Annotated in this window: 60 protein-coding genes, 2 tRNA genes and 1 other RNA gene (1 of these 63 cut by a window edge); 28 read left to right on the plus strand and 35 right to left on the minus strand. The window is 69.7% G+C overall.

Translation table 11 applies throughout. The annotated features are described in order from the left end of the window. Window positions 1–98: 98 nt before the first annotated feature. The 4 genes from ABZS69_RS50105 to ABZS69_RS50120 all read right to left on the minus strand — a co-directional run bounded on the left by ABZS69_RS50105 (window position 99) and on the right by ABZS69_RS50120 (window position 3,693). Window positions 99–374 (minus strand): YkvA family protein, encoded by a 276-nt coding sequence (locus tag ABZS69_RS50105; protein WP_355386920.1) that lies wholly within the window; start codon window positions 372–374, stop codon window positions 99–101. Window positions 375–527: 153 nt separating this feature from the next. Continuing rightward, window positions 528–1,946 carry an amidase gene (locus ABZS69_RS50110; protein WP_355386923.1) on the minus strand — a complete coding sequence of 473 codons (1,419 nt, stop codon included), beginning with the start codon at window positions 1,944–1,946 and terminating at the stop codon, window positions 528–530. A 52-nt stretch (window positions 1,947–1,998) separates the two neighbouring features. Further along, entirely contained in the window at window positions 1,999–2,955 is a 957-nt protein-coding gene (locus tag ABZS69_RS50115; RefSeq protein ID WP_355386926.1) for an LLM class F420-dependent oxidoreductase, read from the minus strand. A 69-nt stretch (window positions 2,956–3,024) separates the two neighbouring features. Next, window positions 3,025–3,693, minus strand: coding sequence for a TetR family transcriptional regulator (locus ABZS69_RS50120; RefSeq protein WP_355386929.1), 669 nt, complete (start codon window positions 3,691–3,693; stop codon window positions 3,025–3,027). Window positions 3,694–4,072: 379 nt separating this feature from the next. Here ABZS69_RS50120 and ABZS69_RS50125 point away from each other — a divergent pair, with 379 nt between their 5' ends. Further along, a complete protein-coding gene (locus ABZS69_RS50125; RefSeq protein WP_355386932.1) occupies window positions 4,073–4,831 on the plus strand; it encodes a hypothetical protein in 759 nt (252 codons plus the stop codon). Window positions 4,832–4,956: 125 nt separating this feature from the next. Here ABZS69_RS50125 and ABZS69_RS50130 read toward each other — a convergent pair whose 3' ends face one another. From ABZS69_RS50130 to ABZS69_RS50150, 5 genes are all read right to left on the minus strand, one after another. Further along, a complete protein-coding gene (locus ABZS69_RS50130) occupies window positions 4,957–6,042 on the minus strand; it encodes an aspartate-semialdehyde dehydrogenase (RefSeq protein ID WP_355386935.1) in 1,086 nt (361 codons plus the stop codon). Then, window positions 6,039–7,313, minus strand: coding sequence for an aspartate kinase (locus tag ABZS69_RS50135; RefSeq protein ID WP_355386938.1), 1,275 nt, complete (start codon window positions 7,311–7,313; stop codon window positions 6,039–6,041). The genes ABZS69_RS50130 and ABZS69_RS50135 overlap by 4 nt, the downstream gene beginning before the upstream one ends. 84 nt (window positions 7,314–7,397) lie before the next feature. Next, window positions 7,398–7,925, minus strand: a complete 528-nt coding sequence (locus tag ABZS69_RS50140; RefSeq protein ID WP_355386941.1) for a DUF5063 domain-containing protein — start codon at window positions 7,923–7,925, stop codon at window positions 7,398–7,400. Beyond that, window positions 7,918–8,517, minus strand: coding sequence for a recombination mediator RecR (gene recR, locus ABZS69_RS50145; protein ID WP_319708229.1), 600 nt, complete (start codon window positions 8,515–8,517; stop codon window positions 7,918–7,920). The genes ABZS69_RS50140 and recR overlap by 8 nt, the downstream gene beginning before the upstream one ends. 2 nt (window positions 8,518–8,519) lie before the next feature. Next, on the minus strand, window positions 8,520–8,870 hold the full coding sequence (locus ABZS69_RS50150) for a YbaB/EbfC family nucleoid-associated protein (protein ID WP_139629532.1): 351 nt from the start codon (window positions 8,868–8,870) through the stop codon (window positions 8,520–8,522). Window positions 8,871–9,179: 309 nt separating this feature from the next. Here ABZS69_RS50150 and ABZS69_RS50155 point away from each other — a divergent pair, with 309 nt between their 5' ends. Next, on the plus strand, window positions 9,180–10,589 hold the full coding sequence (locus ABZS69_RS50155) for a GAF domain-containing protein (RefSeq protein WP_355386946.1): 1,410 nt from the start codon (window positions 9,180–9,182) through the stop codon (window positions 10,587–10,589). A 232-nt stretch (window positions 10,590–10,821) separates the two neighbouring features. Here the strand turns inward: ABZS69_RS50155 and ABZS69_RS50160 are convergent, their stop codons facing one another. After that, window positions 10,822–13,329 carry a DNA polymerase III subunit gamma and tau gene (locus tag ABZS69_RS50160; protein ID WP_355386948.1) on the minus strand — a complete coding sequence of 836 codons (2,508 nt, stop codon included), beginning with the start codon at window positions 13,327–13,329 and terminating at the stop codon, window positions 10,822–10,824. Between the two features lie 31 nt (window positions 13,330–13,360). Next, window positions 13,361–13,456, minus strand: an RNA gene (gene ffs, locus ABZS69_RS50165) — signal recognition particle sRNA small type. Window positions 13,457–13,542: 86 nt separating this feature from the next. On the opposite strand from ffs, the gene ABZS69_RS50170 reads away from it, so the two are divergent. Then, window positions 13,543–13,627, plus strand: a tRNA-Ser gene (locus tag ABZS69_RS50170). 327 nt (window positions 13,628–13,954) lie between these two features. Here ABZS69_RS50170 and ABZS69_RS50175 read toward each other — a convergent pair. The 4 genes from ABZS69_RS50175 to ABZS69_RS50190 form a co-directional block, all read right to left on the minus strand. Further along, window positions 13,955–14,416: an N-acetyltransferase family protein gene (locus ABZS69_RS50175; protein WP_355386951.1), complete on the minus strand. Its 462-nt coding sequence runs from the start codon at window positions 14,414–14,416 to the stop codon at window positions 13,955–13,957. A gap of 74 nt (window positions 14,417–14,490) precedes the next feature. Continuing rightward, window positions 14,491–14,916 (minus strand): arsenate reductase ArsC, encoded by a 426-nt coding sequence (locus tag ABZS69_RS50180; protein ID WP_355387229.1) that lies wholly within the window; start codon window positions 14,914–14,916, stop codon window positions 14,491–14,493. Window positions 14,917–14,937: 21 nt separating this feature from the next. After that, entirely contained in the window at window positions 14,938–15,675 is a 738-nt protein-coding gene (locus ABZS69_RS50185) for an aquaporin (RefSeq protein ID WP_355386954.1), read from the minus strand. Next, on the minus strand, window positions 15,672–16,055 hold the full coding sequence (locus tag ABZS69_RS50190) for a metalloregulator ArsR/SmtB family transcription factor (RefSeq protein ID WP_355386957.1): 384 nt from the start codon (window positions 16,053–16,055) through the stop codon (window positions 15,672–15,674). The genes ABZS69_RS50185 and ABZS69_RS50190 overlap by 4 nt, the downstream gene beginning before the upstream one ends. Window positions 16,056–16,138: 83 nt before the next feature. On the opposite strand from ABZS69_RS50190, the gene ABZS69_RS50195 reads away from it, so the two are divergent. Then, window positions 16,139–16,609, plus strand: coding sequence for an ArsI/CadI family heavy metal resistance metalloenzyme (locus ABZS69_RS50195; RefSeq protein ID WP_355386960.1), 471 nt, complete (start codon window positions 16,139–16,141; stop codon window positions 16,607–16,609). 488 nt (window positions 16,610–17,097) lie between these two features. Beyond that, on the plus strand, window positions 17,098–17,880 hold the full coding sequence (locus ABZS69_RS50200; RefSeq protein WP_355386963.1) for a class I SAM-dependent methyltransferase: 783 nt from the start codon (window positions 17,098–17,100) through the stop codon (window positions 17,878–17,880). Window positions 17,881–17,931: 51 nt separating this feature from the next. Here the strand turns inward: ABZS69_RS50200 and ABZS69_RS50205 are convergent, their stop codons facing one another. Both ABZS69_RS50205 and ABZS69_RS50210 read right to left on the minus strand, forming a co-directional pair. Beyond that, window positions 17,932–18,777 (minus strand): class I SAM-dependent methyltransferase, encoded by an 846-nt coding sequence (locus tag ABZS69_RS50205; RefSeq protein WP_355386966.1) that lies wholly within the window; start codon window positions 18,775–18,777, stop codon window positions 17,932–17,934. Between the two features lie 19 nt (window positions 18,778–18,796). Further along, window positions 18,797–19,438 carry a LysE family translocator gene (locus ABZS69_RS50210; protein WP_355386969.1) on the minus strand — a complete coding sequence of 214 codons (642 nt, stop codon included), beginning with the start codon at window positions 19,436–19,438 and terminating at the stop codon, window positions 18,797–18,799. 87 nt (window positions 19,439–19,525) lie between these two features. Between ABZS69_RS50210 and ABZS69_RS50215 the strand changes: the two genes are divergently transcribed. From ABZS69_RS50215 to ABZS69_RS50240, 6 genes are all read left to right on the plus strand, one after another. Next, the gene (locus ABZS69_RS50215; protein ID WP_355386972.1) at window positions 19,526–20,485 is read left to right on the plus strand and encodes a neutral zinc metallopeptidase; all 960 of its coding nucleotides are present in this window, start codon (window positions 19,526–19,528) and stop codon (window positions 20,483–20,485) included. A gap of 55 nt (window positions 20,486–20,540) precedes the next feature. Next, window positions 20,541–21,383, plus strand: coding sequence for a neutral zinc metallopeptidase (locus ABZS69_RS50220; RefSeq protein WP_355386975.1), 843 nt, complete (start codon window positions 20,541–20,543; stop codon window positions 21,381–21,383). A 48-nt stretch (window positions 21,384–21,431) separates the two neighbouring features. Beyond that, window positions 21,432–21,728, plus strand: a complete 297-nt coding sequence (locus ABZS69_RS50225; protein WP_185069514.1) for a type II toxin-antitoxin system VapB family antitoxin — start codon at window positions 21,432–21,434, stop codon at window positions 21,726–21,728. A 185-nt stretch (window positions 21,729–21,913) separates the two neighbouring features. Next, complete coding sequence (locus ABZS69_RS50230) at window positions 21,914–22,540, plus strand: urea carboxylase-associated family protein (RefSeq protein ID WP_355386978.1); 627 nt, start codon at window positions 21,914–21,916, stop codon at window positions 22,538–22,540. 32 nt (window positions 22,541–22,572) lie between these two features. Continuing rightward, window positions 22,573–23,706, plus strand: coding sequence for an NADH:flavin oxidoreductase (locus ABZS69_RS50235; protein ID WP_355386981.1), 1,134 nt, complete (start codon window positions 22,573–22,575; stop codon window positions 23,704–23,706). Between the two features lie 21 nt (window positions 23,707–23,727). Next, the gene (locus tag ABZS69_RS50240; RefSeq protein ID WP_355386983.1) at window positions 23,728–24,594 is read left to right on the plus strand and encodes a polysaccharide deacetylase; all 867 of its coding nucleotides are present in this window, start codon (window positions 23,728–23,730) and stop codon (window positions 24,592–24,594) included. A gap of 4 nt (window positions 24,595–24,598) precedes the next feature. On the opposite strand, the gene ABZS69_RS50245 is transcribed toward ABZS69_RS50240, so the two are convergent. After that, window positions 24,599–26,149: a PucR family transcriptional regulator ligand-binding domain-containing protein gene (locus tag ABZS69_RS50245; RefSeq protein WP_355386986.1), complete on the minus strand. Its 1,551-nt coding sequence runs from the start codon at window positions 26,147–26,149 to the stop codon at window positions 24,599–24,601. Window positions 26,150–26,255: 106 nt separating this feature from the next. Here ABZS69_RS50245 and ABZS69_RS50250 point away from each other — a divergent pair, with 106 nt between their 5' ends. After that, a complete protein-coding gene (locus tag ABZS69_RS50250; RefSeq protein ID WP_355386989.1) occupies window positions 26,256–27,707 on the plus strand; it encodes a cytosine permease in 1,452 nt (483 codons plus the stop codon). Next, window positions 27,704–28,681, plus strand: a complete 978-nt coding sequence (locus ABZS69_RS50255) for an asparaginase (RefSeq protein ID WP_355386991.1) — start codon at window positions 27,704–27,706, stop codon at window positions 28,679–28,681. Before ABZS69_RS50250 ends, ABZS69_RS50255 begins: the two co-directional genes overlap by 4 nt. A gap of 67 nt (window positions 28,682–28,748) precedes the next feature. Here ABZS69_RS50255 and ABZS69_RS50260 read toward each other — a convergent pair. The 4 genes from ABZS69_RS50260 to ABZS69_RS50275 form a co-directional block, all read right to left on the minus strand. Further along, window positions 28,749–28,835: transfer RNA gene (locus ABZS69_RS50260), tRNA-Ser, on the minus strand. 10 nt (window positions 28,836–28,845) lie between these two features. Beyond that, window positions 28,846–29,283 (minus strand): tRNA adenosine(34) deaminase TadA, encoded by a 438-nt coding sequence (tadA, locus tag ABZS69_RS50265; protein WP_355387232.1) that lies wholly within the window; start codon window positions 29,281–29,283, stop codon window positions 28,846–28,848. 31 nt (window positions 29,284–29,314) lie between these two features. After that, window positions 29,315–29,791, minus strand: coding sequence for a tRNA adenosine deaminase-associated protein (locus ABZS69_RS50270; protein ID WP_355386994.1), 477 nt, complete (start codon window positions 29,789–29,791; stop codon window positions 29,315–29,317). An 18-nt stretch (window positions 29,792–29,809) separates the two neighbouring features. After that, window positions 29,810–30,328 (minus strand): tRNA adenosine deaminase-associated protein, encoded by a 519-nt coding sequence (locus tag ABZS69_RS50275; protein ID WP_192788984.1) that lies wholly within the window; start codon window positions 30,326–30,328, stop codon window positions 29,810–29,812. Window positions 30,329–30,523: 195 nt separating this feature from the next. On the opposite strand from ABZS69_RS50275, the gene upp reads away from it, so the two are divergent. The 7 genes from upp to ABZS69_RS50310 all read left to right on the plus strand — a co-directional run bounded on the left by upp (window position 30,524) and on the right by ABZS69_RS50310 (window position 35,045). Continuing rightward, window positions 30,524–31,162, plus strand: coding sequence for a uracil phosphoribosyltransferase (gene upp / locus ABZS69_RS50280; RefSeq protein WP_350724129.1), 639 nt, complete (start codon window positions 30,524–30,526; stop codon window positions 31,160–31,162). A 120-nt stretch (window positions 31,163–31,282) separates the two neighbouring features. After that, window positions 31,283–31,507, plus strand: coding sequence for a hypothetical protein (locus tag ABZS69_RS50285; RefSeq protein WP_355386998.1), 225 nt, complete (start codon window positions 31,283–31,285; stop codon window positions 31,505–31,507). A gap of 66 nt (window positions 31,508–31,573) precedes the next feature. Beyond that, window positions 31,574–31,759, plus strand: coding sequence for a hypothetical protein (locus ABZS69_RS50290; protein WP_355387001.1), 186 nt, complete (start codon window positions 31,574–31,576; stop codon window positions 31,757–31,759). After that, window positions 31,756–32,289, plus strand: coding sequence for a PH domain-containing protein (locus ABZS69_RS50295; protein WP_355387004.1), 534 nt, complete (start codon window positions 31,756–31,758; stop codon window positions 32,287–32,289). The genes ABZS69_RS50290 and ABZS69_RS50295 overlap by 4 nt, the downstream gene beginning before the upstream one ends. 96 nt (window positions 32,290–32,385) lie before the next feature. After that, window positions 32,386–33,729 carry a helix-turn-helix transcriptional regulator gene (locus ABZS69_RS50300; protein WP_355387007.1) on the plus strand — a complete coding sequence of 448 codons (1,344 nt, stop codon included), beginning with the start codon at window positions 32,386–32,388 and terminating at the stop codon, window positions 33,727–33,729. A 100-nt stretch (window positions 33,730–33,829) separates the two neighbouring features. After that, on the plus strand, window positions 33,830–34,504 hold the full coding sequence (locus ABZS69_RS50305) for a FadR/GntR family transcriptional regulator (protein WP_355387010.1): 675 nt from the start codon (window positions 33,830–33,832) through the stop codon (window positions 34,502–34,504). Between the two features lie 88 nt (window positions 34,505–34,592). After that, the gene (locus ABZS69_RS50310; protein WP_355387013.1) at window positions 34,593–35,045 is read left to right on the plus strand and encodes a universal stress protein; all 453 of its coding nucleotides are present in this window, start codon (window positions 34,593–34,595) and stop codon (window positions 35,043–35,045) included. A gap of 59 nt (window positions 35,046–35,104) precedes the next feature. Here ABZS69_RS50310 and soxR read toward each other — a convergent pair whose 3' ends face one another. Together soxR and ABZS69_RS50320 are read right to left on the minus strand one after the other, a co-directional pair. Then, on the minus strand, window positions 35,105–35,638 hold the full coding sequence (gene soxR, locus ABZS69_RS50315) for a redox-sensitive transcriptional activator SoxR (protein WP_355387016.1): 534 nt from the start codon (window positions 35,636–35,638) through the stop codon (window positions 35,105–35,107). Window positions 35,639–35,647: 9 nt separating this feature from the next. Then, window positions 35,648–36,079 (minus strand): Lrp/AsnC family transcriptional regulator, encoded by a 432-nt coding sequence (locus ABZS69_RS50320; protein WP_355387018.1) that lies wholly within the window; start codon window positions 36,077–36,079, stop codon window positions 35,648–35,650. Between the two features lie 55 nt (window positions 36,080–36,134). Here ABZS69_RS50320 and ABZS69_RS50325 point away from each other — a divergent pair, with 55 nt between their 5' ends. Further along, entirely contained in the window at window positions 36,135–37,049 is a 915-nt protein-coding gene (locus ABZS69_RS50325; protein ID WP_355387021.1) for an SMP-30/gluconolactonase/LRE family protein, read from the plus strand. 2 nt (window positions 37,050–37,051) lie between these two features. Here ABZS69_RS50325 and ABZS69_RS50330 read toward each other — a convergent pair whose 3' ends face one another. Further along, window positions 37,052–37,780, minus strand: a complete 729-nt coding sequence (locus tag ABZS69_RS50330; protein WP_355387023.1) for an ABC transporter permease — start codon at window positions 37,778–37,780, stop codon at window positions 37,052–37,054. Continuing rightward, window positions 37,777–38,682, minus strand: coding sequence for an ABC transporter ATP-binding protein (locus tag ABZS69_RS50335; RefSeq protein WP_355387026.1), 906 nt, complete (start codon window positions 38,680–38,682; stop codon window positions 37,777–37,779). Before ABZS69_RS50335 ends, ABZS69_RS50330 begins: the two co-directional genes overlap by 4 nt. Window positions 38,683–38,791: 109 nt before the next feature. On the opposite strand from ABZS69_RS50335, the gene ABZS69_RS50340 reads away from it, so the two are divergent. The 3 genes from ABZS69_RS50340 to dnaN all read left to right on the plus strand — a co-directional run bounded on the left by ABZS69_RS50340 (window position 38,792) and on the right by dnaN (window position 42,073). Continuing rightward, window positions 38,792–40,222 carry a histidine kinase gene (locus tag ABZS69_RS50340; protein ID WP_355387029.1) on the plus strand — a complete coding sequence of 477 codons (1,431 nt, stop codon included), beginning with the start codon at window positions 38,792–38,794 and terminating at the stop codon, window positions 40,220–40,222. After that, complete coding sequence (locus tag ABZS69_RS50345; protein WP_355387032.1) at window positions 40,222–40,875, plus strand: response regulator transcription factor; 654 nt, start codon at window positions 40,222–40,224, stop codon at window positions 40,873–40,875. Before ABZS69_RS50340 ends, ABZS69_RS50345 begins: the two co-directional genes overlap by 1 nt. Window positions 40,876–40,975: 100 nt before the next feature. Further along, window positions 40,976–42,073, plus strand: a complete 1,098-nt coding sequence (dnaN, locus tag ABZS69_RS50350; RefSeq protein WP_355387035.1) for a DNA polymerase III subunit beta — start codon at window positions 40,976–40,978, stop codon at window positions 42,071–42,073. Here the strand turns inward: dnaN and ABZS69_RS50355 are convergent. Further along, window positions 42,056–42,520 (minus strand): MarR family winged helix-turn-helix transcriptional regulator, encoded by a 465-nt coding sequence (locus ABZS69_RS50355; protein WP_355387038.1) that lies wholly within the window; start codon window positions 42,518–42,520, stop codon window positions 42,056–42,058. The two genes, dnaN and ABZS69_RS50355, sit on opposite strands and share 18 nt — an antisense overlap. A gap of 327 nt (window positions 42,521–42,847) precedes the next feature. Between ABZS69_RS50355 and ABZS69_RS50360 the strand changes: the two genes are divergently transcribed. Then, window positions 42,848–43,333 carry a GtrA family protein gene (locus ABZS69_RS50360; RefSeq protein ID WP_355387041.1) on the plus strand — a complete coding sequence of 162 codons (486 nt, stop codon included), beginning with the start codon at window positions 42,848–42,850 and terminating at the stop codon, window positions 43,331–43,333. 21 nt (window positions 43,334–43,354) lie between these two features. On the opposite strand, the gene ABZS69_RS50365 is transcribed toward ABZS69_RS50360, so the two are convergent. Continuing rightward, complete coding sequence (locus ABZS69_RS50365; RefSeq protein WP_355387044.1) at window positions 43,355–46,114, minus strand: replicative DNA helicase; 2,760 nt, start codon at window positions 46,112–46,114, stop codon at window positions 43,355–43,357. Between the two features lie 155 nt (window positions 46,115–46,269). On the opposite strand from ABZS69_RS50365, the gene ABZS69_RS50370 reads away from it, so the two are divergent. Both ABZS69_RS50370 and ABZS69_RS50375 read left to right on the plus strand, forming a co-directional pair. Beyond that, window positions 46,270–47,571, plus strand: a complete 1,302-nt coding sequence (locus ABZS69_RS50370; RefSeq protein ID WP_355387047.1) for an MATE family efflux transporter — start codon at window positions 46,270–46,272, stop codon at window positions 47,569–47,571. A gap of 147 nt (window positions 47,572–47,718) precedes the next feature. Further along, the gene (locus tag ABZS69_RS50375) at window positions 47,719–49,191 is read left to right on the plus strand and encodes an amino acid permease (protein WP_355387050.1); all 1,473 of its coding nucleotides are present in this window, start codon (window positions 47,719–47,721) and stop codon (window positions 49,189–49,191) included. Here the strand turns inward: ABZS69_RS50375 and ABZS69_RS50380 are convergent. From ABZS69_RS50380 to rpsF, 7 genes are all read right to left on the minus strand, one after another. After that, window positions 49,188–49,931, minus strand: coding sequence for an amino acid ABC transporter ATP-binding protein (locus tag ABZS69_RS50380; RefSeq protein WP_355387053.1), 744 nt, complete (start codon window positions 49,929–49,931; stop codon window positions 49,188–49,190). The two genes, ABZS69_RS50375 and ABZS69_RS50380, sit on opposite strands and share 4 nt — an antisense overlap. Beyond that, complete coding sequence (locus tag ABZS69_RS50385) at window positions 49,928–50,824, minus strand: amino acid ABC transporter permease (RefSeq protein WP_355387056.1); 897 nt, start codon at window positions 50,822–50,824, stop codon at window positions 49,928–49,930. The genes ABZS69_RS50380 and ABZS69_RS50385 overlap by 4 nt, the downstream gene beginning before the upstream one ends. Beyond that, a complete protein-coding gene (locus ABZS69_RS50390) occupies window positions 50,821–51,678 on the minus strand; it encodes an ABC transporter substrate-binding protein (protein ID WP_355387059.1) in 858 nt (285 codons plus the stop codon). Before ABZS69_RS50390 ends, ABZS69_RS50385 begins: the two co-directional genes overlap by 4 nt. 165 nt (window positions 51,679–51,843) lie before the next feature. Then, window positions 51,844–52,290: a 50S ribosomal protein L9 gene (gene rplI / locus ABZS69_RS50395; RefSeq protein WP_355387062.1), complete on the minus strand. Its 447-nt coding sequence runs from the start codon at window positions 52,288–52,290 to the stop codon at window positions 51,844–51,846. Between the two features lie 14 nt (window positions 52,291–52,304). Then, window positions 52,305–52,541 carry a 30S ribosomal protein S18 gene (rpsR, locus tag ABZS69_RS50400; protein WP_020543048.1) on the minus strand — a complete coding sequence of 79 codons (237 nt, stop codon included), beginning with the start codon at window positions 52,539–52,541 and terminating at the stop codon, window positions 52,305–52,307. 63 nt (window positions 52,542–52,604) lie between these two features. After that, complete coding sequence (locus tag ABZS69_RS50405) at window positions 52,605–53,165, minus strand: single-stranded DNA-binding protein (protein ID WP_355387065.1); 561 nt, start codon at window positions 53,163–53,165, stop codon at window positions 52,605–52,607. A gap of 78 nt (window positions 53,166–53,243) precedes the next feature. Continuing rightward, the gene (rpsF, locus tag ABZS69_RS50410; protein ID WP_090771086.1) at window positions 53,244–53,534 is read right to left on the minus strand and encodes a 30S ribosomal protein S6; all 291 of its coding nucleotides are present in this window, start codon (window positions 53,532–53,534) and stop codon (window positions 53,244–53,246) included. Between the two features lie 189 nt (window positions 53,535–53,723). On the opposite strand from rpsF, the gene ABZS69_RS50415 reads away from it, so the two are divergent. After that, window positions 53,724–53,884, plus strand: the 5' portion of a protein-coding gene (locus tag ABZS69_RS50415; protein WP_355387068.1) for a hypothetical protein. Its footprint extends 154 nt past the window's final position; the window shows 161 of its 315 coding nt (coding positions 1–161); its start codon is at window positions 53,724–53,726; the stop codon falls past the right edge of the window.

Genomic DNA, 53,884 nt, shown 5'->3' on the forward strand with positions numbered 1-53,884 from the left:
GCCATCGACCGGACCACCTACAAAGCCACCATCAGCATCAACATGATCCCGGCCAGCCCTTGACGCGCTACCCCAGCCCTAACTGAACGGCGTTGGATCTAGCCCTCTTCCTCGACCAGCCTGGCCTGGATGACGTTCCGCTCGTGCTCGACGAAGCGCCCGCTCTCGCCGAGCAGCGTGGCGACGAGCCACAGGAACACGCCGAAGTCGTCGACCACGCCGATCATCATCAGGAAGTCGGGCACCACGTCGACGGGTGACACGATGTAGACCACGCCGAGTCCGAGCAGGGCGAGCCTGCTCTTGCCCATGCCCGCGTACTGTCCGCGCATGACCGCGCCGACCATCCGCGGGATCGCCCGGACCCTGGTCATCAGACCGGGCGACCCAGGCTTGGTCACCTCGCGGTAAGTCCGCCAAGCCGCCGCCGTCCGTGCTGCCTTCGCCATCATGAGGAACCCCCTACCCCCGGCTTCTCACGACATAACGCGTCGGGACCGCCACGAGTTCCTGACCGCCCGGCAGGATCAGCGCAGCGCCGCGTGCTCGAACGGCCTGGCCTGCTCGATCTGCGCGGCCACCCGGACGAGCAGGTCCTCCCGTCCGGCCGCCGCCACGAGCTGCACGCCCACCGGCAGGCCGGCCCCGGTGCTGTGCAGGGGCAACGAGATGGCCGGCTGCCCGGTCGCGTTGATCGGCGAGGTGAAGGCCACGGCGTGCGCCGTCCGCCCGAACGCGACGCTGAGGTCCTCCGGCGGGATCCAGCCCAGCGGGAACGGCTCGACGCCCAGCGAGGGCATCAGCAGCAGGTCGTGGCCCGCGCTCCACCACGCGGCCATGCGGCGGCGGTAGCCGTCCACCCACTGGGTGGCCAGGATGTGGTCGGCCGCGCTGCGCGTGCGGGCGGCGCCGAGCATGGCGACGTTCCGTGGCTCCAGCTCCTCCGGCCGGACGGGCTCGCCGCGCAGCTCGCCCAGGCTGTTCACGTGCGCGGCGAGGTTGTCGGCCACGATGGCGCCGAAGTACTGGCCGAACTCGGGCTCGGCGAGCGCCCCGGGGCCGCCGGGCGCGACGTCGTGGCCGAGCGCCTCCAGCAGCGCGGCGGCCCTGGTCACCGCCTCGGCCAGCGCGGGCACCTCGGGCACGGCCCCGTTGGGATGCCTCGTGACGAACCCGACCCGCAGCCGCCCCGGCTCCCTGCCCACCTCGTCGGCCAGCGGACCGGGCAGCGCGGGGGCGTCGTACGGGTCGCCGGACCGCAGCCCGGACACGACGTCGAGCGCCGCCGCCGTGTCGCGCACGGTCCTGGTGACGAATCCCGGGCACGAGAACCCGCTCCACCCCTCTCCCATGACCGGCCCCAGGCTCACGCGCCCACGCGTCGGTTTGAGCCCCACCAGGCCGCACAGGGACGCGGGGATGCGGATCGAGCCGCCGCCGTCGCTGGCGGTGGCCACCGCGACCATCCCGGCCGCCACCGCCGCCGCCGAGCCCCCGCTCGAGCCGCCCGCCGAGTACGCCGGGTCGTACGGGTTGTGAGTGGGCCCGAACGCCACCGGCTCCGTGGTGATCGTGCTGCCGAACTCCGGGGTGTTCGTCCGCCCGAGCAGCACGAACCCGGCCTCGCGCAGGCTCACGACGCCGTAGCCGTCCACGCCGGGCTCGACGCCGTCACGTACGTTCGAGCCCGCGCTGTAGGGCTCGCCCGACTCGCGCCACCCGAGGTCCTTCAGCAGGATGGGCACGCCGCGGAAGGGCGCCTCCTTGGGGATGGAGTCGATCTCCGCCAGCGCCCGCTCGAACCGGCGGTGGATGACCGCGTTCAGCTCGCCGTCGCGGGCCTCGATGCGGGCGATGGCGGCCTCGGCCAGCTCCCTGGCCGTCAACTGCCCGTCCCTGACCGCCTGCGCCTGGCCGACCGCGTCCAGCCTGAGCACGTCGTCCATGCACCCTCCTACGCTTGGGGAGCCACGCCTTGGGGAGCCACGCCTTCGGGGGCTACGCCTTGGGGGCCAGCTCGCGTACGGCCTGCTCGATGGAGATCTCACCGCCCGGGATGGGCGCGAGGACGGGGGTGTCCAGCCCGTTGTCCACGTATTCCTGGATCCTGGCCCGGCAGGTGGCCGCGTCGCCGTGCACGATCAGGGCGTCGACCACCTCGTCGGGGATCGCCTTGAGCGCCGCCTGCCGGTCACCGGCCTGCCAGGCCTCGTGCATGGGCCGCAGCGCCTCGCCCCGGCCCAGCCAGTCGTGGAAGGCGGCGTACACCGGGACGGTCAGGTAGGTGGCCAGCATCCACCTGGCCATCTCGCGCACGCGGCCGGTGTCCTCGCTGACGCAGACGAACAGGCGGGCGATCAGCTCGGTGCCCTCCCCGATCTCGGCACGCACCTTGCGCACGTCGTCGGGCGAGAGCCAGTTCGTGATCGCGCCGTCGGCCTCCTCCGCTGCCAGGTGGAGCATCCTGGGCCGCAGCGCGGCCAGCACGATCTTCGGCGGGAGCTCGGGGGCCCGCTCCAGCTTGAACCCCTTGACGGCGAACGTCTCGTACGTCTCCGAGACCTTCTCCCCGGCCAGTGCCTTCTTCAGGAAGCGCAGCGTGTCGCGCGTGCGCGCGAAGGGCTTGTCGAAGCGTCCCGCGTTCCACCGCTCGACGATCGCCGGCGAGGAGGCGCCGATGCCCAGCACGAACCGCTCGGGCGCCAGGTCGGCCAGCGTGGCCGCGGACATGGCCAGCAGCCCCGGGCCGCGCGTCGAGACGGGCACGATGGCGCTGCCCAGCCTGATCCCCGGCGCCCACTGCGCGGCCATCGCCAGCGGCACGAACCCGTCGGCCCCGTTGACCTCGGCGGACCACGCGTCGGTGTAGCCCAGCCCGGGCAGCTCCGCGATCAGCTCCTGCGACTTCGACAGCGGGCGGTCGTAGAAGGGGATGGTCATGCCCCAGTTGCTCATGCGCGGCCTCCAAGCGCCTCCGAGCCAGCCTCGGCCACGCTCACCCTACCAACCGACCGGTATGGCGTCCTAGGCCCGCAACTCGTGGACCGCCGCGATGAAGTCCTTCGTGATCCCCCTCAGCCCCGGCAGGTGCGACAGCCCGACCAGCCGGTCCACCAGCGGCACCGTCACCTCGATCAGCCGGTAGGTGCGCGCGCAGCCCGGCGAGGTGTCGTGCACCCAGAACAGCACCATGCCCATGGACAGCAGCCAGAGCAGCTCGGGCAGTTCCTCGCGCAGCTCGGCGTTCATGCGGTCGCGCGACCCCTCGACGACCTGCCGGTAGATCCCGATGGAGGCCTCACGGGCCGGGGAGGACTGCGCGCTGAACGGGCTCAGCGGGTTGGTCGGCTCGGCCGCGTGCTTGTAGAACTTCACGGCGAACTCGTGGTAGGGCTCGGAAACGCGTACCCACTCGCGTAGCACGCCGCTCAACCTGGCCGCGAACGACGTCTCGGTGGCCAGGAACTCCCTGCAGGCCTCCTCGTGCTCGGCCTGGGCGCGGCCGTAGTACGCCTGGATCAACGCCTCTTTGCTCTCGAAGTAGTAGTAGGCGTTGCCCACGGACACCCCGGCCTCGGCGGCGATGGCACGCATCGTGGTCGCGTCGAAACCGCGCTCCCTGAACAACCGCAATGCCGTCTCGACGATGACGTCTCGGGTGCTCTCCGATCCTCGGTTTCGGGCTTCGGACACGTTCGTCACTTTACGTCGTGAAGGGGCGTCGAGCAGAAAACCCGCTCATCAGGCTGCTGTCCGGCTGTCGTGTTGAGTCAGGCCCATAGCAGCAGTCCAAGTTAGCAGGTTTTCCAGTCCAAGGTCATGTAGCCGCACGGTGATCACCGCCACAAGGCAAAGTTGCACCTGCGGCATGAGTTATCTCCTGTGAAAGGTGGGATTGTCGTTTCAGGCGGAAGGGCTATTTCCGCGAAAAGGCATCGACATGTGGATACGTGGAACAGTGCGCCTCGCTGTAGTCGCACTGCTCGGCATTGAGATAACCATAATCGCGCTGGCCTCGGCCGCTTCAGCCGCCACCCACCCCGATGGGGCGCCTGGGCCGGACAGCCAGAACATGGCCGGACCCGACGACTCGGAGTACGAGGTCGGGCCGCGACCGGACGGGCCCTGGGGGTTCGAACGGCTCATGGCGGCCGGTGACGCGGTCGCCGACACGCCGGACTGGCCCTTTGGCGGATCGTCCGCCACACGGGACCGGTGGGCGGAGGCGCCGGCCGACGACTGGAGGACGGCCCGCGTGCGCCGGCCCGCACAGTTCGCGATCATCGACCCGTCGTCGACGGCGATGCGATCTACGGCCACCAAAGCCGCGAGGAGCCGCGCACGTGCCGGGGTGGCACGGATCGCCCGGATACGGCCGCGCGCGGCGCACAGGCGCGCTGAAGTCGATCTGACGCGTGTCCTGCCGCGCTACGGGGCCATGCACATGTCCCACGCCCTGGCCACCGACTGGCTGAGGAGCGGGGGCGTGCGGACGAAGTCGACCGGCAACTGTTCCAGCAAGCACGTGCACCACTGCACGTCGCTCGACTCGGTGCGGACCGGCACGATCGCCCGGATGATCGAGCTGAAGCGCGAGAGCGGCTGCCCGATCATGGTGACCGGCGGCACGGAGGCGGGCCACGCGTCCGGCCAGTACAGCCACGGCAACGGCTACAAGCTCGACATTTCCCACAACGGCTGCATCGACCGGCACATCACGCGCAACCACGCGAAGGCCGGCGTGCGCAGCGACGGCTCCCGGCTCTACCGCTCCGGCTCAGGCACGATCTTCGCCGACGAGAGCGACCACTGGGACATCCTCTTCCGGTGACAGGGCCTGCTGACAAGGCCCGGTGAAGGGACGCCGCGCGGGGAGCGCACGGCGTCACACCACCCCGGACAGCCCGGACGGCGGACGCCGCGCGGAACGCACGGCGTCACACCATCCGGACGGGACTACAGCTCGCCGGCGACCAGCTCGGCGATCTCCGCCGCGTTGAGCGCCGCACCCTTGCGCAGGTTGTCCCCGCACACGAACAGGTCGAGCGTGTTGGGGAAGTCGACCGCCTGACGGATGCGGCCCACGTAGGTCGGGTCGTTGCCCACCACGTCGAGGGGCGTCGGGAAGACCCCGTTGGCCGGGTCGTCCATGAGGACCACCGTCGGCGCCGCCTCAAGGACGCGGTGCGCGTCGGCGACCGTGATCTCGCGCTCGAACCGCGCGTGCACGGCCAGCGAGTGGGTCGTGATCACCGGCACGCGCACGCAGGTCGCGGAGACCTTGAGGTCGGGGATGCCGAGGATCTTGCGGGACTCGTTGCGGAGCTTGAGCTCCTCGGAGGCCCAGCCGCCGTCCTTGTAGGAGCCGGCCCACGGCACCACGTTGAACGCGATGGGCGCGGGGAACGGCGAGTCGTCGGGCAGCTTGTTGGCCAGCACCTTGCGTACGTCACCGGCCGCCTGGCCGACCGTACGGTCGCCCGCCAGCGCCTCGATCTCGTCGTAGAGCCGCGCCGAACCCGCCACGCCGGCGCCCGACACCGCCTGGTAGGAGGCGACGACCAGCTCCGTGAGCGTGAACTCGGCGTGCAGCGCCCCCATCGCCGCCATCATCGACAGCGTCGTGCAGTTGGGGGTCGAGATGATGTTGCGCGGCCGGGTGCGGGCGTCGAGCGGGTTGACCTCGGGCACGACCAGCGGCACGTCCGGCTCCATCCGGAACGTCCCCGACTTGTCGATCGCGATCGCGCCGCGCTCGGCCGCGATCGGCACCCACACCGCCGACACCTCGTCGGGCACGTCGAAGATCGCGATGTCGATGCCGTCGAACACCTCGGGCGCGAGGGCCTGCACGACGATGTCCTCGCCGCGCACCTGGAGCACCTTGCCCGCCGAACGCGGCGAGGCGACGAGACGGATCTCGCCCCAGATGTCCTCACGCGACGACACGATGTCGCGCATTACGGAGCCTACGGCTCCTGTGGCGCCGATCAGGGCGAGATTGACGTTTCTACTTGGGCGTGTCTGCGACACGACGCTCATCGTCCACTACCTCCGTACACCACGGCTTCGACCTGGTCGGCGTCGAGCTTGAACGCGCGGTGGGCGGCCTGCACGGCCGTGTCGACCCCGTCCTGCTCGACGACCACTGAGATGCGGATCTCCGAGGTGGAGATCATCTCGATGTTGACCCCCGCGTCGGCGAGGGCCGCGAAGAACGTCGCCGTGACGCCGGGGTGCGAGCGCATGCCCGCGCCGATCAGCGACACCTTCCCGATCTGGTCGTCGAAGAGCAGCGACTCGTAACCGATCTGGCCCTGGATCTTCTTCAGCGACGACAGCGCCGTCTGGGCGTCGGCCGTCGGCAGCGTGAAGGAGATGTCCGTGCGGCCCGTGGCCGCGGCCGAGACGTTCTGCACGATCATGTCGATGTTGATCTCGGCGTCGGCCAGCGTTTTGAAGATCGAGGCAGCCTCTCCGACCTTGTCGGGGACCCCGACAACAGTGATCTTGGCCTCGCTCCGGTCGTGCGCGACGCCGGAGATGATCGGCTGCTCCATCTCGGTTCCTTCGGTGTAAGGGTCGGAGATGACCCAGGTGCCTTCCTTGGTGCTGAACGAGCTGCGCACGTGAATCGGCAGGTCGAACCGCCGGGCGTATTCGACGCAACGCAGGTGCAGGATCTTCGAGCCGCAGGCGGCCATCTCCATCATCTCGTCGTACGAGATCCTGGGGATCTGCTGCGCCGCGGGCACGATGCGCGGGTCGGCGGTGAACACGCCGTCGACGTCGGTGTAGATCTCGCAGACGTCGGCCTGCAGGGCCGCCGCCAGCGCCACCGCCGTGGTGTCGGACCCGCCGCGGCCCAGGGTGGTGATGTCCTTGGTGTCCTGCGACACGCCCTGGAACCCGGCCACGATCGCGATGTTGCCCTGATCGATCGCCTCACGGATGCGGCTGGGCGTCACGTCGATGATGCGCGCCTTGCCGTGGATGGAGTTGGTGATCACGCCTGCCTGCGAGCCGGTGAACGAACGGGCCTCGTGGCCGAGGTTGGCGATCGCCATCGCCAGCAGGGCCATCGAGATGCGCTCGCCCGAGGTCAGCAGCATGTCGAGCTCGCGGCCCGGGGGCAGCGGCGACACCTGCTCGGCCAGGTCGAGCAGCTCGTCCGTCGTGTCGCCCATCGCGGAGACGATCACGACCACGTCGTTGCCGGCTTTTTTCGTCGCGACGATCCGCTGCGCGACCCGCTTGATGCAGGACGCGTCGGCGACGGACGAACCACCGTACTTTTGCACAACGAGCGCCACGAGAGTCTCCCGGTCTGGACTGTGAGGTGCCAGTCTACTGGGGGCTTCTCATGAACCCGATGGGCCGTACCACTATCTGGACGATCAGACGGTGGTCTCCTCGGCGACGTCCAGGCGCGAGTGCGCGGCCAGAGCCTGGAGCGCGCGCATCGCGGCGCCCGCGTGGTTGCCCCAGGTGTTGAAGTAGGAGTACTGCCACCACCAGAGCGCCTCGTGGGGCCGCCCCGCGTGGTAGTGGCGCAGGCCGTGGATGAGGTCGGCCGCGACCGCGGTCAGGTCGTCGGAGAGCCGGTAGGGCGTGACGCCGGTGTCCTTGTACGGGTCGAACACCTCGGCGTAGTCGTCGACCGGCCCCAGCCGCTCGGCCAGCGCGGTGCGCACGCCGTCGATGTCGGGATCCTCGCTCATGGCCGGCTCGTAGTTGCCCGCGAGGATCACGTCACGATTGGCCCCGAGTTTGGCGCCGGCCAGGCTGACCTGAGCGACCTCCACCAGCAGCAGCGACCAGATGGCGTCTCCGCCCTCGCCGCCCGCGACCCTGGTCAGGCCGTCAACGTAGTCCTGCGCATGACCGGAGATCTCCTCCGCCAGCGCACTCCACTGGTCAGACATCCAGCAGCCTCCGTCCTTCGAACGCGCGGCCCAAGGTCACCTCGTCGGCGTACTCGAGGTCACCGCCAACAGGCAGACCGCTGGCCAGTCGTGTCACTTTGATGCCCATCGGCTTGACCAGACGGGCGAGGTAGGTAGCCGTCGCCTCGCCCTCGAGGTTGGGATCGGTGGCGAGGATGAGCTCGGTGACCCGGCCGTCCGCCAGACGTGTCATGAGCTCGCGGATGCGCAGGTCGTCGGGGCCGATGCCGTCGATCGGGCTGATCGCGCCGCCGAGCACGTGGTACGTGCCGCGGAACTCACGCGTCTTCTCGATCGCGACGACGTCCTTCGACTCCTCCACCACACATATCACGTGGGTGTCGCGGCGCGGGTCACGACAGATCCGACACTCCTCTTCCGAGGCCACGTTTCCGCAGACCCGGCAGAAGCGGACCTTCTCCTTGACCTCCAGCAGGGCGTGCGCCAGCCGCTTGACGTCGGCTGGATCGGCCGCCAGCAGGTGGAACGCGATCCGCTGCGCGCTCTTGGGACCGACGCCGGGCAGCATGCCCAGCTCGTCGATCAGGTTCTGGACGACACCCTCGTACATGCCTAGAACCCTGGCAGCTGTCCGAGGCCGCCGCCACCCAGTCCCTGGGCCAGCGGGCCGAGCTTCTCCTGCTGCAGGTCGGCGGCCGCGCGGACGGCGTCGCGGACGGCCGCGATCACCAGGTCGGCGATCGTGTCCGCGGTGTCCTGCGCATCCCCGGCGTCGATCACGCTCGGGTCGATCTTGAGCTCCAGCAGCTCGCCCGAGCCGTTGACCACGGCCGTGACCAGGCCACCGCCCGATGAGCCCTCGATCTGCGCGTCGTTGAGCTCCTGCTGGGCGCTCACAAGCTGCTGCTGCATGAGCTGGGCCTGCTCCAGCAGCTGCTGCAGGTTGACATCCCCTGGGTTCACCGTCGTGCGCTCCTCGTGGCTCCGCGTTCTTGACTGCCACGAGCCTACGGGGTTTGGGCGTCGTCCTGTACTGGTGCCGCCCTACCTGGGATGTTTTTTGGCCGGATCTCGGCCCCCCTCCAGCGTCCGAGACCCGGCCACCACGTCGGCGGAGCGGCCGCACCACGCCGACGCGTTGCCACAGGACGTTAACGACTTGAACGTTGCACACACGTTGCGTTCATTCAATCACCCTCTGCAATCCCCCCGAATGACTTGCGCGGACCGCCTTCAAGACGGATGCTCTTTGGTGACTACTTGGAGTGACCGATGAGTTACGCCCACCTTGATGCGTACTCGCGCCTGCTACGCGGAGCGCACGAAGCGGCGGCGGCCGGCGGCCCGCGGCCGGAGCTGCCCCGCCGCCTGATCACCGCCTCCTGGCAACGGTCGATGGAGGCCGGGATCGATCCGGAGAGCAAGAGCGCTCCCCTGGTCGTCGACCTCTCCCGCATCAAGGACATCCGCCAGGAGCATCTCCTGCAGCCGTTGCTGCCCCTCATCGCCCAGACGCTCTCCAGCCTGGCCGGCGAGGTCCTGATCGTCACCGACGGGGACGGGCGGGTGCTGTGGCGCGAGGGCGACCACGCGATCCTGCGCCAGGCGGACCAGATCGGTCTGGCCGACGGGCACCAATGGGCCGAGGGCACGGTCGGCACCAACGGCATCGGCACCGCGCTCGAAGCGGGCCTGCCCGTGCACGTGTACTCGGAAGAGCACCTCATGCGGGTGCTGCACATCTGGTCGTGCAGCGCCGCCCCGATCACCGACCCGGACTCGGGCCTGATCGTCGGCTGCGTCGACGTCAGCGGCACCTCGCGCAGCCTCCACCCCGCCACCGTCGCGCTGGTCGCCGCCACGGCCAAGCTCACCGAGACCCAGCTCGCGCTGCGCATGCACGAACGCGACGAGCGCCTGCGCCGCCGCTTCGAGTCCCTGCGCGGGCGGCCAGGGGTCCTGCTGTCGTCCACCGGCCGCGTGCTCTCCGGCGACCCGGCCGGCACCCTGGGCGAGCGCATCCGCCTGTCCGGCCATCGGGTGATACTCCAGGACGGGTCCGCCGCCGTGCTCGAACCGTTCTCCGACGGCTTCCTGCTGCGGCTCACGCCGTCCGCGGCGCCGCCCACGCTCGCCCTGTCCTTCCTGGGCGAGGGGCAGCCCGTGGCCACGTTCGGCGAGCTCGACCGGCCGCTCTCGCTCCGGCACGCCGAGATCCTGGCGCTGCTCGCACTGCATCCGCACGGCCTGACGGCCGAGCAGCTCTCGTTCCACCTCTACGGCGACTACGGCAACCCCGTGACCATCAGGGCCGAGATCCACCGGCTGCGGGCCCAGCTCGGGGAGGCCATCGCGGCCAAGCCGTACCGGCTGACCTGCCCGGTGGAGGCCGACTTCCTGGAGGTCCGCCGCCACCTGTCGGCGAACGACACGCGCGCGCTGGCCCGCGCCTACCGGGGCCCGCTGCTGCTCCGCTCGGAGTCTCCGGAGCTCCGCCGCGAACGGGACGAGCTGGAGGCGCAGGTACGCGCCTGCCTGCTGCGGCATGGGTCGCCGGAGGAGCTGTGGGCGTACGCGCAGACCTGCAACGGCCGTGACGACTACGAGGTCCTGGAGCGCCTGGCCGCCCTCCCCCCTACCGACCCCCGCTCCGCGGCCGCCCGCTCCCGCCTCTGCCCCTGACGCCCAGGCACGGCCTCGGACGTGATCTCGGGTGTGATCCCGGGCGCGGCCTTGGGTGCGGTCGCACGCACGACACCGGGCGCAACCTCTCACACGACCACGGGTGCAACCTCTCGCGCGACTTCTCGCACGACCACGGATGCGACCCCACTCGTGACCACGGATGCAACCTCATCCGCAACCTCTGGCACGACCACAGGCGCGACCTCACCCGCGGCCATGGGATGCGGCCTCAGGTGTGGTCGATCTCGCCGATCACCTGTGCGCCGAGCTCACGTTCCAGCAGGGCCATGCCGGACACCGCGTCCACGTCGGCGTCGGCGTCGTTCAGGGGGTCGACGTCGTCCGATTCCGGGCCCTTGCTACGGCTCGGGACGGTCTCCGGCCAGGCCGCGGCGCCGCCACGGGCGGCCGGGACGCGGGGACCCGCCTGGGCCGCGGCCCTGGCCGCCGACCTCGCGGCGGCCAGCCCCTTCCCGACTGCCGCGCCGGAGGGCTGGTGGGCGGCGGCGGAGACGGTGTTCGTGGGGTCGGGGGCCGGCGGGGAGCCGGGGCTGAGGTCGTCGGGGGCGTCGGGCCAGGACTCGTCCGTGGTCTGATGCCCGTTGGCCTCAGCCGGGGGGTGGCCCGGGCCAGGCTCCTGAGCGTCCCCGTCGTCCTGGGACCCGCCGTGCGAGGCCGTACGCCCTTGAGAGCCGTGAGCACCCGACCCGCCTTGAGCACCCTGGGCACCCGGCCCGACCTGGGCGCCGGGAACGCCGTGGGCACCGGGAACGCCGTGGGCGCCGGCGGGTCCGGGCGGGCCGGAGGGCGCGGCTGCGTGCGGGCCGGTCGAACCGGGCGCCGCGCCGTGGCCTCCCGCCGGGCCGCCGTGCGACGGCGGGCGGGGAGCGCTTCGGGACGGGGCCGGGGAGCCGCCGACGACCGCTTCGACGCGCCACGTGCCGCCGAGCACGTCGACGAGCGCGCTGGCCACGACGGCGTCCTTGCCGCCGCCCGTGAAGTTCTTCATCGCGCCGACCTGGGTGAAGCCCAGGGTGACGACGTTGCCTTCCACGCCCACGACCTGGGCGTTGGTGCTCACGTTCGCCCAGACGACGATGCTGCGCTGCTTGAGCGCGGCCAGCACGGCGGCCCACTGCGCCTGAATGGCACCCGCGCCACCGCCGGTTGGAGCGCCACCGCCGACGGGAGCGCCAGCGCTGGGCTGTCCGCCGCTTGCCGCCTGGGGCGCGCTCACGGCCGGGGCCGCCTGCGTCACGGAAGGCGAGCCCGGACGAGCGGTCTCGGGCCAGTCGCCAGCCCCCGCGGCACCGGAACCGGCAGCGGCCGGGGCCGCCACTTCACCCGCACCCCCAGCGCCCGCCGGAGCCGAGGCGCCGCCCTGACCGGACGAAGCACCCGGCCGAGGAACAGGCACCGCACCGGGACCGGGCACGGAGGCCGTACCAGCCGAACCGGAAACGGCCGAACCGGAAACGGGCGGGCCGGAAACCGGCGGGGCGGAAACGGATGCGACCGGAACGGATGCAACCGGTGCGGAGGCGACCGGGGCGGCGGCTCTCGCGGCCATCTGGGCGACGGCCCCACCACGCTCAAGGCGTTCGACGCGGGCGAGCAGCGCCTCCTCGCCCTGCGCCGCGCCCGGAAGCAGAACACGGGCGCACATCAGCTCAAGCAGCAGCCGAGGCGAGGTGGCGCCGCGCATCTCGGTGAGACCGGCGTTGAAGACCTCGGCCGCCCGGGTGAGCTCCGCCGGGCCCATCGAGGCGGCCTGCTGCACCAGGCGCTCCAGCTCGTCGGCGGGCCGGTCGAGCAGGCCGCTCGACGCCGCCTCGGGGACGTTCGCCAGGATGACCAGGTCACGGAAGCGTTCGAGCAGGTCGGAGGCGAAGCGGCGGGGGTCGTGGCCGCCCTCGATCACCCGGTTGACCGCGTGGAACACCTGCCCGCCGGCACGCGCCGCGAACGCGTTGACGACCTCGTCGAGCAGGTCTCCGTCCGTGTAGCCGAGCAGGGAGACGGCCTTGGCGTACGTGATGCCGTCCTCCTCGGCCCCGGCGAGGAGCTGGTCGAGGATCGACAGCGAGTCACGCGCCGAGCCCGCGCCCGCCCGCACGACGAGGGGCAGCGCATTGGGCTCGAAGGGCACACTCTCGGAGGTGAGGATCTCCTCCAGCAGCGCCTTGAGCGTCGCGGGCGGCATCAGCCTGAACGGGTAGTGGTGCGTACGCGACTTGATCGTGCCGATGACCTTTTCCGGCTCGGTCGTCGCGAAGATGAACTTCAGGTGCGGCGGGGGCTCCTCGACGAGCTTGAGCAGCGCGTTGAAACCCTCGCGGGTCACCATGTGCGCCTCGTCGATGATGTAGATCTTGTAGCGCGCGGAGACCGGGGCGAAGAACGCCCGCTCCCTCAGGTCACGCGCGTCGTCCACGCCACCGTGCGAGGCGGCGTCGATCTCGATGACGTCCAGGTGGCCGGGACCGGTCGGGGCGAGCGCGACACACGACTCGCAGACACCGCACGGGTCGGGCGTCGGCCCCTGCTCGCAGTTGAGAGAACGCGCCAGGATGCGGGCGCTGGAGGTCTTGCCGCACCCGCGAGGACCGCTGAACAGGTAGGCGTGGTTGATCCGCCTCGTACGCAACGCCTGCCGCAGCGGGTCTGTGACGTGCTCCTGACCCTTGACCTCGGCGAACGTCCCGGGCCGGTACTTGCGGTAAAGCGCAAGGCTCATGCGACCATCCCGCCTGCGAGGGGGCTCTCAACGAAGAGACCCCTCGCACACCCGCCAGAGCCCGCTTATCCTTGCTGCCTTCCGGCCCTGGGGAGGTTCACAGGATGACGCCGCGCGAGGGGTCCCTGCACAGTCTAGCCGGATCACGCAGTGCTTGCTCCACCCCGGAAAAGGTGGTCCGCGCACGCCCAGAAGTCCGGTAAGCTCGTCGACGGAGGATTCGCCTAGTGGCCGAGGGCGCACGCTTGGAAAGCGTGTATAGGGCAACCTATCAGGGGTTCAAATCCCCTATCCTCCGCGCCTGGTTGAGGCAGTAAACGCGAAGGGGCCGACCCCATCCAAGTCGGCCCCTTTCGCTATTCGGGTCTCAGTTTGGGTCTCAGTTAGCCTTTCCAGAGCCCCTGTCTGCCTCCCAGATGAGACCCCCGACTTGCTTGGCCACGGTCTGCCGGATGCCGTCTGACACGTGCTGATACCGCGCCGCCATGCCCGAGCCGGACCACATGATCGCCATGACCGCCTGGTGTCACAGCGTGTCCGGCCTTCGGGAGCTTCGCGCGAAAGGTGAAGCCTCAGGCCAAGCCATCTCATGCCGGGATGAGGGCAGCCGGGTTCGGCGGTGAGTTCAGGTAACTATGGGGCTGCGACGCTCGATCAGTACGACGTCCCGCCAGATGCCGTGATGTCGGCCGATGCGTTCGCGGGTGCCGATCACCCGGAATCCGGCGCGGGCGTGCAGGGCCAGGCTGGCGGTGTTCTCGGGGAAGATGCCGGACTGAACGGTCCAGATGCCTGCGGCTTCAGTAGAGGCGATCAATGCCCGCAGCAGCGCCAGGCCGACGCCACGGCGGCGGGCACCGGGGTGCACGTAGACCGAATGCTCGACCACTCCGGCGTAGGCGCATCGGTCCGAGACGGTCGATGCGGCGATCCAGCCGAGTACCCGACCAGGCATGCCAGCGAGGGTGCCGAGAGCGACGTGGCGGTGGTCGGGCAGCTTGGACGCGTCGAACTGCGGCCAGGTCGGGGCGGTGGTCTCGAAAGTGGCCTGGCCTTCGTCGATGCCGAGTTGGTAGACGGCCAGCACCTGATCAGCGTGGGCGGCACGCATTGACTCGATGAGTGGCCCGTGGGTCGCCCCGTCCAGGTTCGTGGTGACTCTCACCTGGTCGCCGTGTCCGCGGGAGTGGAGGTGAGATCGGAGATCAGCGCACGTACGCGGGCCTCGATCGCGTCCCGGATCGGGCGCACGGCTTCGACGCCCTGGCCGGCCGGGTCGTCCAGCACCCAGTCCTCGTAGCGCTTGCCGGGAAAGATCGGGCAGGCGTCGCCGCAACCCATGGTGATCACGACGTCGCTGGCCTGAACGGCATCGACCGTGAGCACCTTGGGGATCTCGGCGGAGATGTCGACGCCACGCTCTGCCATCGCCTCCACGACGGCCGGGTTCACCTGATCGGCGGGCGCGGAACCGGCCGAACGCACGCGTACCCGATCGCCGGCCAGGTGGGTCAGGAAGGCGGCGGCCATCTGGGAGCGGCCCGCGTTGTGCACGCACACGAACAACACCTGCGGCGGCGCATCGATCTGGTCGGACACGGGATTCTCCTATCGAGGCTGATCGGCGGCGGCCTGGTAGGCGGAGCCAGGAACGGGCTCCGCACCGGACTGCGGGCTGTTCGGGTAGAGCACGACCAGCAGCAGGCCACCGAGCGCGGCACCGGCCAACTGGGCGACGATGAAGCCGGGTGCCGAAGCGGGGGCGATCCCGGCGAAGGTGTCAGTGAAGGCCCGGCCCAGGGTGACAGCAGGGTTGGCGAAACTCGTACTGCTGGTGAACCAGTAGGCGGCGCCGATGTAGCCACCGACCACGACGGGGGACAGCGCGGCGCGGCCTTGCCGGGCCAACGCGAAGACGACCACGATGAGCCCCGCGGTGGCCACCACCTCACCCAGCAGCAGGTGAGGGGCCGACCGGTCACGAGCCGAGATCTGAACCGCCGGGAGCGCGAACATGGCGTTCGCCAGGACGGCCCCCGCGACGGCTCCGGCGACCTGGGCGGGAACGTAGGCCGCCACCTCCCGTCCGCGCATCGCCGGGGCAGCGTCGCGTCGGGCGAGTACCCAGGCCGCCACGGAGACGACCGGATTGAAGTGCGCGCCGGACACGGGTCCGAGGATCAAGATGAGCACCGCCAGGCCGGCCGCCGTGGCCAGGCTGTTGGCCAGCAGTTGTACACCTACGTCACGCGACAGATCGGTTGCCATGATGCCGGAGCCGACCACCACTGCCACCAGGGCGGCGGTGCCGGCGAATTCGGCAAACGCCCGGCGTGCCAGATTCACCGCGCGTCCGCGACAAGCGTCTCGGGCAGGGCCAGTACGCCGGTCAGGCGCTTCAGCGTGGCCGGGATGATCCAGTAGTAGACCCAGGTGCCGCGCCGCTGACTGTCGATCAGGCCGGCCTCACGCAGCACTTTGAGATGATGCGAGATCGTCGGCGCGGTGACCTCGAAGGCGACGGTCAGCTCGCACACGCACACCCCGTCGCCGACCTGGCGGCCGCTCTCCTGCGCGCCGATCAGTGACAGCAGCCGCAACCGGATCGGGTCGCCGAGCGCCTTGAACACGCGAGCCATCTCGGCGGCCTCGTCTTCAGTGATCGGCTCGGCGATCAGCGGGGTGCAGCACTCGGAGGTGAGCACCGGCAGCTCCTGTTTCGACATATCTCTAATTTGACAGATTCCTAAGCAGGGGCGCAAACTCGGCACTACTTAGACATCCGTCGAAACAACGATGGGAGATCGTCATGTCTCGCGTCCAGCTCGCCCTCCGTGTCGCCGACCTGGAGAGCTCGATCACCTTCTACTCCAAGCTGTTCGGCACCGAACCGGCCAAGCTCCGCCCCGGCTACGCCAACTTCGCCATCGCCGAACCCCCGCTCAAGCTGGTGCTCATCGAGGGGGAGGAGGGCGAGCCGACCCGCATGGACCACCTCGGCGTCGAGGTCGAGGACACCACCCAGGTCAACGCCGCCACCCAGCGGCTCAAGGACGCCGGGCTGGCCACCTTCGAGGAGAACGACACCTCCTGCTGCCACGCCCTCCAGGACAAGGTCTGGGTGCACGGCCCCGGTGCCGAGCCATGGGAGGTGTACGTGGTCAAGGGAGACGCCGACACCCTGACCAAGGAAACCGATTCCGCCTGCTGTGCCCCAGCCACGGCATCGGCCGACGAGTTGACCGTCGAACCGGTCAACTCCTCGAAGAGCTGCTGCTAGCTCACGCCCTCTACCGGCCTCCCTGCGGCCAGTTCGCACACGAAAAGGCCTGTAACACCCGGAAGGCGCCCCCGGGTGTTACAGCTCAATCCGCCTCCGGCGGGGTCTCAGTTCACCGCCGCACGGGGGTGTTCACCAGGGTCCGCACCTGGTTGAGGCAGTAAACGCGACCCCATCCAAGTCGGCCCCGCCCGTGGGTCCATAGGCGGGGCACACGCGACTTCGACGGCCAGTGCCGCCGTGAGCACGACCCAGCGGGACCGGGCAGGGGTTGGGGTCAGTGGGCCAGCAGGTGCGGGTGCTGCTGAACGCCGGGCTGGTGGAGTGGCGGCGGGCCGGCGGTCGGTGCTGTACGTGCGGACGGCGGCCGGGGCCGGCACCGGGCCATCCCGGCTTGGGCAGGCCGTGGTGGCGGTGACGTGATCATCGCGTGAGGTCGGGGTCGGCTGGCGTGCAGGGTTTGCCGGAGCTCGTCTATGGTCCCGTCCGTGGAGGACCTGTTCGGTGGGGCGGCGCCGTACTACGCCAAATACCGTCCGGGCTACGGCCGGGCGGCGATCGGGTACCTGGTGGGAGCGCTCGGCGCGGGCAGCCGGGTGCTGGATCTCGGCTGTGGACCCGGGACGATCGCGATCCCGCTGGCGCGGCGGGTGACGGCGGTGCTCGCGGTGGACCCGGCGCGGGAAATGCTCGCCGAGGGGAGGCGGCTGGCCGAGGACGTCGCCAACATCACCTGGTTGCATGGCGACTCGACCATTCTGCGGGTGTTGCCGCCGTTCGAGCAGGTGGTGATGGGGCGGTCGTTTCATTGGATGGACCGCAGGTCCGTGCTGGCGGAGCTGGGCGAGCTGCTGCCGCGCGGCGGCGCGGTGGCTCTCGTCGGGCCGGCCAGGCAGCGGGGAGAGCCGTGGCAGCCGGACTCGCAACCGTGGCAGCCGGTCGAGAGGCGGGTATGTGAGGAGTTCGGGCTCGACATCCGCACCGCGGCCAACTCCTTCCACGCCACCGGCGAGCACCATCGCGATCTGCTGGCCGCCTCGCCGTTCAGCGGTGTGGAGTCCCGGGTGTTCCGCCGGCGGCTGTCCTGGGACGTGGATGGGCTGATCGGGCTCCAGCTGTCCTACTCCTACAGCTCGCCCGCCAGGCTGGGCGGCCGACTGACCGCCTTCGTCGAGACGCTGCGGCGGGCGCTGCTCGCCGACAATCCGGTCGGCCGGTGGGAGCAGGAACTGGTCAGCGAGGTGCTGGTCGCCCGGCGGCCCGGGCGCTGACCGCGCGCCGGTACCGCGTGGAGGGCGGCCAACGGGATGGCGTGGTCTTGGTCAGGGAAGGGTCTGGAACCGGTAGCGCAGGACTCTGCCGCTGTCGTGGCCGCCGGGGACGCGTGCGGTCAGCCACAGGCCGAGCCGGGCCGCGGTCGGGAGCCGGTCCAGGTCGGGCTGGTCGACGACGTACAGGTCGTCCACGTACGACAGCCCCGCGTGCCAGCCCTCCAGCTCCCGCGGGTCGTCGAGGCCCCAGTGCCAGCTCTGCGTGACCTCGCGCAGCGAGCCGCCCATCCGGCCCCACGCACGGCTCCAGCGGACGAGCCTCTTGCTGAAGCAGTCGAACAGCAGCTGCCCGCTGGGAAAACGCCCGCAGATCCGCTGGATCAGCTGTCTGAGCTGCTCCTCGTGCAGGTACATCGTCAGGCCCTCGAAGATGGCCACCACCGGCCGGTCGGCGGGTGCCTGCTCCAGCCAGTCCTCGTCGGTGACCGAGGCGCCGAGCATCCGGTAGTCGCCCGCAGGTGGTGGCAGCAGCCGGCGGCGCAGGTCGACGACCTCGGGGTAGTCGACGTCCAGCCAGCGCACCGACGGCTCCGGGGCCAGCCGGTGCACCCGGGTGTCCAGGCCGCAGGCCAGGTGGAGCACGGTCGCCCGCGGGTGGGCGGACAGGAACTCGCCGGTCCAGCGGTCCAGTTGGCGGGCGCGCAGCGCCAGCATGGCGGCATCCCATGGTGCCCGGGTGCCGGTCCTGCGCCAGTCGTAGTCGATTCGGTCGACCACCTCCTCGGCGGTGCGGTCGCCGAGGATGGGGTGCGGGGTGCGGCTGTCCAGCGCCCTGGCGTACAGGGTAGCGAGCATCGTTCCCTGGACGGGGGTGAGGTCGATCTTCACACGGTCCATGACGATCCAGGTGTCCCGGTCAGGTGGCCACCATGGCCTTCGAGCGGTCGGTGGCCATGTGGATGGCGAAGACGCCGAGGACCGTGCCCGTGACGTAGCGCTGGACACGGAGCCAGAGGGGGCGGCTGCCCAGGAAGGCGGCCAGGGCGCCGGCCGAGATGGCGATCAGGCCGTTGACCGTGGTGGCGACCACGATCTGGACCGAGCCGAGCGCCAGGCTCTGCAGCAGCACGTGGCCCATCGACGGGTCGATGAACTGCGGGAGCAGCGACAGGTACAGGATGGCGATCTTGGGGTTGAGCAGGCAGGTCAGCAGGCCCATGCCGAACAGCTTGCGCGGAGGCTCCGGCTCCAGCTCGCGCGGCTGGAAGGCCGAGGTGCCGCCCGGCTTGAGCGCGTTCCAGGCCAGCCAGAGCAGGTACGCGGCGCCGGCGAGCTTGAGTGCCGTGTACGCGGCCGGTACGTACGCGAAGACAGCCGTCAGCCCCAGGCACGTCGCGGTCAGGTAGAGGGTGAAGCCGAGGAAGACGCCGGTGAGAGAGATCAGGCCGGCCCGGCGGCCCTGGGCGATCGATCGCGAGATCAGATAGACCATGTTCGGCCCGGGGGTGAGAACCATACCCAGCGACACCAGAGCGATCCCGATCAAGCCACCCGTCATATCGGCAGATTAGCTGACATATCCGGTTTTTCGCATCCCTGATTTGTCGCACTGCGTATTCATGCCGTCGCTGGGGAGTAGGAGGGCATGCAGTTCGACGACGACGCTCAACTCGATCCGTCGCAGGTCGAGGACGCACGGGCCTCGGGGCCGCAGCCGGGCGGAGGCGGGATGCCGGGCGGGTGCACGCTGCCCATCGGCGGCCGGGGCGGCTGTGGCGGCTGCCTGTTGCTCATTCTGGCGGCGGCCGCGCTGTTCCTGTTCGGGATCGTCCCGTCGCCGTTCAGCGGCCAGGGAGGCCCGCAGGAAGGTGGCCCGCAGGGAGGCGGGCAGCAGCCGCCCGCCCCGACCGCGGCCGCCCCGACCGGCAACCTGGCGGCGCGGTGCCGCACCGGCGCCGATGCCGAGCAGTCCGAGGACTGCCGCGTCGTCGGCACGGTCAACAGCATCCAGACGTACTGGCGGCAGGCGTTCCAGGAGCGAGGCAAGACATACACGCCCGCCAAGACCGTGCTGTTCTCCAACGCGGTCAACACCGGCTGCGGCACCGCCGACGCCGCCGTGGGCCCCTTCTACTGCCCCGCCGATCGCAAGGTCTACCTCGACCTGTCGTTCTTCAACACGCTCCAGCGGGACTTCGGCGCCGAGGGCGGCCCGTTCGCGCAGGCGTACGTGGTCGCCCACGAGTACGGCCACCACGTCCAGAACCTGCTCGGCACCATGAACAGGGTCGGCCCCGACAGCAGGCCGGGCGCCGGCAGCCCATCGGTACGGCTGGAGCTGCAGGCCGACTGCTACGCGGGCGTCTGGGCGCACAACGCGGTCAAGACCGGCTTCTACCGGGAGCCGTTCTCCCAGACGGACATCGAGCAGGCGCTCAGCGCGGCCTCGGCGGTCGGGGACGACAGCATCCAGCGGCGCACGCAGGGCCGCGTGACCCCCGACGCCTTCACCCACGGCACGTCGCAGCAGCGGAAGAAGTGGTTCACTGTCGGGTACGACAGCGGGGACCCCAAGCGGTGCGACACGTTCTCCGGAGGTATCTGACGCGGCTCTGCGGGGAAGCTGTCATGCGGGCGGCACCCCCAGAAGGGACGTCAGAATGGACTTCAGAGACGACGTCGAACTCGACCCCTCGCAGGTGGAGGACGCCGGCGGCTATTCGGGCGGTGGCGGCTCCGGCGGCGGCTTCCCCGGTGGCGTGATCCTCGGCGGTGGCGGCATCGTGAGCCTGATCGTGCTCGTGCTGGTCTTCGTCCTGAACAACGTGGGCAGCGGCGCCGAGCCCGCCCAGCGGCGGCCCCCGTCCAACCTGTCCCAGCAGTGCCACACGGGCAAGGACGCCGACCAGTCGGAGCGGTGCCGGGTGGTGGGCGTGGTCAACAGCATCCAGGACTACTGGAAGCAGGAAATTTCGGGATATCGGCCGGCTAAGACCATCCTCTACTCCGGCCGGTTACGTACGGGCTGCGGCACGGCCAGCTCCGCGGTCGGCCCCTTCTACTGCCCCGGCGACCAGCGCGTCTACCTCGACCTGAGCTTCTTCGACCAGCTCCACAGCCAGTTCGGTGCCAAGGGCGGCCCGTTCGCGCAGGCGTACGTGATCGCCCACGAGTACGGCCACCACGTCCAGAACCTCCTCGGCGCACTCGACTCGGGCGGCTCCTCCGTCACCACCGAGCTCCAGGCCGACTGCTACGCCGGCGTCTGGGCGCACAACGCGGTCAGCACCGGCTTCTACGACAAGCCGTTCACCCGGTCGGATATCTCAGAAGCCCTGGACGCCGCCGCCGCGGTCGGTGACGACAGAATCCAGCAACGCACCACCGGCAGAATCGATCCTGAATCGTTCACGCACGGCAGCTCCGCGCAACGCGTCAACGCCTTCCAACGCGGCTACAAAAACGGCGGAGCCGGCGCCTGCGAACCGGCCGACCTGCGTTGACGCTCCCGGACAACGCAAGGAATCGAATTCTCTCCTAAAATCGGGTGGGTGATCTTCAAGCTTGTCGGCGACGGACGCCCTTATCCCGACCACGGCCTCTCCAACCGGGAGTGGGCGCAGATTCCGCCACGGCAGGTCCGGCTCGACTCGTTGATCACCACGAAGGCCGTACTGGACCTGCACTCGCTGCTCGCCGCCGACTCCACCTTCTACGGAGACCTTTTCCCGCACGTGGTGCAGTGGCAGGGCGAGCTCTATCTGGAGGACGGCCTGCACCGCGCGTTGCGCGCGGCCCTGCACCAAAGATCGATCCTGCACGCCAGGGTGCTTGAGCTGCCCAACTGAGATACGAAAAAGGAGCCGCGAATCGCGCGGCTCCTTTTTCGTATGCGCGCACGACCGGCGGCCCCGGTTTCCAACATCATTCATCGAGGAGAAACTGGAGATAGTTCCAGTAAGTGCGCTGTTCACTGGGTGATCATCCATAGGCCGAGCGGAGCCCGCGATGGTTTTCTGGCTCCATGAGATCCATGACCGCCGAAAGCCGCACGGTCGTACCCGCCCGCGAAGGCCGTGCCGTGCGGGTGGCCGCGGGCCGGCGCGTGAGCGTCGTCGATCTGGAGGGCGGCCAGGTCGGTGACGTCTTCGCCTTCGTCCCCGCCTCCGCAGGGTCCGGCGGTTTCACGGAAACCCTGACCGAGCACCTGAGCGCCGCCCACACCCGCGGCTCCACGAACCGGCTCTTTCCCGCGGTGGGCCAGCAGTTCGTCACCGACCGCCGCCGCCCCGTCCTCACCCTGGTCTCCGACACGTCCCCGGGCTGGCACGACATGCTGATCCCGGCCTGCGACCCGGCCCGGTACGCCGCGCTGGGAGCGGCGGGCGGCCACGCCTCGTGCGCGGACAACCTGAACCGGGCTCTGGCCGGAATGGGACTGTCCGTCCCGTTCACCCCGCAGCCGGTCAACGTGTTCATGCGCATCCCCGTGGAGGACGACGGGCGGCTCCGCTGGCTGCCGGCGACCAGTCGTCCGGGGGACGCGATCACCTTCCTGGCGGAGACGGACTGCGTGGTCGTCGTGTCCGCCTGCCCGCAGGACCTCGTGGACATCAACGGCGGCGAGCCGACGCCGCTGGCGATCGACGTCCTGCCCTGACCCGCATCACCCTTTCCAAGGAGCGAACTCCCATGACCGACATCCTCACCGGCTCCGGCCACCCGGCGTTGCGACCCGAACGGATCGGACGGCTCACCCTGGCCAACCGCCTCGTGGTGGCCCCCATGACCCGGGTCTCGGCGGCTCCGGACGGCACGCCGACCCCCGAGATGACCGACTACTACACCGCGTACGCCCAGGGCGGCTTCGGCCTGCTGATCACCGAGGGCACGTACACCGACACCGTCTACAGCCAGGGCTACCTCAACCAGCCGGGCATCGTGTCCGCCGAGCACGTGGCGGCCTGGCGGGAGATCACCGAGCAGGTGCACGCCGCCGGGTCGCGGATCTTCATGCAGCTGATGCACGGCGGTGCGCTGTCCCAGGGCAACCGCTATCGCGACGACACCGCGGGCCCGTCGGCCGTACCTCCGCGCGGGGAGAAGCTGCCCGAGTACGGCGGCAGCGGCAGGTGGCCGACGCCCAGGGCGATGAGCCTGGCCGACATCGAGACGGCGGTGGACGGCTTCGTACGGTCGGCGGCGCGCGCCAGGGAGGCGGGCTTCGACGGCGTCGAGGTGCACGGCGCCAACGGCTACCTGGTGGACCAGTTCCTCACCGACTACACCAACCTGCGCGACGACTCCTACGGAGGCCCGGTGGCCGGGCGGGTCCGCCTCGCCGCCGAGGTGGTGGCCGCGATCCGCGCCGAGCTGGGCGGGGAGTTCTGCGTCGGCATCCGGCTCTCGCAGACCAAGGTGAACGACTTCGTCCACCGGTGGCCCGGCGGCACCCACGACGCCAAGGTCATCTTCGCGGCGCTGGCCGAAGCGGGCGCGAGCTACCTGCACATCGCCAGCGAGGGGCGGGACTGGATCGAGACCGCGCGCCTGGACGGCGGCGTCACGATCACCGGCCTGGCCCGTCAGGTGACCGGCCTGCCCGTCATCGCGAACGGCGGCATGCACGACCTCACCCAGGCTGCTCAAGTGCTGTCGGACGGCCACGCCGACCTGGTGTCCGTGGGACGGGGCGCGCTGGCCAACCCCGACCTGCCGCGACGCCTGGGCCAGGGACTGCCCCCGGCGGAGTTCGACCATATGATGCTGCAGCCCATGGCCACCTTGGGCAACGCCCGCCAGTGGCGGCAAGCGGCGCGGATCTGAACGGGAAGGCAGGTGGTCGGCGTGACCGACAGCTGGCACCAGGGTGCCGCGGCCGTCGTGACGCTGACGTTCGACGTGGACGCCGAGACGCCGATCCTCGCCCAGGGTCGCCGCTACGCCCAGCACGCGAGCACGATGTCGCACCAGGCGTACGGGCCCGACGTGGGCCTGCCCCGCATCCTGGGGATCCTGGACGACCTGCGCGTCCCCGCCACGTTCTTCGTGCCCGGGTGGGTGGCCGAGCAGCGGCCCGGCCTGGCCGCGTCGATCGTCGAGCGCGGGCACGAGGTGGCGCACCACTCCTACAGCCACCGGGCGCCCACGTCGATGACTCCGGAGGAGGAACGCGCGGACTTCGAGCGAGCGCTGGCGGTGTTCGCCGATCAGGGCATCGAGATCATCGGGCACCGGGCGGCGCTGTGGGAGGCGTCGTGGCAGACGGCCGAACTGGTCGCCGAGCACGGCCTGCGTTACGACTCCTCGTTGATGGGCGACGACCGTCCCTACCGGGTCGCGACGCGGTCGGCGGACATCGTCGAGCTGCCCGTCCACTGGTCGCTCGACGACTGGGAGCAGTACGCCTTCCTGCCGGCGCCGCACGTCGGCTCGGTCATCGAGTCGCCCGCGAAGGTGCTGGAGCTGTGGCGGGCCGAGCTGGACGGGATGCGCCGCTACAGGTGCCTGTTCAACCTGTGCGTGCATCCGTTCCTGTCGGGCCGCCCCGGCCGGGCCGAGGCGTTGCGCCGGTTCATCGAGTACGCGCTCGGGTGCGGGGACGTACGGTTCGCCCGGTGCCGGGACGTGGCCGAGACGGCGGCGGGGGATCCGGACCTGCCCACCCGCCGCCCACGGCCGCCGGCCGCGGACCCGGAGACCTATCCCACCTGACCGGTCACGCCATGGCGTCGATGGCGAGCGCGAGGAACAGGTCCACCCGGTCTTCGGTGCGGCTGACGTCCCTGCCGGTCAGCTCGGCCGCCTTGGCGAGCCGGTTGCGCAGCGTGTTGACGTGGATGTGCAGGGCGGCCGCCGTCGTCGCCCACTGCCCGTCGTGGTCGAGAAAGGCGCGCACCGTCAGTTCGAGGTCGCTGCCGCGCCGGGCGTCGTGCTCGCGCAGGGACGCCAGCAGGTCATGGGAGAACGCGCGCAGCGTGCCCTGGTCGACCAGCCCGAGCAGGAGCCGGTGCGTGCCCAGCTCGGCGAAGCTGCGCACGGCCGGCCCGTTGCGGTTGCGGCGCAGCACCCGGCACGCCTCCCGGGACTGCATGAGCGGCCGGCGCAGCTCCGCCGAGTGCGGCGCCATGCCGCCGAGCCCGGCGACGGGCCGCCGTCCGGGAAACCGCTTGTCCACGGCCCTGACCAGCCGCTCCGCCAGCAGGGACAGCTCCCGCTCCGGCCGGCGCCAGGCGAGCACCGTGACGACGTCCTGGGTGCCGCCCGCCACGACGGCCGGCACCCCCTCGGCGGCGAGGAAGTCGCCTATCACCTGCGCGAGCCCGTGCGGCGTGGCCTCCTCCTCGGCGAAGGCGACCGCGCAGACCGTCAGCGGCCCCGCCGGGTCCACGCCGAACGCCCGCAGCCGTCCGGCCACCTCCGTCGCGCGCCCGCCGGACAGCACCATCTCCAGCAGCTCGCCCGCGAAGCGCATCTCGATGGCCTGGACGGCCTGCTGCTTGGCCACCTCCAGGCTGAGGAACCTGGCGGCCTGCTCCAGCGCCTCGCGCTCGGCGGGGGCCAGGCCGGACAGCGGGCGCAGGCAGACGAGCGCCGCGTCGATGTCGCCCACCGCGCCCACGGGGTACAGGGCCGCCAGGCCGTCGCCCAGGTCGAGTTCCAGGGCCGGCGGGTGCCGGGACAGTCCCGCGGCCACGATGCGCAGTTGTTCCTCGTCGAGCCGCGCGCCGGTCGTCGCGAGCAGCCGGGCCATCCGGTCGACCACCGCCAGAGGCAGGTCGTGGTCCTTCGTCAGCACGCGGAGCACGCCGGAGGCGCCGGCTCCGCGTGAGATCGCCGTGGCCAGCGCGTCGCCGCGGCGCACCATGCCGATGAGGGCCTGTTGACGCTGGTCGGTGTAGAGCGCGGAGACCGCATGGGAGATCGCGGTGAACGGCACCGCCTGGGAGATCTCCAGCAGGGGCAGCTCCGCCTCCCCGCACGCCCGGACGAGCTCCTCCGGCGTGCGCGGCGTCTCGGCCCGCAGGCCGAACACGATTCCCGCGGCCCTGGCGCGTTTCACGCTCGCCACGAACTCGGCCGCCGTCACCTGGCCCAGCCACAGGCCGTTGGTCAGGACCAGCTCGCTCTCCTGGACGTACGCCGAGGGATCGGGCAGCTCGGTGTTGTGGACCCAGGCCACCGGCTCGTCCAGCGCGCCCGCCGGCCCGGGGATGAGCACGCGGAGTTCGAGCGTCGCGTCGCCCACCAGGGCATTGAGCGTGAACATGGTGTGAATCTAGACATCTTCCGGCGGTATTGCTAGAGGTTTCTCCACTCTTCACGAGGACCGCACCAGTGTTTATGTGGTGCCTGTCACACCACGAGGAGGCACCATGTCACCCAGCCACGACACCGCCCCGGCCGGCGAGCCGGAGGCCGTGCGGTTCGACGACCACGGCATCGAGCCGATCCCGGCGGCGGCCCGCGACTCGACCCCCTGGCAGCAGTTCTGGATCTGGGCGGGCGCCAACATCGCGCCGATCAACTGGGTGCTCGGCGCCCTCGGCATCACGCTGGGCCTCAGCCTGGTGGAGACCATCGCCGTGGTGGCCGTCGGCAACCTCTTCGGCTGCGCGATCTTCGGCCTGTTCAACCTGATGGGACACCGTACCGGCGTCAACCAGATGGTCCTCGGCCGTGGCGCCTTCGGCCGCAGGGGCGCGATCGTCCCCGGCGTCGTCCAGGGGTTGCTGACGATGGGCTGGGTCGGGGTCAACACCTGGGTGGTGCTGGACCTGGTGCTCGCGATCCTCGCGCAGCTGGGCGTGCACGGCGGCGCGGGGCTGAAGTACCTGGTGGCCGGGGTCATCATGGCCGTGCAGCTGTTCCTGGCGCTGTACGGCTTCTACGCCATCCGCACGTTCGAGAAGTACACCGTCCCGGCCACCGTGCTGCTCATGGCCGTCATGACCGTGCTCGCGGTGTCGCAGACCGATGCCGACTGGACGACCGCCACCGCGGTGACGCCCGGCTCCAAGTTCACCGCCGTCACGCAGCTGCTCACCGCGATCGGCATCGGCTGGGGGATCAGCTGGTTGCCCTACTCCGCCGACTACAGCCGCTTCGTCCGCGCCGGCACGCCCGGCAGGTCGGTGTTCTGGTCCACCGCGCTCGGCATGTACGTGCCGACCGTGTGGCTCGCCGCGCTGGGCGCGTACCTGGCCAGCGGGGGCGGCTCCGCCGATCCGTCGAGCCTGGTGACGGGCCTCTTCGGGATCATGGCCATCCCCGTCCTGCTGCTGATCATGCACGGGCCGATCGCCACGAACATCCTCAACCTCTACTCCTGCTCACTCGCCGCCCTGTCCGTCGGCATCCGGATCGCCCGGTGGAAGCTGACCCTGGCAGCGGGGGTGGTGGCGTCGGGGGTGCTGGCGGTGTTCCTTCAGGCGGACAGCTTCGCCCGCGCCTTCGACCACTGGATGGTGTCGATCCTCGTCTGGATCAGCCCGTGGGCGAGCATCGTGCTGGTCGACTTCTTCGTGATCCGCAAGGGGCGGATCGACCTGCCGCCCCTGTACGGTGACAGCGCCTCGCCGTACGGGCCGGTGAACCGCGGCGCGATGATCAGCCTGGGGCTGGGGCTGGTCGCGGCGTGGAGCTGGCAGTTCGGCATGGTGCCCGCGACGCAGGGGCCCATAGCCCGCGCGCTGAACGACACCGACTTCTCGTGGCTGTCGGGCGGCCTGGTGGCCGGCGGGCTGTACTACCTGCTCGCCAGGCGGGCGGCCCGCCGCGTCCCGGCCCCCGAGGTCCGTGCGCGCGAGGAGGTGCTCCCCCGATGAGCGGCCCGCGCGTGCACGTCATCACCACGGGCGGCACGATCGCCTCCCGGCCCGGCCCGGACGGGACGGTCAGCGTCGCCGTGCCGGGCGGCGATCTCGTGGACATGGCCGGGCCCCAGGTGACGGTCGAGGAGGCGATGCTCGTCCACAGCTTCAACCTCACCCTCGGCCAGGTGCTGCTGATCGCCGGCCGCGTGTGCGCCGCGGCGCGCGATCCCGAGGTGGACGGGATCGTCGTCACGCACGGCACCGACACCATGGAGGAGACCGCCTACCTGGTGGACCTGGTGCTGGGACCCGACCGGACGGTGGTGTTCACCGGAGCGCAGAGGCACGCGGCCGAACCCGACGGCGACGGCCCCCGGAACATCGCCGACGCTCTGCGGGTGGCCGCCCACGCCGGTCCCGGCCTCGGAGCCGTCGTCGTGATGGCCGGACGGCTCCACGCGGCCCGGCACGCCACCAAGGTCCACACCACGTCGCCGGAGGCGTTCGACAGCCCCGGCCACGGCCCGATCGGCCACGTGTACGGCTCTCAGGTCCACCTGGCCGCCCGGCCCGTCCGTCCCGACGGGTTCGACCTGGCCGAGCTCGGCACCCTGGACGCCCGCGTGGACATCGTGCCCGCGTACGTGGGGGCGGACGGCGTCCACGTCGCCGCGCTGCGCGCCGCCGGCGCCCGCGGCCTGGTGGTGGAGGCACTGGGCGCGGGCAACCCGACGCCTGGGCTGCTGCGTGAGATCCGCACGTGTGTCGCGGCGGGCATTCCCGTGCTCGTCACCTCGCGCTGCCGCCAGGGACCGGCCATGCCCGTCTACGGCTCGGGCGGAGGAGCCACCCTCGCCGAGGCGGGCGCCGTCTTCGCCGGCTCCCTCACCGCCCCCAAGGCCCGCCTCCTGCTCGCCGCGGCCCTCGCCGCCCACCACGAGCCGGACAGAGCCCTGAGCCGCCTCCGCCCGCACCTCGCCCTCTGAACGGCGTCGGGCAACATGACGAAGGGCCTCCGACCTGTCAGTTCAGGTCAGAGGCCCTTCGTGGCGGCGGTGGTGGTGGGATTTGAACCCACGGATGAGTTGCCCCATCACACGCTTTCGAGGCGTGCGCCCTCGGCCACTAGGCGACACCACCGCGCACGAGCTTACCGGATCCTGCGAGTGGCGAAGAACCGCTTTAGCGCCGACGAGCACTCGTCCGCCAGGACTCCCATGACTACCTCGGGCCGATGGTTGAGCCGGCGGTCGCGTACGACGTCCCAGAGCGAGCCCACGGCCCCGCCCTTCTCGTCCACCGCGCCGTACACGATCCGGTCGACCCTGGCCAGCACGGCGGCGCCCGCGCACATCGTGCAGGGCTCCAGGGTCACCACGAGCGTGCAGCCGCTCAGCCGCCACTGCCCGCGCCGCATGGCCGCCTGCCGGAGCGCGAGCACCTCGGCGTGGGCCGTCGGGTCGGCGGAGGACTCGCGGTCGTTGCCCGCCGCGGCCAGGACCTCGCCGAGCGGGTCGAGGACCACCGCGCCCACCGGGATCTCTCCCCTGGCCTCCGCCGCGACCGCCTGCGCCAGCGCCAGGCGCATGGCCTCCTCGTACGTCACGGCGGGAGCCGGGTCACCGCAGCCGGTCGAGCTCGTCGGCGAAGGACAGCCGCTCGGCGATCACCGACAGGATGTCGGCCGGCAGCATGCCCTCCTCCATGCTCAGCTCCAGCAGCTCCTCGGAGCTGACCCCGAGATCGGCGAGCAGCTCGAAGTCGCCGGCCGGGCGCACGCCCATGCCGTTGCCCTCCTTGTCGGGCGCCACTCCGGCGAACTCGGCGAACAGCTCGCCCAGGCTGTCGGACAGGATCGCGTGCGCGTCCGACAGGAACACGCGCGGCTCCTCCTCGCCCCGGTAGCGGGCGATCGCGAACCACTCGTCCTCGACCTCGACGCAGAGCAGGGCCAGCTCGTCACCGGAGAGACCCAGCGTCTCCGTGACCGCGTCACCGAGGTCGTCGACGATCTCGGCGCTGCTCAGATCGATCTCGGCGCCGCTCCAGCCGCCCGAAGTCCTGACGAAAGCCGCAGAGAAGGTGTTGGACGCCATGTCCGAGCTCCAGGGGGGTCAGCCGAAGACTGATTCGATGGCACGCTCGAACGGCTCGGAGAAGCCGAGCCGTGCGGCGATGCTGGACAGCACATCTTCGGGCAGCAGATCTATGTCGCCGGAGAGGATGCCCAGCTCCATCTCGTCCAACCCGAGATCAGCGAAGATCGACAGATCCCCGGCGGGCAGCACGGTCTCCTCGTCCTGGAGGATCTCGTCGAGCTCCTCCTCGTCCGGCACCGGCACGTCGAGGTAGTCGAGAACCTGACGGGCCAGCGGGAAGTCCCAGGAGGCGGCGATGTCGGACAGGAACACGTCGACCCGCTCGCCCAGGACCCGCAGCGCCACGAAGAACTCGTCGCCTACGGCGACCAGGCCGATCGTCCCGCTCTCGCTGGGCTGCTGACGCAGAGCGTGGATCAGCCCCTTCAGATCAGACGTGAGCACGACCGGCAGCAGCTCGGCGTCCCAGCACTCGTCCTCGCGGTAAACCACGATGGCGAAATCGAGAGCGTCGTCTTCGTCTGTCATCGCCATCCCCACCCGACCTCTGACACGACAGATATCACCAGCACCCAATCGTTCCAGACCCGCGCACTAGGCGTGTGCCTCTCGGACCAAATTGTGATCAAAACCAATGACCTGACGCGCCGGGGCGGCGGACCGCGCCCCGGGAACCGTCGCAGGTGGCGGGGTCCCCAGCACGTTCCCCAGCGGATAGCCTTGCCGTCTATGGAAACCCTGGTCGTCGACCATCCGCTCGTGGCCCACAAGCTGACCACTCTGCGCGATGTCCGCACCGACTCGCCGACCTTCCGCAGGCTCGCGGATGAGCTCGTGACGCTGCTCGCGTACGAGGCCACCCGCGACGTACGGATCAACGACGTCACGGTCGAGACGCCCGTGGCCCCCGCCCACGGCGTGCGGCTGGCCAAGCCCTACCCGCTGGTGGTGCCCATCCTGCGCGCCGGGCTCGGCATGCTCGACGGCATGACCAGGCTGCTGCCCACGGCCGAGGTCGGGTTCCTCGGCATGATCAGGAACGAGTCCACGCTCCAGGCCGAGACGTACGCCACGCGGCTGCCCGACGACCTGTCCGGGCGCCAGTGCTACGTCGTCGACCCGATGCTGGCCACCGGCGGCACGCTGGCGGCGGCCGTGCAGTTCCTGTTCGACAGGGGCGCGGTCGACGTCACGGCCATCTGCCTGCTGGCCGCCCCCGAGGGCCTGGCCTACATGGACAAGGTGTTCGCGAACTCGGGCAAGCCCATCCGCGTGGTGACCGCCGCGCTCGACGAGCGGCTCAACGAGAACGGCTACATCGTGCCCGGCCTCGGCGACGCGGGCGACCGCCTCTACGGCGTGGTCTGACGCCACGACGTCCCAAAAGCACCCTTCTCGTCACGCGCAGTCATCTCTTCGTTACATACTGTTGTTTCGTGGGTACGAAGAGGCAGGAAGGCAACTTCCGCATGCGCGTGGGGGAGCACGATGAGCGATCACACCGAGGCGGACCCGGCTCCGTACGCGGAGGTGGAAACAGTGCTGTGCGACGAGTTCGCCGGCATCCACTCCGCGACCACCGTAACCCGCTGCGTTGAAGCAGCGCACTACGGCGCGCTGGAGGTCACCGGGTACGCCCACCCAAGCCTTGTGGAGCGCATCGCGCGCAAGCACCTTCACGTCCTGGCCCTGGTGGCCAGTGAACGCGGCTGAACAAGATCGGAACTATCCCGCCAAGGCATCTTTACCCCGGCATCGGGGTGGGTAATGTATAGGGCGGTGGAGTGCAAGGGCACGGAGGCGACGGTGCAGGTCAAAAAAGTCCTCACATACGGTGGTATCGCATTTGTGGCGTACTACCTGTTCGCGCGACCATCTGACGCCGCGGACGCGGTGAGAGGAGCGTTCGACACGGTGTTCAACGCGGCCGACTCGCTGGCTCAATTTGTGAACAGCCTCTCATGAGACTTGTGACGCACGGGGACTCCGCGCCGTCGTCGGTCAACCGTTACCTACTCCCCCAAGAACAACAGTTCATCATGGTGCGGCGGCACCCTGCGATCTTGCTGCGTCCGATCGCTGAGGTGCTCGCCGGTTTGATCGTCGCGGGCTTGCTCAGCAAGTTCTTCGGAGGCAGCGATCAAGGTGGCACGGCGCTCGTCGTGGTGTGGTGGCTGTGGCTGTTGCTACTGGTGAGATTCGTGTGGAAAGTCGCGGAGTGGTCGGTCGATTACTTTGTGGTGACTTCCAAGCGGATGCTGCTGACAACGGGCTTGATCACCCGTAAGGTCGCGATGATGCCTTTGGGCAAGGTCACCGACATGAGCTTCCAAAGAAGTCTGCTTGGGCGCATGCTCGGTTACGGTGAGTTCATCCTCGAGTCAGCAGGTCAGGACCAGGCACTCTCGACGGTCGAGTACATTCCGTACCCCGAGACGCTGTACCTCGAGGTCTGCGGGATGCTTTTTCCCAGCAAGGACGAGAGCGACGATTAATCTCCTCGCGGGGAATTCTTCACTCGGGGATACCCGATTCGGCCACTTCATGCAATCATTGCGTGTTGTTGACCCTTCCCCGCCTTGAGAGATGAGATGCCGAGTCAGGGAACCATCGGTGACCGCGTCCGAGGACTGCGGCTGAACAGGCGGATGTCCCAGGCCCAACTGGCCGGACCCGACCTGTCTGACAGTTATGTCTCGCTCATTGAGTCGGGCAAGCGCACGCCGACTCCTGTCGTGGCCCGGCTGCTCGCCGAGCGGCTGGGGTGCACGACCGAGTTCCTCCTTCACGGGATCGAGCCTCGGCAGCGCATCGACACCGAGCTCGGCCTGCGCCACGCCGAGCTCGAGCTGCAACACGGCGATCCGTCCGTCGCCGCCGACCGCTTCACGGAGATCGTGAAGGCGGCCGACGAGGAAAACGCCATGCTGACCGCGCACGCCCGGTTCGGCAGGGCGCGTGCGCTCGAGGCCCAGGGTCGCCTCGGTCAGGCGGTGGAGGCGTTCGAGCGTCTGCGCAGGGAGGCCGCGGCTCACCCCGAGCGGCTGGCCGACCTCCCGCTCACAATCGCACTGAGCCGCTGCTACCAGCGGGCGGGCGACCGCCTGCGGGCCCGCGACCTGGCCACCGCCGCCCTTGAGCAGGCCGAGCGGCTGTCCATCACGCAGGGCGAGATCGCCGTCGACCTGGCAGCCGCTCTGGTCGAGGCACGCAGCGAGCGTGAGAGCGAGTCCCGCGAGCTGGGATACGTCAAGCGGGTGCTGGATCTGACCGGCGTTCCTGAAGTTGTGGACCGTTCCGGAGAGATTCAGGCGCTGTGGCACGCGAGCGCCGCCGCCGCTGCCGGCGAGGACTCGGCCCTGGCCGTGCGCCTCGCCGACGACGCGATCATGGCCGGCCGCCAGACGCGGCTGTCGCTGCAACTGGCCAGGACCGCCATGCACTGGTCCAGGCTGACCACCGTTCCGGCCGACGAGGCCGAGCAGCTCGTCTCGGCCGCCGCCGGGGCGTTCGCCGCCTCTCCCGGCACGGCGCGCGAGCATGGCGAGAGCCTCATCGTGCACGCGCGGGTCATGCTGCGGACCGGCGCCTCGGCGCGGGCGAGCGAGCTGGCGAACACGGCGCTGGGCCTGTCGCCCGAGCACGCCGGCACCACGCCGGCCGAGGCCCACCTCGTGCTGGCCACCGTCGCGTTCGAGGAGGGGGCCGACGCCGCCGCGCACCTGCGCGACGCCCACCAGGCGCTCGACACGCTCGACCGGCCGGTGTTCGGATCCGACCGGCAGGCCGCCCGTTGCTGGCGTGAGCTGGGCGACCTCTACGGCAAGGCCGGGGCCGGCACGCAGCAGACCGCCGCGTATCGTAAAGCCCTCGAAGCCGCCGGAGTCCGTTCTGTCATGGCGGGGGTGACCCTCGACGCCACAGTTTCGCGCTGACCCTCCGGGAGCTCCAGATTTGGCGTTTTGAGTCTGGAATAATTAGGGTCGACCAGTCATTGACTCATAGGATGATTGGTTTCCCCGGAGGAGGCGGACTGTGAGTCTGCGTACGGCGCAGCGGGCCTCGCTCGTCGACCAGGTGATCGATCAGCTCAAGGAGCAGATCACCTCAGGGTCGTGGCCAATGAACGGCAAGATCCCGACCGAGACGGTGCTCGCCGAGCAACTCGGGGTGGGCCGCAACACCGTTCGGGAGGCCGTACGCGCGCTCACGCACGCCGGGCTGCTCGAGTGCCGTCAGGGGGACGGCACTTACGTCCGCGCGACCAGCGAGCTGTCCGGCGCGATGCTGCGCCGGCTCAAGCAGGCCGAACAGCTCGAGATCCTCGAGGTACGCCGTGCGCTCGAGGTCGAGTCCGCGCGCCTGGCCGCCACCCGGCGTACGGACGACGACATCAAGCGCATCGAGGCGGCCCTGGCCGAGCGGGACCGGGCCTGGGAGCTGGACGACCCCGACTACTTCGTCGAGGCCGACCTGGCCTTCCACATGGCCGTGGCGCACGCGACGCACAACCTGGTGCTGATCGACCTCTACGAGGACTTCTCGGCGGCCCTGCGCGCCAGCATCACGGCCGCGGGCACCTCGCTCAACAAGAGCTACATCCCGCACGACGCCATCGCCCGCGCCATCGCGGCGGGGGACGCGACGGCGGCCGAGCGGGCGGGCCACGCCTGCATGGAGCACATCCTCATCGCTCTCACCGAGTCCTGAGGGTGTGACAAAGGAGACAGCGGGCTCCGGAATGGCACCTGATCGCTTCAGTGCTTTAGCGAAAGAGTGAAGCGAAGGGAAGAATGCCATGACCATCCTTGTCGCCTATGACGGCTCCGCCGACTCGCGCGCCGCGATCGAGTTCGCGGCCAAGCACCTCGCCGCCGAGCCCACTGTCGTCATCACGGTGTGGGAGCCGCTGCTCGTCCAGCTCAAGAAGTATCCGCTGGCCGCGGGCGCCATCGACCAGAGCACCGAGGACGAGGCGCACGCCCAGGCCGAGCAGCATGCCCGGGAGGGGGCCGAACTGGCCATCGCCTCCGGGCTCTCGGACGTCACCTATCGGGCGGTGGCCGACAACGAGTCCATCTGGAAGAAGATCGTGGACGTGGCGGACGAGCTGGACGCCTCGTTGATCGTCACGGGGTCGCGTGGGCTGGCCGGGGTGCGGTCGGTGCTGCTCGGCAGTGTGTCCAACCACGTGCTGCATCACGCGCACCGGCCGACGCTCATCGTCCCGCCGGCCAAGCCCACCCGCTGAGCGGACAACCCCTCCGGGGTCCTTCAGGGGGATCGGAAGGGCCCCTCGGGGGTGGGTCGTCAGGACGCCGCGGGTAGAGACGGGTCCGCCCCGGGGTCGCAGCCGGTCGACGTGGCGCAGAACTTCTGTGGCGTGCAGAGCCGGGTGTCGATGCGGCGCGCGCCCGGCCCCTCGTCTCCGAGCCGGTCGTGCGGGTTGGCCACCGGGCACCGGTCGAGGGACAGGCAGCCGCACCCGATGCAGTCGGTGAGGTCGTCGCGCAGCCGCTGGAGCTGCTCGATCCGGTCGTCGAGCTCGCCGCGCCAGGCCGCCGACAGCCGGGCCCAGTCGTCGCGGTTGGGGGTGCGCTCGTCCGGCAGCTCGGCCAGGGCGTCCTTGATGGTCTTCAGGGGGATGCCGATGCGCTGGGCCAGCCTGATGAACGCGACCCTGCGCAGGCTGTCACGGGTGTAGCGGCGCTGGTTGCCGGCCGTACGACGACTCTTGATCAGGCCCTTGGCCTCGTAGAAGTGCAGGGCGGACACGGCGACCCCGCTGCGCTCGGCGAGCTGGCCGACGGTGAGCTCCTTGGTGTTCCAGGCGACCTTCGTCATACCTGGAGATTACTTGAGGGTTCGCTCGAAGAGGGTCTCCAGGACCACGATCGTCTGCGTGCCCGTGACGCCGTCCACTCCGAACACCCGGCGCAGCACGTCTTGGAGCTCGACCGTCCCGGCCGTACGGACCTTGAGCAGCACCGACGCGGGGCCCGCGATGACGTGCGCCTCCTCGATCTCCGGGATCGCCGCCAGCCGGTCGGCGCTGTCGCCCATCCAGGTGCTCCCGTCCACGAGCACGTACGCCGCCACCGTGCGCCCGAGCGCCTCCTGGTCCACCTCGACCGTCGTGCGCCTGATCACCCCGCGCTCGCGCAGCTTGCGCACCCGCTCGTGCGCGGCCCCGCTGGACAGCCCCACCGCCTGGCCCAGCACCGCGTACGACCGGGTGGCGTCCTCCTGCAGCAGTCCGATCAGCATTCTGTCGATCTCATCCACAGCCGAATGATATCCAGTCATATACCGGAGATGTCGAACAGGATATTGTGACGGCATGACGGACACGATCCCCACTGAGTTCGAGGTGCTCGACGAGCGGTTCGCCGGGGTGGGCGGAGACGACTACGTCGAACGCCTGCACACCGGCACCCGCTGGGCGGAGGGCCCTGTTTACTTCCCGGCCGGCCGGTTCCTGGTCTGGAGCGACATCCCCAACGAGCGGATGCTGCGCTGGGACGAGATGACGGGCGCGGTCGGGCTGTTCCGCCAGCCGTCCGGTTACACCAACGGCAACACCCTCGACCGCGAGGGCCGGCTGATCTCCTGCGAGCACGGCAACCGCCGCGTCACCCGCACCGAGCACGACGGCTCGATCACGGTCATCGCCGACCGGTGGGAGGGCAGGCGCCTCAACAGCCCCAACGACGTCGTGGTCCGCTCCGACGGGTCCGTCTGGTTCACGGACCCGCCGTACGGGATCCTCAGCAACTACGAGGGCTACGCCGCCGAGCAGGAGATCGACGGCTGCCACGTCTACCGCGCCGACCCGGTGACGGGCGAGGTCCGCGTCGTGGCCGACGACTTCGTCCGCCCCAACGGCCTGGCGTTCTCGCTCGACGAGAGCCGGCTCTACGTGGCCGACACCCGCATGAGGCACCTGCGCGTGTTCGACGTGCGCGAGGACGGCACGCTCGCAGGCGGCAAGGTCTTCGCCGAGGGCACGGAGCAGGACAGCTTCGACGGCCTGCGGCTCGACGACACGGGCCGCGTCTGGGCCGCGGCGGGCAGGGCGGTGCTCTGCTACGACCCCGACGGGACGCTGATCGGCCGGCTGAACATGCCGGAGCCCACGGCCAACCTGGTGTTCGGCGGGCTCAAGCGCAACCGGCTGTTCATCGCGGCCTCGTCCTCGCTCTACTCCCTGATGACCAACGTCACCGGCGCGCGCCCGGTCTGGGCCGGGCGCTAGCCTCACTCCCACCTGAACAGCCGCACGGCCAGCCCACCGAAGATCACCAGCCCGGCGGCCACCACCGCCAGGTGCGCGAGCTGCGGCGCGTGGCCCGCCCAGGTGTCCCTGAGCGCCTGGGCGAACGGCCCCGCGACGGAATAGTCGCTGACCACCTTCAGCGCGTCCGGCATGATGTCGCGCGGCACCCACATTCCCCCCAGGAACATCAGCGGGAACATCACCGCGGACCCAATCCCCGGCGCGACCTTCGCGTTGGGCGCCAGCGCGGCGATCACCAGCCCGATGGCCTGCAGGGAGGCGCTGCCGAGCAGGAAGACCAGGACGAACCCCACCCACTCCCGCGGCGCCGCCGCCCCGAACACCAGCGAGCCCGTCACGATCAGCAGGGCCGTGGTGACCGCTCCGACCACCAGGTTGATCAGGAGCTGCACCCCCAGCAGCCGTGCCGGGTGCACGGGCGTGGTGGACATCCGCCTGAGCACCCCTTGCTCGCGGTACGCGGTCAGCACCGCGGGCACCACGCTGCAGGCCAGGGTCAGCAGCGAGAGCAGCGTCATCAGGCTCGGCAGCTGCGTGTCCACGGCCCGCTCCCCCGATGCCCCGGGCTGGGTCATGTCCGGGATGCTGAGGCCCAGCACGAGCAGGAGCGCGACCGGCAGCCCGACCGTGAAGAGCAGGAACGGCCATTCGCGCAGGTGCAGCTTGGTCTCCACGAGGAGCAGCTTCATGACAGCTTCCTTCCGGTGAGCGCGAGGAACGCGTCGTCGAGCGTGGCCTGCTCGATCCGCAGGTCTCCTGGAACGATCTGGTGCTGGGCCAGGGCGAGCGTGACGGCCGGCGCGAGGTTGCCGGTGCCGCTCACCACGAGCTGGTCGCCGCTCCTCGTGACCTGCCGCACCTCGGGCAGGGCCCGCAGCACGGCGTCGTCGACGGGCCCCGACGGCCGGAACCTCAGCCGCTGCTCCCCGCCCACCTGCGCGATGAGCCCGGCGGGCGTGTCCGTGGCGACCACCTTGCCCACGTCGATGAGGGCGAGCCGGTCGCAGAGCCGCTCGGCCTCCTCCATGAAGTGGGTGACCAGCACGATCGTCACGCCCGAGTCGCGTACCTGCTGGACCAGCTCCCAGGTGTCCCTGCGGGCCTGCGGGTCGAGCCCGGTGGTCAGCTCGTCCAGCACCGCCACGCGCGGCCTGCCGACCAGGGACAGCGCGACGGAGAGCCGCTGGCGCTGCCCGCCGGAGAGCTTCTTGAACGCCGTGTCGCGCTTCGCGCCGAGGCCGACGCGTTCGAGCAGCTCGGACCAGTCGGCGGGGTCGGGGTAGAAGGAGGCGTAGAGGTCCATGGCCTCCCACACCTTGATCTTGTCGGGCAGCGCGGCGCTCTGGAGCTGCATCCCGAGCACTCGCCGCAGCTCGCCCCTGTTGAGCTGCGGGTCCAGCCCGGTCACCCGTACGGTGCCGCCGTCGGGCACGCGCAGGCCGGCCACGCACTCCACCGTGGTGGTCTTGCCCGCGCCGTTCGGGCCGAGGATGCCGAAGATCTCACCCTCCGCGACCTCGAACGACACGTCGTCGACCGCCAGGTGGTTCGGGTACTGCTTGCGCAGGTTCCTGACTTCGATGACTTTCATGCAGACGACGCTAGAAACACGGCGTTCGCGGGGGAATCCGGTTGGATGTCGGGCAAGGGTGTATCTAGGTGCAATGGTCTGACCGGGGCCGTTGGCCCAGACTGGGAGCATGCTGCTCCGAAGGTTCGGCCAGGCTGCGGCGCTGCTCGGGCTCCTCCTCCTTGAGGTGCAGGCGATCGCGCTCAGCCTCGTCATGCTGCTGCTGTCGTTCGGCCTGGGCATGGTGTTCCTGTATTCGCCGCAGGTCCAGCTGGTCAGGAGGATGGCCGAGCTCAACCGGCGGCTGGTGGGGCGGTGGACCGGCGTCCACATCGAGTCTCCGTACCTGCCCGAGCCCCCGCCTCCGGTGCCGCAGTCGGACGGCATGTACCGCTCCGACCGGACCCTCTACAAGTCGCCGCGGATCCCCGCGTGGAACAACCGGTGGAAGTGGCTGGTCTCCGACCCGGCGACCTGGCGCGACACGATCTGGCTGGTGCTCGAACCGCTGGTGAAGCTGGCGCTGCTGCCGGTGTTCGTCGTGCTCCCCGAGCGCGGCCTGCGGGTCTACGCCCTCTGGAGCGACATGCTGCTCCGCCCGACCGCCGCCAGCCGCCTGGCCAGCCAGGTGAGCCACCTCAAGCGGACGCGTAACCTGGCCGCCGACTCGCAGGCGGCCGAGATGCGCAGGATCGAGCGGGACCTGCACGACGGCACGCAGGCCAGGCTGGTGGCGATCGGCATGACGCTGGGCGCGGTCGAGCAGCTGGTCGACGACGACCCCGCGGCGGCCAAGGCGCTGCTGTCGAAGGCCAGGGACGCCTCCTCCGAGACGCTGACCGAGCTGCGCAGGGTCATCCGCGGCATCCACCCGCCGGTGCTGGCCGAGCGCGGGCTCGCCGACGCCGTACGCGCGCTGGCCATAGACAGCCCGTTGCAGGTCACGGTGGACGTCGATCTGCCGCACCGGCCCGAGGCCCCGGTGGAGGCGGCGGTGTACTTCGCGGTCAGCGAGCTGCTCTCCAACGCCGCCCGGCACGGCGACGCGCAGACGGCGACGGTGGACCTCAGCACCAACGGCCCGCATCTGCGCGTCACCGTCACCGACGACGGCATGGGCGGCGCCGACCCGGCCAAGGGCAGCGGCCTGTCCGGGATCGAGCGGCGGCTGGCCGCCTTCGACGGGGTGCTCGCCCTGAACAGCCCGGCGGGCGGCCCCACCACCGTGACGATGGAGCTGCCCCGGGTGCTGCCCGACCACTGGGCGGGCAGCCTGCCCAGGCTGCCGCGCTGGAAGGCGGCCATCGTCATCCTCCTCTGGGCCACGGCCTGGTGCCCGACGTTCCCCCAGGGGCTCGTGGCCGGCATCTTCAAGACGTTCGGCATCGAGGAGAAGACCTGGTTCCTCGCCCTGTACATGCCCGAGCCCTGGCAGTGGCCGGTCATCCTCGGCATGATCAGTCTGGGCCTGTGCATGCACATCCTGGCCATCTGGATACCCTCCAATCACAACCGCGACCTGTGGTTCGCACGAGCCACGCCTATCAAACCCTGGTGCTGATGAAGAACCGCGTACTCGTCGCCGAGGACCTCTACCTGCTCAGAGACGGGCTGGTGCACCTGCTCCAGGCCCACGGCTTCTCGGTCGTGGCGGCCGTGGAGAGCGGGCCCGAGCTGCTGCGGGGCCTGCTGGAGCTGCGGCCCGACGTCTCGATCGTGGACGTACGGCTGCCGCCCACGTTCACGGACGAGGGGCTGCAGGCGGCACTCGCGGCCAGGAAGCAGGTGCCGGGGCTGCCGATCCTGGTGCTGTCGCAGCACGTCGAGCAGCTCTACGCGCGCGAGCTGCTGGCCGACGGCTCGGGCGCGATCGGCTACCTGCTCAAGGACCGGGTCTTCAACGCCGAGCAGTTCATCGACGCCGTACGCCGGGTCGCCGAGGGCGGCACGGCCATGGACCCCGAGGTCATCGCCAAGCTGCTGGCCAGCAACGCCAGGAACGAGCCGCTGGCCGCGCTCACGCCGCGCGAGCGGGAGGTGCTGGAGGCCATGGCGGAGGGGCGCTCCAACACGGCCATCTGCCAGCGGCTCTACCTGAGCGAGAGCGCCGTGGCCAAGCACACGGCCTCCATCTTCGCCAAGCTGGGCCTCGCGCCGTCGGACGACGACAACCGCCGCGTGCTCGCCGTCCTCACCTATCTCAACAGCCGCTAGGAACCCTCCACCTGGGGTTGGTCCTCCGCGAGACTGCCGGACTTGTCGGTCGCACCGGCTATTTTCATAGAGGCACGGCGCGACGAAGGAGTGGTGACAGGTGAAAATCCGGGTTAACCGCGATGTTCTGGCAGATGCGGTGGCTTGGGCCGCCCGAGTCCTGCCCACCCGGCCTGTGGTGCCCGTCCTGTCCGGGCTGTTGCTGGAGGCGAGCGACGAGCTGACCCTGTCCGCGTTCGACTACGACGTCTCGGCCAGGGCCGCGGTCGACGCCGACGTGGCCGAGGCCGGCAGCGTGCTGATCCCCGGGCGGCTGCTGGCCGAGATCAGCAGGAGCCTGCCCGCCGACGACGTGGAGATCGTCACCGAGGGCGCCGAGGCGGTGCTGACCTGCGGGAGCGCGGAGTTCGGGCTGATCACGATGCCGGTCGAAGACTTCCCGACCATGCCCACGATGCCGCCGAGCATCGGCGCCGTCGGCGGCGGCGTGTTCGCCTCGGCGGTCGGCCAGGTCGCGGCCGCCGCCAGCCGCGACGACACGCTGCCCATGCTCACCGGCATCAGGGTCGACATCGAGGGCGAGTCGGTGGCCATGGCCGCCACCGACCGCTACCGCATCGCCGCCCGCGACTTCGAATGGCGCCCGGCCGGCCCCGACCTCGCCGTCTCCGCCATGGTCCCGGCGAAGGTGCTGGTCGAGGTGGCCAAGTCGCTGCGCGGCGGCGAGGTGTCGATCGCGATGGGCGACGGGGTGGCCGGGTTCGAGAGCGTCGGGCGCAGCACGACCGTGCGGCTGCTCGACGAGCAGTTCATCGACTACCGCGCCCGGCTGACCGCCGACTGGTCGATCAGGGCCGACGTGGCGGTGGCGCCGTTCGTCAACGCCATCAAGCGGGTCGCCCTGGTGGCCGAGCGCAACACCGCGATCCGGCTGTCGTTCAGCCAGGGCCAGGTGCTCATCCAGGCGGGCGGCGGCGACATCGGGCGCGGCGCCGAGGTGGTCGACTGCGAGCTGCGCGGCGACGACATCCAGATCGCGTTCCAGTCGCAGTTCCTGCTCGACGGCCTGACCGGGATCGAGAGCGAGCTGGCCCGCCTCAACCTGGAGTCGCCCACCAGGCCCGCCCTGATCCAGGACGTGCCCGGCGACGCCGAGCCCGCCTTCCGCTATCTCGTCATGTCACTCCGCCAGGGCTGAGCCGCCGGTCTGCCGCTCGGCGACCAGCTTGAACACCCTCTTGAACTCCGCGTACGCCTCCTCGCCCACGGCCTTCGCGTGCTCCGCCTCCATGGCGGCGAGGATGGCGTCCGACTTGACCATGTGATCGCGCCCCTTCTCGGTGGGCACGATCAGCTTGGCCCGCCGATCGGCCGGGTCCGGCTGCCGCTCCACGTAGCCCAGCTCGACCAGCTCGTCCACCAACGTGCCGATCACCTGCTTGTGCTGGCCCGACTGCGCGGCCAGGTCCGTGGCCCTGCTGCCCTCCTCGTCCAGGTACGCCAGCACCGCCCCGTGCCGTGGCCTGAGCGCGGGATGCCCCTGCCGCGCCAGCGTCTCGAACAGCTCCCGCTGCAGGCTGAAAAGGGTCCTGCTGGACAGGATGCCGAGATCGGGCTCCTCCTGCTTGCGCCGGCTCCTGCGCACCGTACACACCCTCCAGCTAGTCATCAATCCTGATTGTCACCGAATCTTACTATATCGTCGTCGCTCGACCGGGCTTTCCAGGGCGTGGACGCGTTGTGGCTGCTGACCGCCATGGGCCCGCAGGCGCCGCACGCCGGCATGAACGCCGTCTGAGCTGCTTCACGCAGAACCTTTTCGGCTCGGTCAACGGCGACGCCTTGTACGGCGCGACCGGCGGGGGCCGTCCGGCCCGGTCGTTCGCCGACTTCGCCCGTGCTCACGCTCCGCAGATCCGCGCCGCGTAGGCTCACCCGGGTGCCCCGAATAGCAGACGCAGTACTCGCGAGATTGCCGGAACCGCTGCACGCACTTGCGCTGAAGCACCATGAACTGCTGAAGTTCGCGGCGGTGGGTGGGACAGCGTTCTTAGTGGACAACACGCTGTTCTATGGGCTGAAGCTCACCATTCTGGAACCGAAGCCGGTGACCGCGAAGATCATCGCGGTGCTCGTGGCGACGATCGTGTCCTACGTGTTGAACCGCGAATGGTCGTTCCGGACCAGGGGCGGCCGCGAGCGCCGTCACGAGGCGGCGCTGTTCTTCCTGGTCAGTGGCGTCGCTCTGGTGCTCAGCTCCGCACCGCTGTGGATCTCCCGGTACGCACTTCACCTGGAGACCCCGGAGGTGAGCCTAATAACCCAGGAGATCGCCGACTTCATCAGCGCGCAGATCATCGGCACGCTGATCGCCATGGTCTTCCGCTTCTGGGCGCTCCGGAAATGGGTCTTCCCGGACGAGAAAGCCCAGTCCGGCAGCGTGGACCAGGCGGCTTGACGGCCGCGAATCCCATGAAGGTCAGTGCTGCGCCATGTCCACGAACCGGCTGTAGTGGCCCTGGAAGGCCACCGTCACCGTGGCCGTGGGGCCGTTACGGTGCTTGGCCACGATCAGGTCGGCCTCGCCCGCCCGCGGCGACTCCCGCTCGTACGCGTCCTCCCGGTGCAGCAGGATGACCATGTCGGCGTCCTGCTCGATGCTGTTGTGAACCGATATGCCGTTGGCGACGAAGTTGTGGGTTCCCAACACCGTGGCGTCATAGACCGGCTGCTCGCCCAGGCTCTCGATCGAGGCGACCTCGTCCCAGAAGACGTCGTTCGTCGCCAGCATCTCCATCTGGGCGTCATCCAGAATCGTCGCCACCCGGCCCAGGCGCTCCCGGCTGGGTGCGTGCTTCCACAAGGCGCTGCCGCAGAATTGGGTCCCCAGCGCGGCCGAGAACGCCCGATGGGTCATACTCTTCTCTGTCAGCACGTCACGAACACGGTCCCAGACCTCGCGGGGAACCGTGTCGAGGTTGGTGTTGCTCTTGGCTGCTCGCAGCGCTGGAAGACAGCGAGCAGCATGCTTTGCGCGTTCGCCGTACACGCCCACCTCCTCCAAGAACCGGAGCTGGTTCTCCGCGCCGTAGATATGCAGTTGATACCCCGGCCGGTAGTTGCCCTTCTGTGTCGTCTTGATGCGAGTCATCACGTTGAACCGGAGCAGCAGCCGCGCGACGTCGTCGATCAGCCGTCGGCTCGTCGAGGCGTAGTAGATCCGCGACTGGCCGAGCTTTTCGTCCCACCAGACGCATCCGTCGGTCGCCCACAGGTGCCGCAGGAACAGGGCGATCTGCTTCTTTGACAGAGAGAAGACCCCCTGGGGAACGAACTTGTCGTGACTGCGAAGGCCGAACAGACCCAGGCTGTCAAGCCAGGCGGCGATGGGGTTGCGCTTGCCGTGCGTGAGACGGTAAGGGGCAGGCAGCCGCAGCGTGGTGACCCGCGCGGCGGCATAGTCGTCCCGGACTGCGCTCACTCCGAAATGCGTGGCGGCCATCGTCACAGCTTCCAGGCAAGTCTCGTCCTTGCTCGCGTACCGAATCGGCTGGTTCCTGACGAACGAACCATCTCCGATCATGTGCCCCAGGAGGATGACCTCCTCCTCAGACCACTCCTGAAGATCCTGAGGTGCAGGAACGTGGCGCGGAACGGCGAGGCGAGTACCCGGACCGATCTCCCCCAGAGGACGCCAGCCGTCGTAGGTCATGAAGGGGTGATTGGCCGTCGCCTCGATCTCCCGGCCCGACGTCAGCCGTAGCCTGAAGACCTCCTTCGTACCGCTTGGAAAGACATGCGTCATGGTGCGCTGCACGAGCCGCAACTTCTCATCCAGCGACCACACGGGAATGTCGCGTGCGCCGGACTCCAGAAGCGCACCCAGTGACACCTCCGCGCCCGTGTCGGCCCGAAGGACCCGGGTATCCGCCGTCAGGCATCCGGATTCACGCAGGTCGCTCACCGCGGGGCGCTTGTCCGTGCGCTGCTCCGGACCACGGTTGAGCTGGGAGATCGCGATGACCGGCACCTCCAGCTCCTTGGCCAGCAGCTTGATCGCACGGGAGATCTCCGAGACCTCGTTCTGGCGGCTCTCGGTCTTCTTCGGCGAGCTCATCAGCTGGAGGTAGTCGATGACCACGAACCTCAGGTCGTTACGCTGCTTGAGCCGCCGGCACTTGGCCCGGATCTCCATCATCGACATGTTGGGCGAGTCGTCGATGAACAGCGGCGCCTCCGCCACCTCGCTCATCCGCCGGGCCAGGCGCGTCCAGTCGTCGTCGCCCATCATGCCCGAGCGCATGGCGTGCAGGGCGACCCGGGCCTCGGCGGACAGCAGACGCATGGTGATCTCGTTGCGCGACATTTCCAGCGAGAAGATGACCGTGGTCATCCCATGCTTGATAGCCGCAGAACGGGCGAAGTCCAGACCTAGCGTACTTTTACCGATGGCCGGGCGGGCGGCCACGACGATCATCTGGCCCGGGTGGAGGCCGTTGGTGAGCTGGTCGAGGTCCTGGAAGCCGGTCGGCACGCCGACCATCTGGCCGCCGCGGCTGCCGATGGCCTCCAGCTCGTCGAGGGCTCCCGGCATGATGTCGGCCAGGGGCGCGTAGTCCTCCGAGGTGCGGCGCTCGGTGACCTTGTAGATCTCCGCCTGGGCGCGGTCGACGAGGTCGTCGACCTCTTCGTTCTGCCCGCCGTAGCCGAAGGAGACGATGCGGGTGCCGGCCTCGATGAGGCGGCGGAGGATGGCCTGCTCCCTGACAATCTTGGCGTAGTAGCCCGCGTTGGCCGCGGTGGGGACGACGGCCGTGAGGGTGTGGAGGTAGGCGGCCCCGCCCACCCTGGCCATCTCGCCGCGCTTCTGCAGCTCGTCGAAGACGGTGACCGCGTCGGCGGGCTCGCCCCTGCCGTAGAGGTCGGTGATGACCTCGTAGACCATCTGGTGGGCGGGCCGGTAGAAGTCGTCGGAACGCAGGATCTCGACGACGTCGGCGATGGCGTCCTTGGACAGCAGCATGCCGCCCAGCACGGACTGCTCCGCCTCGATGTTGTGCGGGGGGGTGCGCTCGAACCCAGGCCCGGCGCCCGTCTCCTCGTCAATGCTCACCGCGCCCCCTCGAACTTGCAGGCGGTCGCACCACCCCCACTTGTAGCCGACCGGTCTGACAGTTTCTCGGAGTCTCGGGCCTACGGCAACGCGACCTGTGGACAACCCTGTGGCCAAGCTGTGCACTACTGTGCCCAGGGTGTGAAATGCCTGTGGACAGCGGCTGTGGATAACTCCTGTGGATATCCACCGAAGGGCTGTTGAGCTGGGCAAACGGTATCCACCGGCTGTGGAGAAAAGAAAGTTTCGCCGACACGCCGCGTAATGGCCATAATGGACAAATGCTCATTACCCCCAGGGATCGGGAGATACTCCGGCTGGCCGTTCCGGCGTTCGGCGCCCTGGTGGCGGAGCCGCTCTTCCTCCTCGCCGACTACGCCATCGTGGGGCATGGGCTGGGGACCACGGCGGTGGGGGCGCTGGGCGTGGCGGGCACGGTCCTGGCGACCATGGTGAACCTGTGCGTCTTCCTCGCGTACGGCACCACGGCCTCCGTGGCGCGGCAGACGGGCGCCGGGAACCACGCTCGGGCCATGCGCAGCGGGGTGGACGGGATCTGGCTGGCGCTGGCCATCGGCGCGCTCCTGATCGTCGTGTGCTGGCCGCTGGCTCCCGCCATCGTGGAGCTGTTCGGGGCGGCCGAGGGGCAGGCCGCGCAGGCCGTGACGTACCTGCGGATCAGCCTGATCGGCGCGCCCGGCATGCTGGTCGTGCTGGCCGGGACGGGGGTGCTGCGCGGTCTGCAGGACACCGTGACGCCGCTGGTGGTCGCCATCGGCTCGTTCGTGCTGAACGCGGTACTGAACGCCTGGTTCGTGCTGGGGATGGGCTGGGGCATCGCCGGGTCGGCCTGGGGCACGGTGATCGCCCAGACGCTGGGCGCGGCCGTCTACCTCGTCGTCGTGGCGCGGGGCGCGCGGCGGCTGGGGACGCCGCTCACGCCCGGCCTGGCGGGGGTCAAGGAGGCGGGCACGGCCGGGTTCGCGCTGGTCGTCCGCACCCTCTGCCTGCGGGTGGTGCTGCTCGCGGCCACCGTGATCGCCACCAGGATGGGCGAGGCCGAGCTGGCCGCGTACGCCCTCGCCACCCAGGTGTGGACGCTGCTCGCGTTCGCGCTGGACGCCATCGCCATCGCCGGGCAGGCCATCACGGGACGCTCTCTCGGCGCGGGGGACGTCGCGTCCACCAGGGCCGCGACCAGGCGGATGGTGCAGTGGGGCCTCTGGTCGGGCGCGCTGCTCGGCCTCCTGGTGGTCGCCGCCAGGCCGGTGCTGCCCGGCCTGTTCGACGCGGACCCGCGGGTCGCCGAGCTGCTGCTGGCGCTGCTGTGGCCGGTGGCGGCGTTCCAGCCGGTGTGCGGGGTCGTGTTCGTGCTCGACGGCGTGCTGATCGGCGCGGGCGACCAGCGCTACCTGGCGTGGGCGGGGGTGTGGACGACGGTGGCGTATCTCCCCGCCGCCTTCCTGGCCTCCGGCTTCGGGGTCGTCGCCCTGTGGTGCGCGCTCGGGGTGTGGATGCTCGCGCGGCTGGTCAGTCTCGTACGCCGGGCCGCCGGCACCGACTGGCTGGTGACCGGGGCGTAGAAGCGGGTCGCTCTGGGCGCAGGCCCGGCTACCTGCAGTGATCTGCGGAAACACCGCTGCCTGCGCGTGCTCACCTGTAATCGTCCTGTGCTTGCTGTTGTCCGAGTGGTGAGACATTGTGGGCGCGTTCCCTGAGCGGGGTGTTCCTTGTCCACGATTCTGCGGCGACTACCGCCCTCCGAGGCGACCGGCTTACGCACACGCGCCCGGCACAGCCTGGCCGAGCTCTACCGCCCGGCCGATCTGGTGGTGCTCGGACTCGGCGTGATCATCGGCGCCGGCATCTTCTCCATCGCCGGGCAGCAGGCGGCCACCACGGCCGGCCCCGGCGTCATCCTGTCCTTCATGATCGCGGGCATCGCCTGCCTGCTCGCCTGCCTGTGCTACGCCGAGCTGTCGTCCACGATGCCGACCTCGGGCAGCGCCTACACCTTCACGTACGTCATCTTCGGCGAGGTCTGGGCGTGGATCATCGGCTGGGCGCTGATCCTGGAGCTGCAGCTCGCCGCCGCCGTCGTGGCCAGGGCGTGGGCCGCGATCACGGTCGGGGCGATCTCGAACTTCGGGATACGCGTGCCGCGTCAGGAGCTCGTCGGCGGCCTCCTCGTGTTCGTGATCCTGGTGGTGCTCACCGGCGTGGTGGCGCTCAGCGCGCGGATCGGCCTCCGGGCGCTGTGGATCATGGTGGCGGCCAAGCTGCTGGCCATCGGCGCGGTCATCGTCGTGGGCCTGCCCCACATCGACGTGCGGAACTTCGGCGAGTTCCACGTGCCGTCCAAGATCCTGCCGAAACCGCCCACGAGTGTGCTGGAGATCCTGTTCGGGCAGAGCCATGCGTTCGGCTGGTTCGGGATCTTCGCGGCGGCCTCGGCCATCGCGTTCGCGTACATCGGGTTCGACATCGTGGCCACCTCCGCCGAGGAGACCGTGAACGCGCCCACCGCCGTGCCCAAGGGCATGATCCGCAGCTTGATCATCGCCACCGTCCTCTACCTCGCGGTGGCCCTGGTCATGGTGGGCATGGTCCCGTACACGAAGATCTCCGAGAGCGCGCCGCTGACCGGGGCGTTCCGGGCGGTCGGCGTGGACTGGATGGTGCACGTCATCGACGTGGGCGCGGTGCTCGGGCTGACGACGGTGATCCTGGTGCTGATCGTGGGGCAGACGCGGGTGCTGTTCTCGATGGCCCGCGACGGGCTGATCCCCCGCGGCCTGGCCACGGTCAGCCGGAAGTATCACACGCCGACGCGGGTGACGCTGGTGATCGGGGTCGTGGCGATCGTGCTGGCCGAGTTCGTGCCGGTGCTCACGATGCAGGAGCTCGTGGTGATCGGCACGCTGTTCGCGTTCGCGTTCGTGGCGGCCGGGGTGATCGTGATGCGGCGGCGCATGCCGTACCTGGAGCGGGGGTTCAGGGTGCCGCTCTCGCCGCTGCTGCCCGGACTGTCGCTGGTGACCACGCTCTGGCTGATGGTGAACCTGCGGGTGCTCACCTGGGCGTGGTTCGCCCTGTGGATGGCCTTCGGCCTGCTGGTCTACCTCGTGTACGGCCGGCGCCACAGCCTGCTGGCCCGCCCCCGGATCCCGATCGAGCCGGTACGCGGACGCCACCGGCGCTAGAGCCGGCCCGACTCCAGCACGCTACGCAGGAACTCCCTGGTGCGAGGGTGCTCCGGCTCGGTGAAGATCTGCTCGGCGGAGCCCTTCTCCAAGAGCACACCGCCGTCCAGAAAGCACACCGTGTCCGAAATATCGCGACAAAAGCTCATCTCGTGGGTCGTGAGGATCATCGTCATGCCCGACTCCTTGAGCTCCCTGATGACCCCCAGCACCTCCAGGACCAGCTCGGGGTCGAGCGCCGAGGTGACCTCGTCCAGCAGCATCAGCCTGGGCTGCGTGGCCAGCGCCCGGATGATGGCCACCCGCTGCTGCTGCCCGCCGGAGAGCTGGTCGGGGTAGGCCCGCGCCTTGTCCGCCAGCCCGAACCTGGCCAGCAGGCCGTGCGCCTGCTCCTCGGCCTCTCCCCTGGCCACCTTGTGCACCTGGCGCGGCGCGAGCGTGACGTTGTCCAGCACGGTCATGTGCGGGAACAGGTTGAACGCCTGGAACACGATGCCCAGCCGCTTGCGCACGTCGTCCACGTTCACGCGCGGGTCGGTGATGTCCTCGCCGTCGAGCAGGATCACGCCGTCGTCCACGGTCTCCAGCAGGTTGACGCAGCGCAGGAGCGTGGACTTGCCCGAGCCGGAGGCCCCGATGAGGCTCACCACCTCGTGCGGGCGCACCTCAAGGTCGATGCCGCGCAGCACGCTGTGCCCACCGAAGTTCTTCCACACCCCGTCTAGAGTCAGCACACTCATGCTCCACGCCTCCTGCGCGTGCGGGCCGCCAGGTGGTCGGTGAGCCTGGCCATGGGGATGGTGAGCAGGATGAACAGCAGCGCCGCCGCCAGGTATGGGGTGTAGTTGAACGTGCTGGCCGCGTGGACCTGCGCCTGCCTGAGCGCCTCCAGCGGCCCGATGGTGGCCACGAGCGCGGTGTCCTTCTGCAGCGAGACGAAGTCGTTCAGCAGCGGTGGGACGACCCTGCGGGTGGCCTGCGGCAGCACCACGAACCGCATGGTCTTGACGTGGCTCAGCCCCAGCGAGCGGGCCGCCGCGACCTGGCTCGGGTGGATGGACTCGATGCCCGAGCGGAACACCTCGGCCACGTACGCGCCGTACGAGAGCGTCAGCGCGATGATGCCCAGCGTCGCCAGGTCGGACGGGATGCCCTGCAACCGGAGCGCGGGCAGCCCGAACCCGATCAGGTAGATCACCAGGACCGTCGGCACGCCCCGGAAGACGTCGGTGTAGAGCGTGGCCAGCGCCCGGACCGGGAAGAACGCGGGCTTCCTGATCCCCCTGGCCAGCGCCACCAGCAGCCCGACGACCAGGATCAGCACCTCGGCGATCAGGAAGATCTTGATGTTGAGCAGGAAGCCGGTCAGCACGTCGGGCAGCGCCTTGACGAACTCGTCAGAGTCGAAGAACGTCTTCTGCACCCGGGGCCAGCCGGGTGAGTTCGTGACGATCCAGACGACCAGCACGATGAAGACGATCGTCGAGCCCGTGGCGATCGAGGCCGAGCGGCGGCCGTGCGACCTGCGCACCCGCTCCCGCTCGACCTGCCGCTCCGACTTGACCCACTCGCCCGGCACAGTCTGCTCGGACCCGCCGGACTCACCCGCGACAGTCTGCTCGGACTCGCTCATCGCAACTCTGGCGCGCCCGCCGCCGAGCCGAGCCACTCCTGCTCGATCTTGGCCAGCTCGCCCTTCGACTTCAGCGCCTCGACGGCCTTGTCGACGCACGGCTTGAGCGCGCTGCCCTTCTCCATGACCAGCCCGAACTCCTCGGGCGTGCCACCCGTCGAGCTGAACTGCCCCACGATCTTGGACTTCTCGACCTGCGCGGCCGTCACGTAGAACGCCGTCGGCAGGTCCACGACCAGCGCGTCAACCTGCTTGTTCTTCAACGCGTTGACGGCGTCGATCTGCTCGTTGTAGACGTTGGGGTCGTCGGCGGGCTTGATGACGTTCTTGACCGCGTCGAGCGAGGTCGTGCCCACCTGTACGCCGATCTTCGCGTCCCGCAGCTCGGCCAGGCTCTTCGCCCCCGCGAACTTGCTCCCGTCGATCGCCACGATGGCCTGCTTGACGGTGTAGTAGCCCTTGCTGAAGTCGACCACCTTGGCCCTGTCGGGCGTGATGGACACCTGGTTGACGTCGAAGTCGAACTGCTTCGCCCCGGGGGCGAACGCCGAGTCGAACTTGATGGTGCTCCACTGCACCTCGGTGCGGTCGAAGCCGAGCTCCCCGGCCACGGCGAAGGCCACCGCGCTCTCGAAGCCCTTGCCGTTGCTCGGGTCGTCGTCCTTGAACCAGGGCTCGTAGGCGGGCTTGTCGGTGCCGATGGTCAACTTGCCCGCGTTGACCAGCTTGAGCTGGTCCTTGGTGCACGCGGTGGACGCGGACGCGACCGGGCTCGCCGAACTCGCCGTGTTGTCGACCGGCGCGCAGCCGACGAGCGCCACGGCCAGCGCGAGCAGCATAAGGGGACGGGCCATGGCCAAGCCTCCAGGGGGAACACGCGAAAGAACGAACGCATTCTACGCTGGCCGAATAGGAAATTACGCCCGGCGGTGCCCCTGACCATGGAGTTGGCCCAGCCGTAGGAGCCCGGACGCGCGAAAGCCCCCTCCGGACGGAGAGGGCTTTCACAAAAAGGGCACTCAGCCCGCGACAACCTCGACGTCCACCGAGGCCGAGACCTCGGGGTGGAGCTTGACGGTGACGCGGTGCGAGCCGACGCTCTTGATCGGGTTGACGATCTCGATGCGGCGGCGGTCGAGGATCGGGCCACCGGCGGCCTTCACGGCGTCGGCGATGTCGCCCGTCGTGATCGAGCCGAACAGGCGGCCCGACTCGCCGGCGCGCGTGGTCAGGCGGACGCGCAGCGCGCCGATCTGACCGGCGACCTCCTTGGCGGTGCCGAGGTCGCGGATCTCGCGAGCGTCGCGAGCCTTCTTGATGGTCTCGATCTGCTTCTCGGCGCCCCGCGTCCAGCGCATGGCGTAGCCGCGCGGGATGAGGTAGTTACGGCCGTAGCCGTCCTTGACCTCGACGACGTCGCCAGGGGTGCCGAGGCCGGAGACCTCGTTGGTGAGGATGAGCTTCATATCGACAGGCCTCCTTAGCGCGCGGTGCTCGTGTAAGGCAGCAGAGCCACCTCACGCGCGTTCTTGATCGCGGTCGCCACGTCGCGCTGGTGCTGGGTGCAGTTGCCCGTCACCCGGCGCGCACGGATCTTGCCGCGGTCGGAGATGAACTTCCGCAGCAGCGCCGTGTCCTTGTAGTCGACGTAGGAGATCTTGTCGTGGCAGAACAGGCAAACCTTCTTCTTCGGCTTGCGCAGTGCCGGCTTAGCCATCGTGGTGCTCCTTTCAGAGCCCCGCCTTCCGGGCGGGAATGGACTCGGGCTTGTGGACAGGTTTTAGAAAGGCGGTTCGTCGCTGAAGTCGCCACCGCCGCCGCCGCCGCCGGCGAAGCCGCCGCCGCCCTGCTGGCCGCCGCCGTAGCCGCCGCCACCGCCGAAGCCGCCGCCCCCCTGGGGCTGGGCGGGCGTGGCGGAGGCCCACGGGTCGTCGGACGGACCGCCGCCGAAGCCGCCACCGCCGCCACCCTGACGGGAGGTGCGGTTGACCTTGGCGGTGGCGTTACGCAGGGACGGGCCGACCTCGTCGACCTCGACCTCGTAAACGGTGCGCTTCTCGCCTTCCTTGGTCTCGTAAGACCGCTGCTTGAGCCGCCCCTGCACGATGACCCGCATGCCGCGCTGCAGGCTCTCGGCGGCGTTCTCCGCCGCCTGCCGCCACACGTTGCAGGTCAGGAAGAGGCTTTCGCCATCCTTCCACTCGTTGGTCTGGCGATCCATGAACCGCGGAGTGGACGCGATGCGGAATCGAGCCACCGCTTGCCCCGTCGGGGTGAAGCGCAGCTCCGGGTCGTCGACCAGGTTGCCGACGATGGTGATTACGGTGTCGCCTGCTGCCATGGCTAGCGCTCGCCTTCCTGCACGCCTTCGCTTGGATTACGGCTCAGAGTACGGGGCTTCCCCGACAAAAGCCGGGGGTTAGTGCACGTCGGGGCGGATGACCTTGGTACGCAGAATCCCCTCGTTGAGGTTCATCTGCCGGTCGAGCTCCTTGACCGTCGCGGGCTGCGCGGACAGGTCGATGACGGCGTAGATGCCTTCGGACTTCTTGTCGATGTCGTAGGCGAGACGGCGACGGCCCCAGACGTCGACCTTCTCCACGGTGCCGCCGTCGTTGCGGACCACGGTGAGGAACTGGTCGAGGGACGGCGCGACAGTGCGCTCATCGAGCGAAGGGTCCAGGATGACCATTACTTCGTAACGACGCATGCGGACTCCAACCTCCTCTGGACTCTTGCGGTCACGACACTCTGCCGTGACAGGAGGATGCTGACGTCTATCCCCGGGCTCCCATTTCGGCGCCTCGGGGCGATGGCTCAACCATCACAACGCAGCTTGCCCAGGTTACCAGCCGCGAGAAGGTGGGAAGGCCTTTAGGAAACCTAGGGGGTGGTGGCGGTGCCACATGTGCTTCAGCCCTCCGAAAGGGAGCGGTTCAGGCTCACACTCAACAGCGACGGGCGTTCGCACCCTGTGGAGAACGCCCTGGCCGTAGGCGCGATCGTTTGCGGTCTCATTGCCTTCGTCTCGACGTTCTGGGTGGCCGCGCACGCGGTCTC

The organism is Nonomuraea sp. NPDC005650 (assembly GCF_040605375.1).
Lineage (GTDB): Bacteria > Actinomycetota > Actinomycetes > Streptosporangiales > Streptosporangiaceae > Nonomuraea.

Bases quoted from the DNA above. Each gene is read 5' to 3' on its own strand.
- ABZS69_RS50230 (WP_355386978.1), top strand. From the start codon at position 21,914: ATGACCGCCGAAAGCCGCACGGTCGTACCCGCCCGCGAAGGCCGTGCC.
- upp (WP_350724129.1), top strand. From the start codon at position 30,524: ATGGAAACCCTGGTCGTCGACCATCCGCTCGTGGCCCACAAGCTGACC.
- soxR (WP_355387016.1), bottom strand. From the start codon at position 35,638: ATGACGAAGGTCGCCTGGAACACCAAGGAGCTCACCGTCGGCCAGCTC.
- ABZS69_RS50380 (WP_355387053.1), bottom strand. From the start codon at position 49,931: ATGAGTGTGCTGACTCTAGACGGGGTGTGGAAGAACTTCGGTGGGCAC.
- ABZS69_RS50285 (WP_355386998.1), top strand. From the start codon at position 31,283: ATGAGCGATCACACCGAGGCGGACCCGGCTCCGTACGCGGAGGTGGAA.
- ABZS69_RS50325 (WP_355387021.1), top strand. From the start codon at position 36,135: ATGACGGACACGATCCCCACTGAGTTCGAGGTGCTCGACGAGCGGTTC.
- ABZS69_RS50330 (WP_355387023.1), bottom strand. From the start codon at position 37,780: ATGAAGCTGCTCCTCGTGGAGACCAAGCTGCACCTGCGCGAATGGCCG.
- ABZS69_RS50250 (WP_355386989.1), top strand. From the start codon at position 26,256: ATGTCACCCAGCCACGACACCGCCCCGGCCGGCGAGCCGGAGGCCGTG.
- ABZS69_RS50125 (WP_355386932.1), top strand. From the start codon at position 4,073: ATGGCCGGACCCGACGACTCGGAGTACGAGGTCGGGCCGCGACCGGAC.
- ABZS69_RS50335 (WP_355387026.1), bottom strand. From the start codon at position 38,682: ATGAAAGTCATCGAAGTCAGGAACCTGCGCAAGCAGTACCCGAACCAC.
- ABZS69_RS50340 (WP_355387029.1), top strand. From the start codon at position 38,792: ATGCTGCTCCGAAGGTTCGGCCAGGCTGCGGCGCTGCTCGGGCTCCTC.
- recR (WP_319708229.1), bottom strand. From the start codon at position 8,517: ATGTACGAGGGTGTCGTCCAGAACCTGATCGACGAGCTGGGCATGCTG.
- ABZS69_RS50110 (WP_355386923.1), bottom strand. From the start codon at position 1,946: ATGGACGACGTGCTCAGGCTGGACGCGGTCGGCCAGGCGCAGGCGGTC.
- ABZS69_RS50300 (WP_355387007.1), top strand. From the start codon at position 32,386: ATGCCGAGTCAGGGAACCATCGGTGACCGCGTCCGAGGACTGCGGCTG.
- ABZS69_RS50345 (WP_355387032.1), top strand. From the start codon at position 40,222: ATGAAGAACCGCGTACTCGTCGCCGAGGACCTCTACCTGCTCAGAGAC.
- ABZS69_RS50385 (WP_355387056.1), bottom strand. From the start codon at position 50,824: ATGAGCGAGTCCGAGCAGACTGTCGCGGGTGAGTCCGGCGGGTCCGAG.
- ABZS69_RS50245 (WP_355386986.1), bottom strand. From the start codon at position 26,149: ATGTTCACGCTCAATGCCCTGGTGGGCGACGCGACGCTCGAACTCCGC.
- ABZS69_RS50310 (WP_355387013.1), top strand. From the start codon at position 34,593: ATGACCATCCTTGTCGCCTATGACGGCTCCGCCGACTCGCGCGCCGCG.
- ABZS69_RS50140 (WP_355386941.1), bottom strand. From the start codon at position 7,925: ATGTCTGACCAGTGGAGTGCGCTGGCGGAGGAGATCTCCGGTCATGCG.
- ABZS69_RS50210 (WP_355386969.1), bottom strand. From the start codon at position 19,438: ATGACGGGTGGCTTGATCGGGATCGCTCTGGTGTCGCTGGGTATGGTT.
- ABZS69_RS50220 (WP_355386975.1), top strand. From the start codon at position 20,541: ATGGACTTCAGAGACGACGTCGAACTCGACCCCTCGCAGGTGGAGGAC.
- ABZS69_RS50105 (WP_355386920.1), bottom strand. From the start codon at position 374: ATGACCAGGGTCCGGGCGATCCCGCGGATGGTCGGCGCGGTCATGCGC.
- ABZS69_RS50405 (WP_355387065.1), bottom strand. From the start codon at position 53,165: ATGGCAGCAGGCGACACCGTAATCACCATCGTCGGCAACCTGGTCGAC.
- ABZS69_RS50195 (WP_355386960.1), top strand. From the start codon at position 16,139: ATGTCTCGCGTCCAGCTCGCCCTCCGTGTCGCCGACCTGGAGAGCTCG.
- ABZS69_RS50115 (WP_355386926.1), bottom strand. From the start codon at position 2,955: ATGAGCAACTGGGGCATGACCATCCCCTTCTACGACCGCCCGCTGTCG.
- ABZS69_RS50295 (WP_355387004.1), top strand. From the start codon at position 31,756: ATGAGACTTGTGACGCACGGGGACTCCGCGCCGTCGTCGGTCAACCGT.
- rpsF (WP_090771086.1), bottom strand. From the start codon at position 53,534: ATGCGTCGTTACGAAGTAATGGTCATCCTGGACCCTTCGCTCGATGAG.
- rpsR (WP_020543048.1), bottom strand. From the start codon at position 52,541: ATGGCTAAGCCGGCACTGCGCAAGCCGAAGAAGAAGGTTTGCCTGTTC.
- tadA (WP_355387232.1), bottom strand. From the start codon at position 29,283: ATGCGCCTGGCGCTGGCGCAGGCGGTCGCGGCGGAGGCCAGGGGAGAG.
- ABZS69_RS50270 (WP_355386994.1), bottom strand. From the start codon at position 29,791: ATGGCGTCCAACACCTTCTCTGCGGCTTTCGTCAGGACTTCGGGCGGC.
- ABZS69_RS50275 (WP_192788984.1), bottom strand. From the start codon at position 30,328: ATGGCGATGACAGACGAAGACGACGCTCTCGATTTCGCCATCGTGGTT.
- ABZS69_RS50235 (WP_355386981.1), top strand. From the start codon at position 22,573: ATGACCGACATCCTCACCGGCTCCGGCCACCCGGCGTTGCGACCCGAA.
- ABZS69_RS50390 (WP_355387059.1), bottom strand. From the start codon at position 51,678: ATGGCCCGTCCCCTTATGCTGCTCGCGCTGGCCGTGGCGCTCGTCGGC.
- ABZS69_RS50190 (WP_355386957.1), bottom strand. From the start codon at position 16,055: ATGTCGAAACAGGAGCTGCCGGTGCTCACCTCCGAGTGCTGCACCCCG.
- rplI (WP_355387062.1), bottom strand. From the start codon at position 52,290: ATGAAGCTCATCCTCACCAACGAGGTCTCCGGCCTCGGCACCCCTGGC.
- ABZS69_RS50205 (WP_355386966.1), bottom strand. From the start codon at position 18,777: ATGGACCGTGTGAAGATCGACCTCACCCCCGTCCAGGGAACGATGCTC.
- ABZS69_RS50130 (WP_355386935.1), bottom strand. From the start codon at position 6,042: ATGAGCGTCGTGTCGCAGACACGCCCAAGTAGAAACGTCAATCTCGCC.
- ABZS69_RS50155 (WP_355386946.1), top strand. From the start codon at position 9,180: ATGAGTTACGCCCACCTTGATGCGTACTCGCGCCTGCTACGCGGAGCG.
- ABZS69_RS50255 (WP_355386991.1), top strand. From the start codon at position 27,704: ATGAGCGGCCCGCGCGTGCACGTCATCACCACGGGCGGCACGATCGCC.
- ABZS69_RS50215 (WP_355386972.1), top strand. From the start codon at position 19,526: ATGCAGTTCGACGACGACGCTCAACTCGATCCGTCGCAGGTCGAGGAC.
- ABZS69_RS50370 (WP_355387047.1), top strand. From the start codon at position 46,270: ATGCTCATTACCCCCAGGGATCGGGAGATACTCCGGCTGGCCGTTCCG.
- ABZS69_RS50160 (WP_355386948.1), bottom strand. From the start codon at position 13,329: ATGAGCCTTGCGCTTTACCGCAAGTACCGGCCCGGGACGTTCGCCGAG.